The organism is Paenibacillus sp. Paensp38 (genome assembly GCF_059491915.1).
The window spans coordinates 3,365,183-3,422,853 of record NZ_CP168516.1; the positions used below are offsets into that span (position 1 = coordinate 3,365,183).

Sequence of the window (57,671 nt, forward strand, 5' to 3'; positions counted from 1 at the left end):
TGTGGTATAGGAAAAAAACGAAAGACGTTTGAATATTTAGGGTGGGGTATGTTAAGGTTAAATTAATATGAATTTTTCACAAGAGGGAGGAGATAAGATGTCAACGATGCTGAACATGCTGCGTACATTCATGATCGTCATATTGAGCCTCGTTCAGATTTTGTCCCTTCCTGTGACGTTTCATGCGGAAGACACTACTCAATCCCTTCAGTTTACTGCGGGATCTTCTCTCCTGTCTCATGCTGATGTTTCCTCGTTAGAAACCGATTCTCACGGTCTGGAGCACCATCCCAAACCAGCTATACGCAAATCCTCCCCTTTACTTCATCTGGTGATCGCTGCGGCCAAATCACTTCCCTTTGTCATTTTGATAGCGTTTGTGCTGCTATTGAGCATCCCTAAACTACGTCTGCCTTTTATTCCTGTCATTTGCAAACTAAAGAAGCAATTGTACTTGTTCCCCATCAAATTTACCTCTAGTTATGTGGCTTAACCTCCCTTAAGCATGCACATCACTACATTTGCATGTCTATTTGTTAACCGTTCCCAATAAGTGTAATACGTTAAGTATATTTATCAGGTTTTCTATGTTAATTTATAAAATTTAATACAAAAAGAAAGTTTTCATGTCACTCCCAAAGCATGTGATTTATTTCCCATACCATTCATTTAAATAACGTATCGTACAGGAGGCTTTACAAATGGATATTCGAGAGTCTATTTTGCCAGGAATCGGGATTAAGTATCGAATAGATGCAGAGAGTGGCGACCGAATTGTCATTATTATTCATGATGATGGCAGGCGTGAGTTGTATCACTTTGATTACGAGGATTTGGAACAAAGTATTTCTATGACAACCCTGAATGATCAGGAAGCACGATTGGTAGCCTCCATCATCGGGGGTATGACATATAAGCCGAAACAGCTTGAAAGTGTAGAAATGACGTTTGACGATTTTATTATCGAATGGTATAGAGTGGAATCTCACTATGCAAGTGTTGGCAAATCCATCGGTGAGCTGGATATTAGACAAAATTCGGGAGCCACTGTTATTGCCATTGTGGAGAAAAAGGGAATGAAATATGTAAATCCTGGTCCTGAAGTGATTATTAACGATGATGCCATTGTAGTTGTTGTTGGGGAACGCGATCAGCAAAAACGCTTTAAACAAATCCTTATGAACGGAAGCGGGTGATTGGATGGATCATCTGGTATTTGAGGTTGGATTGGCTATTGCTCTCATCGCTGCAGCCGGACTTATTTCCTCCAAACTGCGCTTCTCGGTCATCCCTTTTTATATCCTGATCGGAATGGCAGTTGGACCGCATGCGATGGAGCTATGGCATTTTGATTTTCGCTTTATCGAAAGCGCCCCTTTTATTGATTTTATGGGAAGAATCGGAGTGCTGTTTCTTCTCTTCTACTTGGGTCTGGAGTTTTCAGTAGGTCGGTTAATTAAATCAGGCCGCTCCATTGCCGTGGGTGGCACCATTTATATTGGCATCAATTTCACACTGGGGCTGGCTCTTGGCTTCCTGAGCGGCTTTCCTGTAGCAGAAACACTGGTTATCGCCGGAATTACAACCATATCATCCAGTGCTATTGCTGCGAAGGTGCTGGTAGATCTCAAGCGGACTGCCAATGCTGAAACTGAAATGATTTTGGGCATTATTATGTTCGAGGATGTTTTCCTCGCCGTATACATCTCCATCCTCTCCGGATTGGTTCTTAGCGATTCATCCTCGCTCGGGGGTGTACTGCTATCAGCTCTAATCGCGCTTGGCTTTATGCTTGCAGTCATTATTATCGGTCGTAAGGCCGTCCCTCTGTTAAATCGGATTCTCCGTATTCGCTCCAATGAGGTATTCGGACTTGTTGTTTTCGGCTCCCTGTTTCTGGTGGCTGGTTTTTCGGAAACGATTCATGTGGCGGAAGCTATCGGCGCCCTGTTAGTCGGTCTCGTACTGGCCGAAACGGAACATGCCAAACGGATCGAGCATTTAATTGTTCCTTTCCGCGATTTCTTTGGCGCTCTGTTCTTTTTCAGCTTTGGGCTATCCATTGATCCACTGTCCCTAGGAGGAAACGCGATATGGCTTGCGCTGGCAGCAGTCGTTCTCACGTTATTTGGGAACATTTGGGCAGGAATGTTGGCTGGGCGTACGGCCTCCTTATCTCCCAAAGCGTCAGCAAATATCGGCCTGACCATTGTGGCACGGGGTGAATTTTCGATTATCATGGCCAACTTGGGTAAAGAAGGTGGTTTACTTGATATTGTTCAACCTTTTGCAGCCATCTATGTACTCATACTGGCCATTCTTGGACCACTTCTCACAAAGCAGTCAAAACCTATTTTTAATATGTTAAACAAAATATTCAAGTTCAAGGACCCCCGCCTACGAAAAGAAGAAAGTAACTCGGCGTAACTGTAAAGCTGGATACGACAATCCATAGGAGGGAAGGCTATGCCGCACGCTATTAAACATGCCGAAACTCTATGAGGCGGCTTGTGAAGCCCGCTTCAGAAGATGCGAGCAGGTTCCCTGTCTTTTATACGGTGATTGGCGGAATTACGGCATCCGTCGGTCTGGAATTGTTTTTGCATCCGCATGATATGATCGCTGGAGGCGTCACGGGGATCTCCAGACTCATGTCGCTTTATACACAAGAGCATTTTGGGTTATTGCTATTCGTTTTGAACTTGCCACTCATGCTGCTGTATTCTTTATCCACTCACAAACCCATGCTGCTCCGTGCACTACCCGGCTTGTTCGCCTTTTCAGGCTCAGCCATCATTCTTTCGCCTTTTCCGGCAGTGAGCGGCCATCCGGTCGTATGTGCTTTGGGCGGCGGAATCTGTATCGGTCTTGGCGCAGGACTGGCAGCTCGTCACGGTGGTCTGCTTGATTCACTAGGACTTAACGAACCAGGCGATGGCCGTCCATCCACATTGTTGCTAACACACCGCAAGATTCCGTTAATACAGATTGTTATGCTATGTAACGGTCTGCTGCTCATTACAGCTGGCTTTGTGCTAGGCTGGGAGCCAGCTCTATATTCAGCCTTATCCTGCCTCGCCGCCTACGAAACGACCCGGCTGATGTTTACCGGTCTGACGCGTATGGTTTGTGTTGTCAGCAAGAAGCAGCCAACCGTCGAGGATGCTATATATCGCAGGTTGCGTATACACAGCACGCCTGTTGAAGGCTCTGCCCAGATAGAGGGCAAGATCAAAAGCGAATCTGAGGATAAAAAAGAACAAATGGTCATCGTTTACAGCGTTCATCTGTTGGATTTGCAGCGCTTTAAGGCAGTCATCCAAATGGCAGACCCGCAAGCTGAGATCATGTATATGAAACGATGGAAAGCATAGCAAAGTAACACATCAAAAAAACGCTTATCTGCACTAATCTATGTATAACGATTAGTACAGATAGGCGTTTTGTAATGAACACTATATTAACGGATATTAATTCTGCATGATAAAATCATGTTCAATACTGCTGGCACTGTCAAAAGTACGAATAATATCATAACGGGTATTACGCTGTGCCGGAATGTGACCCGTCTCGCGGATCAACTGTAAAATGGATTCAATGTTAACCTTATACGTTGCGCCTGCAGCGGAAACTACGTTTTCCTCAATCATGGTGCTACCAAAATCATCGCAACCGTAGTACAACGATTTTTTACCGATTTCAGGTCCCATAGTTACCCATGAGGATTGAATATGCTTGATGTTATCCAATACAAGACGACTGATCGCAACGGTCTTCAGATATTCCTCCGGCGTCTGACGTTCCTTCTTCAGGTTGGTATTGTCTGGCTGGAAGGTCCAAGGAATAAAGGCCAAAAATCCTTCAGAATTATATTTGTTTTCAATGCATTCGTCCTGAGCATCACGAACACGCAACAAATGCAGCGCACGCTCCTCCATCAACTCGCCAAAGCCAATAACCATCGTAGCAGTCGTGTTCATCCCAACCTTATGAGCCGTTTGCATGACATCCATCCAATCACGCCAAGAGCCTTTGAGACGGCTAATTTTGCGGCGTGTGCGGTCATCCAAAATTTCTCCACCTCCGCCCGGAAGCGAATCCAATCCAGCTTCATGAATGGCGCGGATTGTTTCTTCCATAGAAAGACCAGATTTCTCCTTCATTTTGTGAATTTCAGCTGGCGAGAAGGAGTGCATCGTAATATCGGGAAAACGCTCCTTGATACCTTTCAGCAAATCGGTATAATAACTGAACGGCAGATTCGGGTTCACACCGCCTTGCATTAGAATTTCGGTGCCACCTACTTCCTGCGTTTCCTTGATCTTCTGAAAGATCACCTCATCCGGCAAAACATAACCTTCATCAGAACCTGGTCTACGATAAAAAGCGCAGAAGCGACAGTATACGTCACACACGTTTGTATAGTTAATATTTCGTCCGATAACGAAGGTTTTAACGGGATCGGGATGCATGCGATTCATGACTTTATTCGCCGCATGACCGATTTTTTCTACCTCGTCTGATTCGAACAAAGCAACGGTATCCTCTAAATTCAGGCGTTCGCCGCGTAGGGCTTTATCTAAAATATGGTCGATTACACTCATGGTGTATCCTCCTTCGCTGTCACAGGGCGACGAAATGAACGACAGGACTTATGAACGAGAATGCTTTCACAAACCTGCGTTCGAACCCTGCCGTAATGTATGTTCATGACTAGCCTTGTATGTTGTCTGTGCTATTTAGCATAGTAAAACCTAATGATAATACTAACATATCTTTAGGTAAGGAACCATACTTATTCCCGCTTCTTTCTGCTTTTCACCTAGGAAAACAGGCAACTGCCAAGCTTATCTCAACGTTGCATATAGCCAAAAAATAAGAAAACAGAACTGAAAAGTGTCTTTTTTCACACTGTCGTTCATGTTATTTTATAGAAAACAGCAAGCCTCCTGAAATACTGGAAACTTGCTGTTTAGTACTGTACATATTTGCTCTCAGCGTGAAAACGACAAAGATGCTGCGGATGTGCTAACGCTCTAGCGCAGCGCCTCATCCAGATCACTGATCAGGTCGTCAATATCCTCCAAACCTACGGAGAAACGGAGTAGTCCGTTCGTAATCCCGCGCTCCAATCGTACACTATGGGGCATAGCCGCATGTGACATCATCGCCGGATACGACAAGATGCTTTCCACAGCTCCCAGACTCACCGCTACAATTGGAATACGTACGCGACTGAGGACTTCTTTTGCACGCTCACCAGAACCCACATCAAAAGATATCACTGCACCATAACCGCTGGATTGGCGCTCATGAACTTCACGCCCTGGATGATTCTCCAGACCCGGGTAGTATACCGCCTCAATGTCGTTGCGCTCGTTCAGCCAGTTAGCGAGCTTCGCTGCGCTCTTTTCGCTGTGAGCCATACGAGCCTCCAGTGTCTTCATACCGCGCATGAGCAACCATGACTCCTGCGGAGCCAACACGGTACCCAGTCCATTTTGGAGCTGCTTGATTTGTCTTCCCAACGATTCGGTACGTGCTACCGCAAGTCCTGCCAGCACATCGCTGTGTCCGCCCAGAAACTTGGTCGCACTGTGCAATACAATATCAACTCCCTGCTCAATCGGACGTTGATAATAAGGTGTCATAAAAGTATTATCCAATAACGTTAAAAGCCCGTTGTCCTGTGCCCAAGAAGTTATTCCTGCCACATCGGTAATTTTGAGTGTCGGATTGGACGGAGTTTCCATATATACAGCCCTTGTATTCTCCTGCAACGCCTCTTTCACAAGGTTGAGGTCCGTCATGTCGACGAAGGTCGTTTCGATATTCATTCGTTTCAAAATGGAGGTCAGCAGTCGATATGTTCCTCCATATACGTCCTCGGAAACAATGACATGATCTCCAGCAGACAAGAGCATAAATGTAGTAGAGATGGCCGCCATACCTGATGCAAAGGCAAAACCGCACGCCCCGCCTTCTAATAAAGCGATATAATCCTCCAAAGCTTGTCGTGTCGGATTACCTGAACGGCTATAGTCATGCTGTGGAGGATTAAAAATATCGTGATGGTGGAAGGTAGAAGCTTGATAGATCGGGACGCTCGATGCCCCCGTAACGCTGTCAATTTCAGAGCCAAAATGCAGCAGCTTGGTAGCGAACTTCCGCTCTTTGTTCAGATCCTGCCCGATCCTCCTCGCATCCTCTATCATTGCAGCTCTCCTCCTTCTACTTCTTGACGTGCCGCTTCCAACGCCGAACGTAAATCTTCAATTAGGTCGTCTGTATGCTCAATGCCTACGGAGAAACGCAACAGCCTGTCATCTACCCCGACTGCATCCCGAATTTCTGCTGGTATGTCCGCATGTGTCTGCACAGCGGGATAGGTCATTAACGATTCCACACCGCCGAGACTTTCCGCAAACGCAATGAGCTTAATGTGACGAAGCAAAGGTTCCACATAACGAGCATCCTTTACTTTAAAGGAAAAGATACCCGTATTTCCGCTGGATTGTTTATTTTGAATCTCACGACCTGGATGGCCTTCTAGAGCTGGATAAAATACTTCCGCCACAGCCGGATGCGTCAGTAAATAGTTAGACAGCACTGTTGCATTATGCTCGTGCCGGTCCATACGCAGCGCTAACGTCTTCATGCCCTTCATTAACTGGTAGCAATCGCTTGGGGAAAGCACTGCCCCTATGGAATTGTGCAGGAATGCAATTTCAGCTGATAGCTCTTTGCCTTTGGTTACGATCAACCCTGCCAGCACATCGTTGTGTCCGCCCAAATATTTGGTTGCGCTATGTACCACAATATCCGCGCCCAGTTCCAATGGCCGCTGGAAATATGGCGTTAGCAGCGTATTATCTACAATGGTAAGCAACTGATGTTGTGATGCCCATTTAGCCACCGCTCGAATATCAGTAATCATCATTAACGGATTTGTAGGCGTTTCTATGAATACAGCTTTGGTATTCGGTCGACATGACTGTTCGAGCGCTTCAAGATCGTTCGTATCCACATAACTGGCTGTCACACCAAATTTAGACAAAATACGCTCCAGCAAACGATACGTCCCGCCATACAGATCCAGCGATACTATGAGATGATCTCCCTGTCCAAACAATGCAAATACCGTTTGCAGCGCCGCCATACCTGAGCTGCATGCAAAGCCTGCATCACCCGATTCAAGTGCAGCAGAAGCCTCTTCCAGTACCTTTCGCGTGGGATTGATCGTCCGAATGTAATCAAATCCTGTGCTTTGACCCAGACGGGGATGGCGGAACGCCGTAGATTGGTAAATCGGGTAATTAACAGCCCCGGTTACTGGCTCTTCTACTGAACCGATTTGTGCCAATCTACTTTCGATTTTCCACTTTTTCTCACTCATATGAATCCTCCTGTTAACTTCCATAGTGGGTGCTATAACCAATCCTGCAAAAATGGATGTCAAAGACTATACTGCTGCGCTACTGCAAGGTGATACTCTACAAAGGTAAACTACATGCTCCTTTTTTAAATCTGGGGCCCGATATCATAAGGTGTTTCTTGGTATACATAATAGTTCAGCCAATTCGAGAATAATAAATTGGCGTGCGCCCGCCAAATTGAGGGGGGGGTGCGCTCAGGATCATCATTAGGAAAATAATTTTTGGGGACTTCAATATCCATTCCTTTGGCTACATCGCGGTCGTATTCCCATTTCAGTGAAAGCGGGTCATATTCAGAATGCCCAGTTACAAAAATTTGTTTACCGTCAAGCGTGGCTACGAGGTACACTCCAGCTTCTTCGGATTCGGATAAAACTTCTAATTCGGCGATATGATCAATATCTTCCCGACGAACCTCCGTATGCCTGGAATGAGGAGCATAAAACAGTTCATCAAAGCCGCGTAACAATTTTACTTTAGGTTTAATCACGGTGTGTGGAAATACACCGAAGCATTTGTAGTCGAGCCCATATTTAGGGACATCGAAATGATGGTATAAGCCTGCCTGTGAGGCCCAACAGATATGCATGGTCGAAGTTACATTCGTTTTCGTCCATTCAAAGATTTGCCGGATTTCCTCCCAGTAGTTCACATCCTCAAACTCAAGCTGTTCAACCGGGGCTCCTGTAATGACCATGCCGTCAAAACGACTGTTCTTGATCTCGTCAAACGTTTTATAGAACATGTTCAAATATTCTTGCGATGTATTTTTGGATACATGAGACTTCATATGCACCAGCGTGACATCCACTTGCAACGGCGTATTGCCGACCAGGCGCAACAGTTGGGTTTCCGTCGTTTCCTTTGTAGGCATTAAATTCAAAATGGCGATACGCAACGGACGAATATCCTGATGATAAGCCAAGCTTTCATCCATTACGAAAATATTTTCGCCCTCCAGCACTTCCTTAGCAGGTAATGTGTCTGGGATTTTAATCGGCATGTAAACTCACTCCTTGTTCGGTAAGTTTTGCGAAAATCGTCTTGTTGAGATGCCGGGCATATAATAAAAAGACCTTTCTCTGGTTAGAGAAAGGTCATATTTGTATCCATATGCGCCTCTCTCATCTGTCAGGGCAACGCGCTTTGTACAAAGCGCGCGTCCTGCAAGAATTAGCACCGTGCGATTAAAATCGCCGGTTGCCGGGTATCATCGGGCTAGTCCCTCCACCTGCTCTTGATAAGATTTCGCTATATTCATTTTGGGTTCACAAAGTTCTTGTTGTTCACTTTAATGCATCGGCTGGGCTTCGTCAAGATGGGACTTGCAAATTTGTAACCTGCATTCACATTTTGTCTACCTTTTCCATAGGTTAAATCATATCCCTCCTATCGCTGAAGCTCTTGCCACTACTGTTGATTTTGCCCATGATTTTGCGCTTGAAAGGCCGTAGGCCGAGCGTTATACTATACAAGTGCTATTAGGCAAAAATATGGAGCAGTAGTGCAGACTTGAGTGTTTCCTGCGATACTGTGGCAATCTAAAAAAAGAACATTTGAGAGGTGAATCCGGAATGGAAGGCGACCCGAGTCCGAATAGGCGGCGATCCCTGAACAACAGCATAGGAATGACTTCAGCTTGCCGAAAGACGGGACGCCAGGCTCTGCATGCTCCAAAAGCCTCCGGCTTTTGATGAGAGTGCACGCTTACCCGCACCGGCTAACTGGCTAACTGAGTCCATTCCTTATGCTTAAGGTAAACGTATTTCCGTTACGGCGGAGCATAAGGAGTGACGTATATGAAAATCCGTTTGGTCAACAACGGGGTTTTTACCCCTGTCGAAGAAATTGAAATGGCGCTTACTGCACCGGCAGAAGGTTTTTATTGGATTGATGCCGATGTCGATGATTTGGCAGTGCTCCAGCCTTTATTTTCCATGCATGATCTTGCAGTAGAAGACTGTTTGAGTGAAGAAGAACAGCGTCCGAAGATTGAAATTTATGAAAGCCATTATTTTATCGTTGTAAATAGCATTCGTTTTGATGATGAAGAAATATTTTTGCGAGCTTTGAACATTTTTCTCGGCCGCCATTTTATCATTACGGTGACCAAGCAGAAAATCAATGAGCTTCGTACCCTCAAGCCTATGCTGTGGGAGCAAGAAGTCAGCCAGCCTGACCGTTTTATGTATCTGTTGGTCGACTTAATTGTTGACAACTATTTTCTGGTTGGTGACCGGATTGAGGTCCGCATTGAAAAGCTGGAAGAAGATATTCTAATGCATACGAAAAAGTCGCATTTGAACGAAATCATCGGCTTACGCAGTGAGATTCTGTGGCTGAAAAAAGTGTTGGGCCCGCAAAAAGAAGTCATCAATACCCTGAACAAGCGGGATTTGCGGCTCATCGACGATCAATTGCAAAAATATTTTAGCGACATTTATGAAAATGCTGTGAAAATTTCGGAGACTTTCGAAACTTACCGCGACTTGATGGGTAACCTTCGAGAAGCTTATCAATCCAGTATCGCCAACCGTGCCAATGAAATTATGCGTGTGTTTACAGCAATTACGACCGTATTTATGCCATTGACGGTCATTACCGGAATATATGGGATGAACTTCGATAATATGCCTGAGCTTCATACACGTTATGGCTATTTTGTCGTCATTGGTATTATGGTGGCATTAGGCGTCAGTATGTTCTGTATTTTCCGTAAGAAAGACTGGGTTTAAAAATAAAAGGGGAAAAAGTATCAAATTGGATACTTTTTTCTATTTTCAAGCTTGGTCATAAAAAGCAGCAGCCGTGTCCTGTGAGGAACTGGCTGCTGCTTTTTAGTATGTTGGACCCTGAATATACTTTAATACCCAGCTTTATCCAACTAGTTCTATATTATCCAACATGTCGGCCGGGTACCTGCTGATGACGAAACCGTATACGGATCAGACGCAGACGCTCATAAATCTGATCCAGTCCTGTTTCGGTTGCCTTTTCTTCCCCATACACTTTCAGCATGACGGGCTTGAGCAACGTATCCCCCAACTCTTCATAAGCAGACCAGATAGCTGCCTGCTCCGCCTCAGATACATTCACCAATTCCTTGTGGATCAGCTTGTCCATATCAATACCGTCTCTATCCAAATGCTCCACAGCTTCAATCATCTCTCTACGATGCAAACCTGTCTTCATTCCGATATGCTCCAGTGAAAGACCGTCCGAAATGCCTTCAATAATCGTTCTAGTTAAGCTGAATTTGTTCAGCTCCTGCCTGTACTGGTTCTCTTTTTGCTTGTATAACCATGACAAAAAAACTTCTTCTTCCAGCGTCTCTGTTACCCAGTTCAACGGAAATGGCGTGGTCCGGTCATTTTGTGTCGTAATAGCCAATAGCTCCGTCCCATATTGCGACACCTTACCCTGACCCATACCAGGCAGCTCCAACAGTTCTTCTTCGGTATGGGGAAGATAAACGCTAATGAGTCGAAGCAATCGATTCGTAGTGATAAAATAAGGTGCTTTTCGTTCCGTTGCTGCTTTTTGCCGTCTCCACATCGTCAATTGCTCATACACTTCATCACGTGGAAACAAATCACTGTAGCAATACAGCTTTTGCAGCGTTTGTCCTCGTCCTGATGATCCTTCTTGCTCATGAAATACACCATGGATTAGGGGCCTGTAGCCCTCAGCCATTTTGAGCGCCAGCTCATGACGGTATACATGTAGTAATTCCTGCCACAAGCTGCCCTCATACCAAAGGTCGTCTATACTTTCATCCGGGACATGGTGTGTGCTCCAGCCTGCACTCCATTCCCCTTCATGCTGCCCAATCCATACCTGAGCAAAGTCCTCATAGCCCTGTTCATTCCGTTTGGACAAGCGATTTAAAAATACTATCTCCATGATTTCTTCCTCCCTCATATCGTTGAAAGACAGTCCCGCACAACACAAAAACGCAAAAAAAAGCACCTATCCTGCGTATTCGCAAGAAAGGTGCTTCCCTTTTTGAGCCGTACTATACTGTTGCCTATATAATAACCGTACCTTGGAGTGCCGTCAACCCTAAATTCTAATGATTCAGTTTTTCCTTTGCCAATGCCAGAGCACCGCACAATCCAGCATTATCACCCAATCCTGGAGATACGATATATTGCTCAATACCTGTTGTCAGACTCGAATGCTGCACGTATCCGTTCAAAAGTTTTTGTAGTTTGGTACGAATGAGCGGGAACAATTGGTCTTGCTTCATTACTCCCCCGCCCATAATAATTTTTTGCGGGGACAGGATTAATACATAGCTCATTAAAGCCTGTGCCAGATAGTACGCTTCCATTTCCCAGGCCGGGTGATCGACAGAAAGCTCATGTCCTTTAACCTTCCATCTTTTTTCGAGCGCAGGACCTGCTGCCAGACCCTCCAAACAATCTCCGTGATAAGGACATGTCCCCTCGTAAGTATCTTCTGGGTGACGACGTACCAGAATATGCCCCATTTCCGGGTGAGATAATCCATGTATCAGCTTTCCACCAACCAAAGCACCTGCCCCGATGCCTGTGCCTATCGTGATATACAGACAGTTGTCCAATCCTTTGGCGGCACCCCAAATAGACTCACCAAGTGCTGCTCCATTCACATCCGTATCAAACCCCATAGGCACATCAAAATGCTCTTTCAGTTTACCAATCAGATTGTAATTTCCCCAATGTGGCTTTGGCGTTGTTGTAATATAACCATATGTATCACTACCTTCGATAGGATCAATCGGCCCGAACGATCCTACGCCCAATGCTTCAATGCCCTTGCCTTCAAAAAATGCGATGACATTCTCCATTGTTTCTGCTGGTGTGGTTGTTGGAAAGCTCGCTCGTTCCAGTACCTCTCCACGTTCGTTGCCAATTCCACATACAAATTTGGTACCGCCTGCCTCAATTGCTCCCAATACTGTCATAGTTGCTGTTGTCCCCTTTCGATAATCCGGTTCTCTCTCCACTATATTCACCTGAAATGTACCTGAGGTCAATCCCCTAATCGCAATTGTATATAATCCTTCACAAGACGATATAACTCCGTTAACATAACGGTATACAAATAAGGACACTGACGCATCCAGCCTCAGCATCCCTATATAACTTACTTTACTTAAATTGTCGTACCAAGCCTAATAGCTTCATTATGATCCGGTTGCGACACCCATCAATGTACACAAGCTTTTCATTTCAAGCTGCTCAAACTTGTCTACAATTTGCACGTGATCCAACGTCAGCAGACAACTATCCAAAGCACATGCTACAGGTACACCACAGTGAATTTCAGCGAGTTTGCGTGAAAGATGCAGCATATCCAAATCACTCTCAATTTTTTTGCGGACCGATGGTGTTAATTGATCCAGATTCTCCAGAATGCCCTCAATAGAGTCGTATTCCTGCACCAGCTTGAGTGCCGTTTTCTCACCAATACCTCGTACTCCTGGATAATTATCGCTTGCATCCCCCATCAGGCCTTTAAGGTCCACCACTTGGCGTGGCTTAAGTCCTTTTTCAGTCAGCAGGGTCTCCGGGGTGTATACCATATAATTGCCGTGGCCTTTTTTCATAATAATGACCCGTGTCCGATCATCCACTAATTGAAGTAAATCATGATCTCCCGAGAGAATCATTACATCCATGTCCTCATTTTGCGAATAATGGCGTGCAAGCGTACCGATACAATCATCGGCTTCAAAGCCTTCCGCTCCAATGTTGGGAATGCCGAGGCTGTCCGTCACTTCACGAATCAATGTAAATTGGGGAATCAAATCATCGGGTGCGTCGGCTCGGTTTCCTTTATACGCAGCAAAATGTTCCCCACGGAATGTCGTTCCGCCCATATCCCAGCAACAAATAACATGTGTAGGATTAAACGTTTGGACTGCATCCCAAAAATATCGAATAAAACCATATATGGCGTTCGTTGGCACCCCAGCTTTTGTACGACGGATATAACCGTTTGCGGCGGTTGCATAATAAGCGCGAAATAGCAGGGCCATGCCGTCAACCAGCATTACGGATTGTTCATTGCGTTGTGTCACAGATTGTATTGCTCCCATTCATCATAATATTTAACCCCCACAGTATAACATATCGTGGGGGTAAATTGGGCGTTATTGAGCTCCCCATGTGCCCTCAAATGTTTCCTCTTTGAACCCTACCGTTACTTTGTTACCGTCGGTTACAATCGGGCGTTTGATTAATCTTCCATTTGAGGATAAAAGCGAAATTTGCTCTTCACGGCTCATGTCTCCCAGCTTATCTTTCAGCTTTAACTCTTTGTACACCTCACCGCTAGTATTGAAAAACTTTTTCAGCTCCAGCCCGCTTTTGCGAATCAATTCTTCCAATTCCTCCGGGCCGGGCGGCTGTTCAAAAATAGGAATCAGTTCCGTCTCATGCCCCTTGTTTTGCAGCCATTTCACTGCATTACGGCAGGTACTGCATTTAGAATACTGATATACTTTCAGTTGGCTCATCGCTAGTTTAACCTCCATTTGGTTTTCTCTTAAAAGCTCCTGCATTTCAGCCATATCGTCAGGTAGAGGAGCATAGAACGTCAGCCGCTCCCCGGTTACAGGATGCTCCAAGGACAGCTCTGAAGCATGTAAGGCTTGTCGAGGCATCTTGACATCAAGCTGATCATATCGCTCACGTTGCGCAGCATCATCAGGTGTAATCCGGTACATTTTATCTCCGATCAACGGGCAGCCGATATAAGTCATATGCACTCGAATTTGGTGCGTACGCCCGGATTCCAACTTTAGTCCGATACGGCTTCCCCCGTTCCACACTTCCTCCAGCTTATACAGCGTAAGGGCAGGATAACCATCCGGAGTCACCATACGCAAATGCGGATCATCCGGGTTGCGGTCAATCGGTCCGTCTACCTTACCTTCCTGCAGCTCAGGGCGCCCATGCACCAGAGCCGTATAGCGCTTATCCACCGTTCCCGCAATCATCTGTTCAGAAATATGCTGGTGTACATATGGATTTTTGGCTACGACCAGCACCCCCGTCGTCTCCTGATCAAGACGATGAACAGGACGAAACCGGAACAGCTCCCCCTTGGTCTGCCAATAATGCACAACCCCGTTAGCCAGTGTTCCTGTGTAATGACCATGAGTCGGATGGACAATCATGCCCGCCGCCTTATTCACCACTAACAGATGTTCATCCTCAAACAATATCTCAAAAGGAATGGGTTCAGGTAAAATATCATCAGAACGCTCGCGCTCCATGCGAATTTCTACTCGATCCCCGGATTTCACCTTTACGCTGATGTACACACGCGTCCCGTTCAGCATAATACCTTGCTCGGTCAGCTTGAGTTTGGATATTAACTTTCGAGAAATGTTCATACGTTTTTGTAAAATAGTCTTCAACAGCATGCCCTCCTCCTCCGGAGGGATCGTATATACGATAGGTTCATAGTACAAGCTCATCACAAATTCCCGGTTGCCTCCTTATTTGCGGAACACTTTTTTGCTGCGCACATATTCGACATCGGGTACGCCCTGACGGACATTCGCTGTGCGAGCGACGGCAAAGAAATAATCGGAAAGGCGGTTTAAATACCGACGTACCGCCGGATTGATGTCCGTATGTTTACCTAGTGTAACCGCACGGCGTTCTGCGCGTCGGCAAACCGTACGGCATACATGAAGCGTTGAGGATAATGTGCTACCACCTGGTATAATAAAACGCTCCACCTTCGGATTTTCCTCCTGACATGCATCAATCCAACCTTCCAGACGCTCTGCCAGCTCGTCCTTCACCTTATATTTGCTTTCACTGATTTTAACAAATGCCAAATCCGAACCACAATCAAACAGCTCCTGCTGTATTTCTTCCAATTGAGTCCGAATATCCGCAAACTCTTCCCCTTCGGCAAAGCTGATGGCTTGTCCTACAAAGCTGTTCAGCTCGTCAATTGTTCCGTACGCTTCAACACGATCATCATCTTTGGACACTCGACCGCCGATCACAGAAGTTTGTCCTTCATCACCTGTTCTAGTATAGATTCCCATTCCATTTCATCCCCTTTATCATTCCGTAAGTGCTTTCAGCACCTTGATGGCTTCTTCCTTATTGCTTGTACGAGGCGGAACGGTAGCAAATAATGTTTTGGAGTTATATTTTAGCTCCTTAAACATCTTCATCTGCTCCACCGGAATTCCGAACAAATGAGTTTCCTTGCTCACATCTGTTCCTTCTTCCTCCTGCCCCTTCTTCTTAAATACGCCGCCCTCGAACACGCCCCGGGCATACGTCTTCTTGTCAAAAGCATCATCTAACGGCAGATTCGAACCATTCTGTCCATACAGCTTCATGTCCTCTTCCGGCAAAAGAAACAGATCATGCTCCCCGGCCGCATATTCTACAACCAGCTTCTGCTGGTTATACAGCGGACTGACTGAAATCTCAATAGTCGGAGCCTGTTCGCCCAGCTTATCCTTAAGCTTTTGTGCCAGCTCCTCACGGATGACTGAAGCATCCCCTTTATCCATAATAAAAATGGAGAAGCTGTCCTTGTCCCGTCCCCCACATCCAGCCAATAATACAAGTGTCAGCATTCCGATGATCCACGGCGATAGCCTTTTTAGCCCCGCTCTCATATGTACGCCCCCTCTTCCATGCCATTAATATATCATAAGTTGTGAACGCAAAAAAAGAAGGCTCGACGGCCTTCTTCTTACATTTGGCTGACTTCACACAGTTAAACCTTGCATTCCGTACCATACAGCTTCATATATTCATTGATTTTCAAATCGAGCTTGCAACTGATCTCGATGACAAGATCAGAGGTGAAGGACTGCTCTTTCTGAAACGTCCGCATCATCTCATTGCGCAGGAACAAAATTTCATCTTCCAGAGAAATGTCGTATCCTATTGAACTAGACGAATTAAATCCAACATATGACATGAGCATTCCTCCTACAATTGAAAAATTGAACTTCCTGCTATCGATTTCAAATTATAGCATAGAAATTAGAAATAAAAGACTATTTTTTATGAATTACCCATAAAAAAATAATTTTAACCTTCTTTTCTTACTTTTTCTACAAAATGACCAATCCGATCCAGTGCCTCCGTCAGCTGAGCAACAGAAGTCGCGTATGAGCAACGAAGATAGCCTTCGCCTCCCAAACCGAACACATTACCTGGTACAGCCGCAACTTTAGCCTCTGCCAAAAGACGCTGTGCAAATTCATCTGAGCTGAGTCCCGTGCTTTGAATACTAGGGAAAACGTAAAAAGCCCCTCTTGGCTCATGGCACTCCAGGCCGATTTCCCGAAACCCTTCAACCATCAGACGGCGACGCTGATTATAGGCTTCTACCATACGATCTTTCTCACCCAAACCATTCCGCAACCCTTCCAGTGCCGCAACTTGCCCCATAGAAGGCGCACACATTACGGTGTACTGATGGATTTTGAGCATAGCGGCAATCAGATCGGGATGTCCGCATGTATATCCAATACGCCAACCTGTCATGGCGAAGGCTTTGGAAAAACCACTGACGAGAATTGTACGATCCATCATACCAGGCATAGCCGCAAAACTGACGTGCTTCTCTCCATAATTCAATTCAGCATAAATTTCATCAGAAATGACGATCAAATCATGCTTTTCCACGACTTCGGCAATCGGAAGCCAATCTTCATAAGTCATCGTAGCCCCAGTTGGATTGCTCGGATAGCATAAAATCAGCACCTTGGATTTAGGTGTAATTTTTGCCTCCAGCGCCTCAGCCGTCAGCTTGAATTCATCCTTAGCAAAGGTTTCAATACCTACCGGAATCCCGCCTCCAATTGCAGTGATTGGAGAATATGAAATGTAGCACGGTTCGGGCACGAGAATTTCGTCGCCAGGTACAATTAACGCACGCAAAGCAAGATCAATCGCCTCGCTTCCCCCAACGGTCACGATAATCTCATTTTTAGGATCATAACGGACTTCAAATTGCTCATTCAGATAATCACTGATCGCTTCACGCAGTTCTGGCGTTCCCGCATTAGACGTATAGCTGGTAAAACCTCGCTCTAATGAATAGACACAGGCTTCCCGCATATGCCAAGGGGTTGTAAAATCCGGTTCGCCTACACCAAGGGTAATAATATCCTTGTTGCCACCCACCAAGTCAAAAAACTTACGAATACCCGAAGATGGGATCTCGCGCACCAACGGGGACAAATAGGAACTCATAGCTTTGTTACTGTCGGTAAATGCTTCTGTTTTGAGATTCATCATGATCTTCCTTTACGGCGAAATCATCAGACGATTATCTTCCTGATGGTCCTCAAAGATAATTCCGTCCTGCTTGTATTTTTTAAGCGTAAAATTAGTCTTGGTAGACAAGACCGAATCAATAGGCGACAGTTTCTCCGACACAAAGTTAGCGACCTCACGAAGATTGCGGCCTTCAACCTCTACCAGCAAATCGTATGCTCCGGACATGAGATAGACCGATTTAACTTGCGGATACAAATAAATCCGTTCTGCAATCCCTTCAAAGCCTCTTCCACGCTCGGGTGTAATTTGCACTTCGATCAAAGCGGTAACCTTTTCGTCGTCGACTTTGTCCCAATTAACTACAGCGGCATATTTGACAATCACGTGTTGGTCTTCGAGCTCTTTCATTGAGATGCGTACATCCTGCTCGTCAACCCCCAGCATAGTAGCCAATAAAGTCGGTGTTCTTCTTGCATCTTCTTTTAACAATTCCAGCACTTTTAATTTCAATTCATTCAGCTCTGTCATTCTACATAAGGCCTCCATCGAAAGAGATTACTATACATCATACAATACGCACTTTAAACCTGCAAAGAAAAACCGTCCACTCCGGTAAACCCGGCAGGTGGACGGCTGTTATGGGAATCTGCTTCAAAAACAGAAAATCCCGTTTACATATAATAAGGGTTGTTTTGGTGTGTAGACTGGCCTTGCTGGTGCATAGATTGACCATATACTCCCGCGGATGTCGACTTTTGCTGAATGAACTGTTGGCATTCTTGTTGGGTCTTGCGAGCTTCTTGAATCTGTTTGTCCAAATCGATGCGCAGTGCTTTAGTTGGAGTGGCGTACATATTATTTTGGCTCATCAGATGATACAAATCACCTTGCAGACGCAATGTATCATTCGTAAGGTCGGTGAACATCTGACGCACAGACGGACAATTGGATTCTGTCGTCGCCGTTGTGTATTCGCGCACTGTACGTTTCATATCAGCAAGAATGGTATAGAGCAAATCTTCTTCGGGCATAAATGACATATTGTTTTGTGAATACATTCTGTCAAACCTCCTTTATTGGTAAATCCAAATTACTGCTGTGGTTGCATTGGAGCAAGCTGCTGATGCTGTTGAAGAGCATTAGAAAGCAGATTCAAGTGGTGCTCATGAGTTCTTGCCAGTTGTAAACAGGCTTGTTGGATGGCTGGGTGCTGAATAGACGCCGCTGTGGCCGCACATTGTTTGAGTAGTAGTTCTTCATTGGAGATGGAGTCCACGATGTACTCCAGCTCTTTGCCTGACAGGGGTTGCATGTTCGTAGATTGCATAATCTCTGTGCCTCCTTAAAAGTTTTGTTGCACGCTGGTTATCTTGTCCGTTTGGCGAAATACTATGTACACATAAGAAATACTACATATTGCCTATGAGGAGTGCTATTTTATATGGAGTTGATAAGCGGGAATACATATTGGCCGAATACATTGGAGCAGGCGCTGGATTTTCCGCCTTTGGCAGAGGATTTAAATTGTGATGTATTGATCATCGGGGGAGGGATGGGGGGGGCCATCTGCTCCCGGTTATTGGGAGAACGACAGGTAGACACCGTGGTTATTGACAAACGCAAACTGGTAACTGGAAGCTCTTCGGCCAATACTGGCCTGCTGCAATACAGCAATGACAAGACCTTAACCTCTTTCATCAATACGTTTGGTGAAACGAACGGTGTACTGTTTTACCGCATGTGCAAGGATGCACTAGATCAGTTAGATAAGCTGGCTGCCACACTGGATACAGACCCTTCCTTTATTCGGCGAAGCAGCCTTTACTATGCAAGTACACTAGAAGATGTACAGGTGCTTCAGGAAGAGTACAAACAGCTAACCCGGTTTGGATTTCCAGTGGAGTACTGGGATGAGCAACAGGTTGCTGCCCGATTTCCTTTTCGAAAACCGGCAGCCTTGTACACACACGAAGATGCTGAGGTTAATCCATTTTTGTTTGCCCAGGGCCTGCTGCAATCTGCCAACCGTCTCGGTGTTCGCTTATATGAGCATACGGAAGCCAAGCATTTTGAATTCCATGATAATGAGGTCGTTTGTCATACTAACGGTGGAATGATCCGAGCAAAAAAGGTTGTTTTTGCAACAGGTTATGAAACACAAGAGATTAAAACCGATCAGGGAGCCGTTCTGCAAAGCTCTTATGCTATCGCCACCAATCCAATCGGAGATGCTCCCTTGTGGCATGAGCAGTGTCTGATCTGGGAAACGGCCCGTCCTTATCTATATATGCGCTCCACACCGGAAGGACGTATCATTATTGGTGGTTTGGATGAACCTGTATTGGACGCCAACCAACGTGAAATCAGGCTACTACACCAACAACAAAAGCTGCTGCAAGCACTACAGGAGCATTTTCCCAGTGTGCCATTTCAGATCGACTACGCTTGGGCGGCTGTATTCGGCTCCTCTCACGACGGCTTGCCGTATATTGGTCCACATCCGCGTTTTCCAAACTGCTATTTCTTGGAGGGTTACGGGGGAAATGGGACGGTTACGAATATGATGGCCGCACAGCTATTGGCTGATGAACTGACGGGCACACACCGACCTGAAATGGAGCTGTATTCTCTGACCCGTACGACCAAACCCTCGCCAGAAGCAACAAAACCAATGGTTTAACATATGAATACAAAAAGAACCTCCTTTCGCCTATATAAGTGAATTCTGAGGTTCTTTTTGTGTTGAATTTTCCTGTTACTCCGTTTGCTTGCGCCAGCGTTGTGCATGGGAATGAGAATTGCTTCGCTTTGTCTTCTGTTCCATCTTCAGCACATTTCGCATAAAAAACCAGCCGATCACTGGCATTAATGCAAGTCCAATCAACAACCAAATCATCGCTGTAGGAGCCTTGCTGATACTTAGGACGCCCAAGAAAATGAGTGTACCGGTCAACCGTCCTACCATTAAGCACAGTTCACGCAGTACAACCAGTTCCACTCTCTGATTCGCATCTCCTTCACTCGTACCCATTAAATCAAAACTCGCTGAGATCATAGGAATTAAATACAAGGGCAGGAATATAGCGGTGCCGATCCCCATAATCAGTAGCGTGATATACTCCATACGCCACAATAAGGGTAACAGCGCAATCACCAACAATACAGCACCCAACAGCATACCAGCCGAGCGATAGTGTGGCTTGAGCCATTTTCCGACAGCCCAAAAGCTGAAAAATGAAACCGCCGAGGTGATAAGTGAAAACTGTGCCAGCTTCCATTCCTGTTGAGTAGCTACATACACGAGCAGCGTAATCAGGAAGGCAAAAACCCCTTCACGGATGCCCTGGGTAACAAGCGATAACGACAAGGGACGCCACATGCTCCCTTTTTGTGACAATCGTTGCTTAGGCTCCTTCCAATTGTAGTTTCCTGTCGGCTTACGCTTGCGAAGAAAGAAACTAAGTACCACTCCTACGACATAAAAAGCTAAGGAAATACTGAATATTACTCGATAACCCGCATCATCCTCCATACGAGCAATAATCCAACCAGACAGCCAAGGACCCACGATACCGGAAAACGAACCCAGCAGACCGACCCATCCGTTAAAATGATCGCGACTTGCCTGATCTGTGACTTCGAAAAAAATGACATTAAACGCCAGCCAGAATAAACCTAATGCTGCACCCAATAACATTCCGAGCGGCCATATGTAGTTTACAGCCTGCGGTCCCGTATATAACACGATTAAATAAAACAGACCGGACAGTGCTGTCCCCACGCGCAGGGCATTCATTTTGTTATGTTCCTTGACCCATTTTCCAGCCACCCAGACCATAATTCCCAGCGCAATTTGTTGGCTGACATTAAACCAGCCAATCATCGCGTAATCCTGCCTGCTCTTCCATAAATATACGTTGAGAAATGTGCCTGACAATGCTGCTGCAAACACAAACAATCCATTCAAGCTTAATAGCAGAATGGATTGTCCGTTTAGGTTTGATTTCAATGCAGTTCCCCCTAACCGAAAAATCACCAATCAGCTTGTTTAAAGCCAGCTTGTTCAAAGATTTCTTCGATTAAGATGCCCGTATTGAGCTTGGGCCTATCCGGGGGATTGCTAATTAATTGTTGGAAATACCGCTGAGCTTCTCCAGCATCCGCAGTCGGTCATTCTCTGACAATGTGTGCTGGACATGAAAACAGCTAGGACACACATAAACATTCAAGACGAATGGCAAGTCCAGAACAGGTTTGCCGAGTGCTGGCGACATCGACGGTTCAAAGCCTTCTCTGGTTACGGTTTGCGAACCCGCATGCAGCATGTACTCTCCACATTGGGAACATTCAAGAACTTCATCTTGTCTGTCGAGTATTTGTTCAGCGCCTTGTTCATAAGCCATCAGATCCGCACCGCTTTCTTCAAATTTTTGCAAAGTATGCAGCACCGGCAGCTTATGAAGCTCATTATCCTGCAACAACGGTGCATCAACTGGTTTATCAACTACGATTTCATCCTCTGCCTCATATAAAATATCCTGCTCTTCATCATCACCGAGCTGAATACTCAATGTACGATAACCCTTCAGGTCTTCTTTTCCATGAGCGTGAGGCGCCGGGGTTACAGAAGTCACATGATCATGTTTCGTCTCTTCATGTCCATGCTCACCGGCATGTCTATGAACAGGTGGAGAAACAGACTCATCTTCATCATCATCAGTGATGTCAGAGTACCCTTTCAGATCATTATGGCAATAGGGACACTCTTCCTCAGGTCCCAATTCTTCATCCCAAATAATTTCCATGTTACACCATGGACAAATAGTCATTTCCAAGCTTTCTCATCCTTCCGTTCCAAGCGTATACCAAGCTCTAGTATACAGGATGTGTCAAGTTACACTGGCACCGATCACATAAGATAACGATATTGAAATAATCATGGAGAACAAGCCGACAGCACGGTTATCCTCTTTAATCTGTTGATCGATAGAAAATACCGGTGTCAGAAACTCAAAAAGAAAGTACGCCGCAAGTAGCAGTAAAAAGCCAACGAACGACCAAATCATCGTATCGTACACGCTGGATTTGGCTTCCATTGCAAAGCGGAGCACGTTGCAAATACCGAACATTTTCCCTCCCGTAGCCATGGCTACTGAAACATTGCCGCGCTTGATCTCTTCCCAGCATTTATAGCGGGTTACCAGCTCAAAACACGACAAAAATACAATTAGCTCTAGCACCGCCACCGAGAAATAACCCAGCATCATCCCCAACGGATGTGACAGCAATTCATCAATCGCCATCTTCACTTCGTCCCTCCCGTTCTACCAAGCGTTCCCGAGCAAAGCCGGCACCCCATAGCTATTCCAATTCAGCAACGGTTACGCCTGTGCCGCCTTCATTGTAATTACCGATACGGTAGCTTTTCACATGTTTATGCTTGCGGAGGTACTCCTGAATACCGGTTCTCAGAACACCCGTACCTTTGCCATGAATAATGTGTACCTGACCCAGATTGGCCAGAAACGCTTCATCCATGAAGCGATCCACTTCCATCAAGGCTTCCTCCACGTTCGCCCCCCGAAGATCAAGTTCACTTCGTACGTTATCATCCCGTGTCCGTTTAACGCCAGTGACTGGTTTTTGAACTCTTGGAGTCGTTGTTTGGGCAGGTTGCAGTAGTTCCAGATCATCCAGACTGACCTTCATCTTCATGATCCCCAATTGAACCACAGCTTCCTTGGTACCGGACAGTTCAACCACGTGGCCTTTTTTATTCAGACTGTGAACGGATACTTCATCGCCAGCCATGATAGAACGAGTACGCGTAGCGGCCGGGCGTTTGACAGTACTTTTCTTGCGTTGCTTCGGTTCAGCCTCATCCAGTTCTCTGCGAGCTGCAATCAGCTTGTGCTCCTTAACCGAAGCCCCTTCTTCCTGAGCCAATTTACGCAAATCAGTAATGATTTTCTCAGCTTCGCTACGAGCCTTATCCACGAGAACTCTTGCTTCATCCTCAGCTCTTTCCAGCATACGGTCCCGTTGGGACTCCAGCTTATCCAGCTCCATCTGATGACGGCTACGCAATGCTTCCATTTCTTTACGCAACTGCTCTGCTTTTTCCCGTTCTTGCTCAGCTGTCAAACGGTTCTGCTCCAGTGACGCAATCATGTGCTCAACGCGCTGGTCTTCTTCTGTTACCTCACCACGGGCATAGTCTAATATGCGCCCTGGCAATCCCAATCGCTCGGCAATGGCAAATGCGTTACTTCGTCCGGGGACACCGACCAGAAGGCGGTAAGTCGGGCTTAATGTAGCGACATCAAACTCCATGCTTGCATTAATAATTCCTTTACGCTCGTAGGCATACGCCTTCAATTCACTATAGTGAGTCGTCGCAACCATACGGCAACCCATGGCATGTATATGCTCCAAAATGGACACAGCCAAAGCCGAACCTTCCGCGGGGTCCGTTCCTGCCCCCACTTCGTCAAGCAATACAAGACTTTTGGGCGTCATATTTTTCAGGATGCTAATGATATTGGTCATGTGGCTGGAAAATGTACTTAAGTTTTGCTCAATGCTCTGCTCGTCACCAATATCAGCATAGATTGCATCAAATACACACAGCTGGCTTTCATCCTCGACAGGTACAAACAGTCCAGACATCGCCATCAAACTAAGCAGGCCAATGGTTTTCAGGGTAACGGTTTTCCCCCCTGTGTTCGGTCCGGTAACGATAATGGAGGTGTATGAATTGCCCAGCTCCACATCTATGGGAACGACCTGCTCCAACGGAATTAGAGGATGTCTGCCTTTTTTCAGCTTCAAGTACCCTCGGTCATTCATTAAAGGCAAGGTTGCTTTCATTTCACGGGCGAGACGCGCTTTTGCAAAAATAAAATCAAGATTGCCCAAAACGTCCACATCATACAGCAACATATCCGCTTGTTCTGCGACAAGTGCGGTCAGCTTTTGTAAAATGACTTCAATTTCACGCTCTTCTCTCAGCCTTGTTTCCCTCAGCTTATTGTTCATGGCTACGATAGATTCAGGCTCGATAAACAATGTTGCACCTGACCCGGATTGATCATGAACAATTCCGCCAAAATAAGAACGGTATTCGGCCTTAACCGGGATCACAAACCGATCTCCACGAATCGTAATCAACTGATCTTGAAGCATTTTGGATACAGTTGAGGAACGAATCATGGAATCCAGCTTCTCACGAATACGCACTTCTCCCGAGCGTAGCTCCCGACGGATTTGTGAAAGCTCTGTGCTGGCAGAATCCAACACTTCTGCATTTTCGTCAATACAGCCTTTGATGGAGTTTTCTAAACCTCTCTGCTCCGAAAGCTGCTCACTCCAATACAGCAATGTTTCGACAGGATTTTCTTCATGCAAACTTGTCACGTATACTTGTATACGGCGTGCGGCCTGAACCGTTGTCCGAATGCCAAGCAACTCATGCGGGCTTAATGTTCCACCAATACGGGCACGCTTCACCGCCGGAGTGATATCCACTACTCCGTTAAATGAAGGCACTCCTTTGAGGCGATCAGCAGCATAGGCCTCATCCGTACCTTTCAGCATTTTCTTGATATGCTCCAAATCATCGCTGGGCTGTAGCCGAAGGGCTGTCTGTTGTCCCGTTGCCGTTTGGGCATAGTGACTTAGTTTATTTAGAATTTTTTGATATTCAAGGGTTTTGAAAATTTTAGAGTCCAACTTCACTACTCCTTTCACTTATATCTATATTATACCGAAAGCAGCAAACTTACGCTATTTGCCAACTCTGTTTTACACATAAGAAAGCTCTTCATGCCACACACTAACCTTTGTCTAACCCTGATTCAAAAAACAAAGGAGGTTATTCCGTGAGCATTCTCGGGCACATTGTACGTTTCATCGTTGCCGCTCTGGTGCTGATGGTCGTAAGCTGGATCGTTCCCGGATTTAGTGTAGGCGGCTTTTGGAGCGCGCTGATCCTAGCCATTGTCATTGCCTTGATTGGCTATATCGTCGAGGCGGTGTTTGGTCGACGCGTCTCCCCATTTGGACGCGGTATCGTAGGTTTTCTTGTGAGCGCTCTGGTGATCTGGGTCGCTCAATATGTCGTCGCTCATGTCAGTGTTTCCGTTCTGGGCGCATTGCTCGCTGCATTGGTTATCGGGATTATCGACCTGTTCATTCCGGTATCGACACCGTTTGAAGCCGGTCGGAAAAACGGGAATTAATTTCAGTAATCGCTTCTGGCAAAGCTGTCCCGAAGCAGAATTCATCTGCCAAAGGACAGCTTTTTGTCATTTACACCTCTGAGTGGATACAATAAACAAACAATCCCCGGCAATGAGCAGCCGGGGATTGCCTTACATGTATAATCCGTATCTACTGATCCTGTTCGATAAGTTCAATCCATTCATTATACTCAGTTTGAAGCTTGGTGTATTCTTCCTGTAATTGACGTAATTCCGTAGAAATCTTCTCCGAATTTTCCCGATCTACGTCCTGTTGTACTTGCAACAGACGAAGCTGATGCGCTGCCATTTCATATTTTTGACCCACTTCGTCCAATTCAGACTGCAAGGCCATCCGTTCCTGCTCTATGGACTGCTGTTCAGCCTTCGCCGTTTTGGCAGTTTCAACAGCCAAACGAATTTCCTCCTGAAGCTGTTCCTTTTGTTGAACCGTTACCGCTATTTCCCGCTCCCAAGAAGCAAATTCTTCCTTACGGGCAGCATCTTCAGCTTCCAAACGTTCCGCTTCAGCCTTCAACTGATCGTATTTAAGCTGCCATTCCAGGGATTCTTCCTCAGCACGTTCCAGTTCACTCCGCCGTTCTCGATTTTCCTGCTGGAGCTGCTTGATATTTTGCTCCAGCTGTCCAGCTCGGCTCTTCATGCTTCCATATTGCTCCTGAAGCGATTGATACGCCTTAGTTCCCTCTTGCTCTCGGACTTTGGCTTTCTCAAGCTCATCCTGAACGCGAATCAGCTCAGGTGAAAGCTCCTTGATTCTCGCTTCGAGTTGAACTAGCCGTTGCTGTTGTGAAGCAAATTTATCATTAATAGCTTCGAGCTCAGCCGCTGCGTGCTGTAATTGCTCTTGTATTTCTTCCTTCTGTTCACGTGCTTCCAGCAAGGAGAGCTCCAGCTCATCAACTGCCACCTGGCGTTCTTCTGCAAGCTTCTTCCATGACTTCTCGCTTTCAGCTAGCGTAGCCAGCTCACTTTGCAGCTTGCGAGAAGATACGTGAGCTTGCTCCAACAGCTTCTGCATCCGTCGCTGTTCTTCCTCCAGCTTAGCCGTCTGCTGCTGCTTAGCCTTGGCTTCAGCTTCTAATTGATCATATCGACTTTGCAATTCTTCACGTGCAAGCGTATCTGCCTGCTCTCGCTCTATCGCAGCCTGTCGCTGTGTTTCCAGCACAGACTCCAGCTCGGACTGTTGTTCCTTCAGTACTCTTGCTTGCTCTTGAGCCTCTCCCAGACGAGAAGAAAGCTCTGTACTGCCTGCCTGTACTTGTTCTAATTGTTCCTGAAGCTCCTCGACCCGAATCTCCTGCTCCAGTGCAGCTTCATCAGCTCGTTTCTGCGCTTCCTGATGCTGGAGCTTTTCCTCATTCAACGCCAATTCAGCCTGTTTACGTTCCTGCTCCAGCTGCTCATTCAGTCCGGAACACTTGGTTTGCCATTCGCTTACCTTCTTGCTATGCTCTTGCTGCAAAGCAGATCGCAGCTTGTCCAGTTCTGTGCGCTTTTGCTCCTGATGAGTCTTCTCTGCAGCTGACAGCTTGGCTTCTGCCTGTTTAGCCGCTTCAGATACTTCCTTCTTCATCTGCTCTTCTATCTGCCGGATACGCGCATTGGCCGCCTCCTGCTGCTCTTTCAGCTTGCGAGAAGCTTCTTGACGGGACTCCTCCAATTCACGTTTAGCTTGTTTTTGTCCATTTTCAAGTTCAGCCGCTTTTTTCTCCTGCTGTTCCAGCTTTGCCCTCAATTGGGCAATCTCCTTCGCTGATACAGATTCGGTTTCCATCAGCTTCTTCTGCGTTGCTTCCTTTTCTTCCTTCAGTTGAATAAGAGATTGATGCATATCTGTATTTTTCTGCTGTTGTTCCCCTAGAGCTGTCTGGAGTTGCGCCAGATCTCCCCGGAGCTCTGCTCGTTCCGCTGCTAAGCGGTTCATATGACTCTGAATTTCCTGGATTTGTACAGCTTCTTCTGCCATATGAACCGCAGCCAGCACGGCAATTCGGGGCATATCCAGACGCGAATGAGCTTGAGAAATGCTGTGCATACGCTCATCCACGTAATTGGCAACCTGCTTCATATAATCGGTATTGCTGCCGACGAGTTTATAAGAAGTACCGTAGATCTCTACAGTGACGCGAGTACGATCTGGTGTAGTCACAATTATGCCCTCCTTCAATACTACTGTATGTTGATTCTAAGGTGTGTCCGGTACTATGGTAACCCGCCTTCCGTGAAGCGTTCAACCTTATTAGTCCGGCTTCCCCGCAGCGGGTAATTATCAGAGTAAGAGAGCTCCTATGATGATAGGCCAAAAAGCCGTATCGAACCTCTGTCACTAAGATTCGATACGGCTTCCCGCATTTCCTGCTACTTTCTCAATTCCGCTCCAAAAGTTTGTTCCAGAGACGTAACGACAGGAGTATGCGCCGCATTGATCTCTTCATCCGTCAACGTATGTTCCCAGTGACGATAGGTCAGAGAGATAGCTACGCTCTTCTTATCTTCACCAAGCTTACTGCCTGTAAATACATCAAACACTCGTGCATCCTGCAACAGCTCTCCGCCTGCAGCGTGAATAACACGAAGCAGTTCGCCTGCCTCAACGTCTTTATTGACCACGAGGGCAATGTCACGTTCCACGGATGGGAAGCGAGCCAGCTCTCTGAACTGAATATGAGAGTTTGCGTGTTCAATGACCTGTTGCAACGCAATTTCTGCAACATACGTATCGTTCAGCCCATAAGATTGTTGGAGCTCCGGATGAATCTGCCCAAGGGTACCGATCCGTTGAGAGCTTCCATTCACATCCAGCCATACCGAAGCGGAACGGCCCGGGTGGTAGCTTTGCGGTTGGTCAGCGACATAACGAATGCTGGCACTCAATCCGAAATAGTCAAACACCGTTTCAAGCGCGCCTTTAATATCAAAGAAATCAACCTTTTCAGCACCAATATTCCATTGTTTTTCACGGCGTACCCCAGTCAACAACAGACTCAGCACTTGAATTTCCTGCGGCTGGCGGGTTAATGTTTGTTCCTCTGTATAAAATACTGTTCCCATCTCGAAAATCGCCAGATTGTCTTGCTTCCGGTTCATGTTATACACCGCTGTATCCAGCATCTGCGGAATGATACTCGTACGCAAAACACTACGGTCTTCGCTCATAGGCATAGCCAAACGTACCGGATGGCTGCCTTCTGTCAGGGCATTAAATAACCCCGTACTTTGCGGATGTACAAAAGAGTAGCTGATCGTCTCCTGCCAGCCACCATGAGCCAGCAATCTGCGCAGGGAGCGGCGCAATGATTGTGATGCTGTCAAAGCTCCCGGAGTTGTAGGACCTTCAATCGGCGTGGTCGGGATATTGTCGTAACCATACAGACGAGCAACCTCTTCGATTAAGTCCACGTCAATGGTGATATCTCCACGGCGTGTAGGAACTTGAACTTCCAGTACCCCTTGCTCTGCGTCGCCACATCCGAAATGAAGTCTACCGAAAATCGTTTTCACCTCAAGCAGCGACAGTTCGGTTCCCAAATATCGGTTTATCTTATCTAGCGACAGCTTGATAATGCGGTTTTCAGCTTTTGCAGACGCAGATTCTACGATGCCCTGGTGTACAGTGCCTCCTGCATAACGCTGAATCAGCGCAGCTGCACGATTCACAGCAGGCACAACAGCGCCTGGATCAACCTCTTTTTCAAAACGCAGACTTGCTTCTGAACGCAGTCCAAGTTGACGAGACGTTTTGCGAACTGTACCGCCGTCAAACTTCGCAGATTCCAGCGCAATGCTGACCGTCGCATCCGTAACCTCGGAGTTGGCTCCACCCATCACGCCTGCCAATGCTATTGGTTTCACACCGTCTGTAATCAGCAGCATATGCGGCTCCAGCTTACGCTCCTGATCATCAAGTGTAATCAATGTTTCGCCTGCACGAGCGAGTCGAACTTCAATATTTCCATTTTCCAGCTTATCCGCATCAAAAGCATGCAACGGCTGACCGTATTCCAGCATGACGTAGTTCGTAATATCTACGATGTTGTTGATCGGACGAACACCTGCCGCCATCAGACGGTTTTGAATCCATAATGGGGAAGCCCCCACTTTTACACCTGTAATATAACGGGCCGCGTAGTGCGTACACAGTTCAGGAGTATCTACCTTCACAGACAGATGATCTGCCGCTGCATCGCTAATTTCCACCAGATCCTTAGCCGGATCAGCCAGAGAAATATCACGTCCCAGAATCGCACTCACTTCATATGCTGCTCCGTGCATGCTCAGGCAATCCGAACGATTGGGTGTCAGATCAAAATCCAGCACCTGATCATCCAGCGCCAGCAGCTTCGTAATTGGCATACCAATTTCAGCATCCTCAGGCAGCACCAAAATACCTTCTTGCAATTCCTTTGGAAGCAGCTTGTCATTCATGCCCAGTTCTTTGGCCGAGCAGATCATACCCATGGATACTACACCACGCAGCTTGGCCTTTTTAATGTGGAAATCTCCCGGCAACTTTGCACCTACAACTGCAACAGGAACCTTTTGACCTGCATCCACGTTTTTGGCACCGCACACGATTTGCAGATCTTCCTCCTGACCTGCATCGACAATACATACATTCAGCTTATCAGCATCAGGATGCTTTTCCTTGCTTTTAACATAGCCGACAACGACGCCAGTAATCCCTTGATTGCGCTGCTCGACCTCATCAATTTCTATGCCCGAACGGGTGATTTTCTCTGCCAGATCCTCCGCGCTTACCTGATCCAGCGATACATACTCGGACAGCCACTCGAATGATACTTTCATATGGGTTCACTTCCCTTGATATAGTTGTTTATTGACGCGCAAACTGTTTCAGGAACGACAGGTCACTGTTATAAAAATGACGAATATCATCGATACCGTATTTCAATATAGCAATCCGCTCTACACCCATACCGAATGCAAAGCCGCTGTACACCTCGGGATCAAAACCGCCCATCTCTAGCACTTTCGGATGGACCATGCCACAGCCCAAAATTTCAATCCACACGCGTTCGCCATTTTTCTTCACAAAAGTTACGTCTACTTCAGCACTCGGCTCTGTGAACGGAAAGAAGCTTGGGCGCAAACGGATTTCGGTCGATTCTCCGAACATTTCGCGTGCAAATTGAAGTAAGGTTCCTTTCAAATCACTCATGCGAATGTCTTTTCCAATAACAAGCCCTTCAATCTGGTGGAATTGAAAAGAATGCGTTGCATCGTCATCATCACGCCGGAATACTGTACCCGGACAGATAACCTTAATAGGTGTTTCGTCCTTCATCGCCTCCATCGCGCGAATCTGAACTGGTGACGTATGAGTACGCATCAACAGATCCTCGGTCAGATAAAATGAATCCTGCATATCGCGTGCCGGGTGATTTTTAGGCAGATTCAATGCTTCGAAGTTATAATAATCCGTCTCTGCCTGTGGACCCTCAGCCACTCGATAGCCCATACCTGTAAAGATATCCTCGATTTGCTCAATCACTTTGTTGAGCGGGTGCAGTCCACCTTGCGGCAACGCGCGTCCAGGCAGCGTAACGTCGATCTTTTCCGCTTGCAAACGCTCATTCGTTTCCGCTTTCGTGAACTCGTCCTGCTTACGGTTAACGACTTCTTCAATCGCCTCGCGCACCTCATTGGCGACCTGTCCAACAACCGGACGCTCTTCCGCGCTCAGCTTGCCCATACCGCGCAAAATTTCAGTCAGTGCGCCCTTTTTCCCCGAGTATTTGACCCGTAGATCAGCCAGCTCCTTGGGTGTTGCCACCTTCTCCAATACTTCCAGTGCTTCTTCCTTCAAGGCCAGCAAATGTTCCTTCATTTGGATGGTTTCGCTCATCGCCTGTTCAGTCCCCTTTCTTCATATCCAGCTTTTCAGACAACAAAAAAAGGTCTTTTCTCCCGGTAAGGGACGAAAAGACCGTGGTACCACCCTCGTTAGACAATAAGCTCAGCTCACCCGGCGTTCTGCCTTACGGCACTAGTTACAGGTGATTGTTTATGCTGTGCATCATCGTCTCGCTCTGCACGTTGTAACGGTCGTGAACCGGTATCCCCTACTTGCACATTCGCCATTCACATGGCGCCTGAGGTTCAAGGAACTGCTCCGGAGCGAACTTCAACAGCCCAGTATTTGCAGAAACGCTCTCAATCCTACGACGCTTCCTCCCTGTTCAATCGGACACTGTCTACTCTTCTCCATCAAGACATTTTCAAAAATTCGAACTATTGTTCATTATTATATGCAAACTACCGCGCTTTGGCAAGCAGGGCATACGTTTCATTCCTTTAGATATCGAGATCATCCAACCGCTCCAGATTTGCACGAATGCGCCTAATTTCGCTCAACAACTTCTCATTTTCGTCATTCGTGCCCGTCATTCCCATCAACTCTGTAAGACGCAATTGTAATCGAAGCCGTTCCTCACGCCGTTCCTGATCTTCTGGCTCCCGTTGACGGCTCTGCTCATCTTCCTGCTTTTCGTCGGCTGTCCCCTCATAAATTTCATATCCGCCTCCCGGCTTCATATCCAGTAACCGAGTTGCCGTGCACCTCACCAGCTCCCGATCATGTGAGACGAGCACCAGTGCTCCATCATAGTTGCGTAAAGAATCCTCTACAATTTCACGGGTTTCAATGTCAAAATAATTCGTCGGTTCATCCAGCACCAGCAGATTGGCTCCACTAAAGTACAGACGCAGAAAAGCTACCCTGCATTTTTCTCCCATACTAAGTGTCCCGATCCTTTTAAACACGTCCTCTTTCGCAAAAAGAAAGCAGCCCAACACTGTTCTCGCTTCTGTTTGAGTCATCGCCGGGAGTGCAAGCAGACTGTTCAGCAACGTTTGATCCTCTGGAAGCTGCTCCAGCTCCTGTGAAAAATATCCGATGTTTAACTGTGGGTTGGCTGTGATCTTTCCTGACTGCGGTTCCAGTTGACCCGTTAATAACCGAAGCAGCGTTGTCTTGCCAATTCCATTCGGTCCCCGAACAGCGAGACGGTCTCCACGTACAATGTTCAAGTTGAGACCCTCTACAATGACACGGTCGTCGTAATTAAAACCAACCTTCTCAGCACGCAGCAAATATTTTGCCTGAAACCCGTTGTCACTTAATTTCATGTGCAAAGACGCAGCCTCACACGGTTGCTCTACCCTGTTAGCCTCCAGTCGCTCCAGTTCTTTTTCTTTCGCATGATAACGGGAGATATTTTTTTTAGCCTTGGCCTTATAGAAGCTCTGTGTAATAGCCACTTCGACTTTGGATGCGCTACGATGTGCCTGGTGAAACCATTCCCTGTAATTTCGAATCGTTTCCTCCAGCGCCTGTTTCGCCAGCTCCTGCTTTCGATAGCTGGCTTCCTGCTCTCGCAGTTCCCGCTCCTTTTGCGCTTTATATTCCTTATAGCCGCCTTTATAGCGCCCAATACCCGTTGATGCAAGCTCAACTATACTCGTAGCCACTCGATCCAAAAAGGCTCTGTCATGCGATACAAACAGCAGCGTTCCCGGATACGTGGACAGCCACTGCTCCAGCCAAAGCAAGCTTTCGGCATCCAAATGGTTGGTCGGCTCATCCAGCACCAGCAGCCTCGGCTGCCTGACCATCAGTCCGGCTAACCGCACTCTCGTCTTCTGTCCGCCACTCAGGTCACCATAAGCAATGGACCACGTCTGGGCAGGCATTCCCATTCGAGTGAGCGCCTTTTCCACCTCAGACTCCCAGGCAAAGCCTTGCAGGTGTTCGTATTCATCCATCAGCTCGCCGTAACGCTCCAGATGATGCTCCATATCCTTCCCAGCATCGGCTAGGTCAGCTTCCAGCTGTCCCAACGCTTGCTTGAGGAGCCAATGCCGAGGGCTGGCCTGCTGTGCGGCCTCCAGTGCGGTTCGAGACCCATCCACCGTATCCTGCTGCTTCAGCCAGCCCCGCTCTTCCAGTGGCAAATCATGCTCTACTTGACCAGAGGTTGGCACTTCATCTCCCAGCAATATTCGCAATAACGTCGTTTTACCTGCTCCATTTCTTCCAAACAGTGCGAGCCGTTTCTCCTTCCATCACATCCAACGACACATTCTCAAATAAAGATGTCCCGTTCCAATCCTTTACTACATTGCGAATACGCAAAATCGTTCTCATACCGATCATCCTTTCCCAGCCCGGTTTTTTGACCCCGGAAGCAATAAAAAAAGCCGCAGAAGGCTGCGGCTTGCATACAAGGAATATAGAATGACTGTTATGAATCGTTTCAGAACATACGCTTATGAAAAATAACACCGTAAACGAATAAGCCAAATCCCGTTCCGGAATAAACGCATACGTCCCTACATTCATTTTCAGACACACTTCTCCCGTTGCAGCTTACAGCCGCCTGCCAGTAACTGTGCAGTTAAGTGGGAAAATCAGTGTGCTTACTTCATCGGACGTATGGTTACCTTCCTTTTCATGGGATAATTACTTGCGGTTAGTATAGCAGATCACAACACATTTGCAAATAACCCTCGTTATTTTCCAAATACCAAAGTTGTATTCGACGAGCCTGCATATTTCGTTACAAACTCTTTAGTATATTCAGGAGTCTGAACTTGATAGCTATAGTTCTTGCTTGGATTCCAGTTGGTTACACGCGATTTTTGATTGTTGATGGTGGGAAAACTCCCTACATCTTTAAACTCGCCATTGCCTTTATCATCAAGAATACCGCCCTTTTCACTACCTTTTCCAAAGTAGTTGTACTCAGAATAGATTCTTGCATTCGTAGCAATGGTATAAGCAAGCTGAAAATTATTAATATAATTATTTTTAACATGGAAATATCCATATCTCATGAGTCCTGGACCACGTACAAGTAAGTTTTCAAAATAATTATTAGCGATCGTGATATGGGGCATGCCATCATAATTTTTATTGCCATCATCAGGATATCCCAAAATGAGACCATATTTATGATTAGCAAATTTGGAGTTACTAATGGTTACATAATCAGCCGATTGGCCTATGTACAAAAGTTTGTCCAGATCCGAGCCATTTGCATTATAACTGTGACCTGCAAACGTAACATGATCAATCCAATAATTTGTGCCCGCAGTAAGATAAAGTTGGATGTCATCGTTACCGTTAATGTTGGCACTGTGCTCAAAAGTTAAATTTTGAAAGATCACATTTCCCGAATTATTTGTTGTTTTCAAATGAATGTTAACCAGTTTGTTTTGCGCATAAGAACCAATGAGCGATTTGTTAGTACCAATGTTGACCACGGTTTTAGAGGAGGCAGAGATATTTTTTTCGATGACCAGAATTTTAGGAGTTGAATCCCCTAACTGGTTTTTCAAATCGTTTAGATTATTGATATAGATAATCTGACCGCCTTTTCCCCCTGTTGTGGCAGGCTTAGTAGCTCCATTTTCACTTTTAGCCTGTCCGGCAAAACCAGTCATTCCATTCGTCGACGTATTCGGAAAATCAGCAGCGGCGAACGTAGAACTTGCAGGGAAAGTAAGCAGCACCAAAGTTAATGCTAAAAACAGAAAAGAAATTTTCCTCATTGCAGCTACACCATCCTTTTTTAAGTTAAATCCCAACAATGCGACTATACTTATTTTTTAGTAAATGGTAAATAGTTCTTTTTATCTGTTTATTTATAGCATATAAGCTAAATGTTTTATATTTTATTTTGTGTGGCAATGTAAAAATAGTTCGTAAGAACGCAAAAAGCCGTGATACCCCATTGGCACCCCGGCTATAATGTATTTATCTACTCCAAACAAAACAAAAACCCTTGCGTCACAAGGGTTTCGAACTTCTTAAAATAGTAAGCGGGTGATGGGAATCGAACCCACGCTATCAGCTTGGAAGGCTGAAGTTCTACCATTGAACTACACCCGCATTTTATAATATCTCGATTCTTATGTATGGCACGCTTAACCTATCGTCAACCAGCTGAATCAGGATGTTATTTAGTATAACTTACCTTTCAGCAAAATGCAAGCATACTACATACTATCCTGAGCCAGCCAATTCATAGGTTCACGTAAAAACAATTTTTCAAAGATTTCTGCCGGAATGGGGCGACTAAAATAATACCCCTGACCCTCATGACAATCTTGTGCCTGCAAAAAATGAAGCTGCTCCTCATTTTCTACCCCTTCAGCCGTAACCTTCAGCTTCAAATGGTGAGCCATGGAGGCAATAGTAGATACAATTGCTGCATTTTTGCTGTCGACCAGTACCTCATTTACAAAGGAACGATCAATTTTTAGACGATCAATCGGGAGATTCTTCAAATAATGCAATGAGCTATAGCCAGTTCCAAAATCATCAATACTGATTGCGACACCAATAGCCTTTATTTTTTTTAACTGTTCAAAGGCTCGATCCTTATCAAAGGTCATACTCTCGGTAATCTCCAGCTCTAGATAGCGTGCTTCAAGTTCCGTATAGGTCAAAATGCCCCGAATTACATCCACCAGCTTTTTTTGCTGAAATTGGCGCATGGATAAATTGACCGAAATCGGGATTGGTGGGTACCCAAGCTCCTGCCAATGCTTATTTTGCAGACAGGCCTCCCGTAACACCCATTCCCCCAAGGGCACAATTAAACCACTTTCTTCAGCCACCGGAATAAAATCGCCTGGCATCACCATCCCACGATGAGGATGATTCCAACGCACCAGCGCCTCCAAACTCGTTAGCTCGCCACTTTGCAGGTGGACACGAGGTTGATACACCAATGAAAATTCCTCATTTTCAAGCGCTCGCCGCAGATCATTTTCCAGCTGGAGTCTTTCATGCGCTCGCATCTGCATCGAACTAGCATACCGCTGAAAATTCACTCCCTGCTCTTTAGCACTATGTACAGCCGTATCCGCCTGCTGAATAAGCTGTTCACTCTGATTCGCATCCAACGGGTACAAAGCTATACCAACGCTCACCGTCACATGATAAGACTCACCATCAATATCGAAAGGCAGATCGAACAGCTTCACCATATCATCAATACGACTTCTCATAGCATCTGTATCTTCGTATCCCGTTAGAAGAAAGGCAAATTCATCTCCGCCCATGCTAAAGACAGCTTCCCCTTCATGGCTAAAATGCCCCAAGCGTTCGCCTACTGCATACAGCAAATAATTTCCTGCCATATGTCCAAGCGAATCATTAATCGCCTTGAAACGATCAATATTTAGAACTAAAAGTGCTACTGTCTCATCCGATTTCAATGATTTGCGCAATATTTTATCTAAACGTTGGGAAAGGCGGCGACGATTGGGGAGTCCTGTTATATCATCATTATAAGCAATGTGATTAAACTCAGATTCTGCTGCCTGCTTTTCACGATAAGGAACCAGAACCATCAACCGGACCAGCCCGCTCAACATGTTATAGAATGCTATCGCGTTGGTCAAAAGTCCCAATAGGTGATTAATATCGCTCATTTGCTCAGAAAATAAATAGAACAACTGACTCACAACACACAGTCCAATTCCACGAACCATAAGCAACATGCCCAACTCCGCCGGGCGAACTTTCCGATATTTTCGCACCCCGAAAATAAAAGTGAACACAAGTAGTAACATGACAGCCAGATTTAACGTCCAGCCCAGGTTACCTATTTCGTATCGTATACGTAGATCCGGTAAGCCTGCACCAAATATCTTAATAACTCCTAGAATCAGCAAAGTGCAGCCTATCCCTGCCCACAAAGCCACCGCTTTGTATTCAGATTTCGTCTTGTTAAACGGGAGGAAACAAACGCATAAGAGCAAGACAGAGGTAAAGGCACGATTTACAAACAGCAGCCATAACGAAACGCCCGGAGACAAAGCAAAGTCCGTCAGGCTCACGAAACTAAACGAAACAATATGAACAAGGTAAAGCAGACCAGCCACCAAAAACGTCGGGGCAATAAGAAGTCTCTGCAAGGATAACTGTTCCAGTAAAACGGACCAGGATTGATAAAAAATAGAAAAACAAATCGCAGCACAGGCAAACCCTATGATCGGATATAACAAGAAAAAAACATTATGGGAGTATATCTTATTCAAAGTTACGTGAAATAACTGAACCAAGACAAACAAAACTATCGCAGCAATGCCGATACCTATCGTTTTTTTTACTTCCAGCCGTATACTCATTCAGCCTCTTCAGCCCCCTGCATATCGGAGATTCCGATCATCTAAGACGTTTGACAGCTTTGGAAGCCGTTATTTAAGTCTATAGTATCAAAAATAATGTTGTATTCTGGTATATAATAGCATTTAATCTGTGAAAGGTGAATCATTTTTTTGTCTTAAATTCATGAATTCATTTTCGCATTTACGCAAATAACCGAGCTTACAGCACCAAAAAAGCGCATCATCTTGTCAGATTATGCGCTTCAGATAACCTTTTCCAAAAAGGTGATACCTATACCCCAACGCTGCACAACATAAAAGAAATAGTATGTACAGGACCCCTCTGCGAAAACCTCCCCATATTAAACTACAGGAAGCGTGATTTTGAATTGTGTGCCACTTCCATGTTTACTGTCTACATGTATGAAACCTCCGTGATTTTTGATAATTCGATAGCTCACAGCCAATCCCAACCCGGTTCCACTTTCTTTTGTTGTAAAAAAAGGATCAAATAAACGCGTCAATGTATTGTGATCCATACCTAATCCGTTATCTTCAATACAAATGTGGACATAATTGCCCTCAAGCACTGTATGAATATCGATGCAGCCCTCTCGTTCCCCACCCATGCTTTCAATGGCATCCATTGCATTTTTAATCATATTGAGAATAACCTGCTTAATCTGCTTCACATCAATGGAAACCTTCATGAGCTCATCATTTTCGTCCAATGCAATCTGGCAACCCTTCATCAATGCTTCGCTTTCTGTCAGCATCACTACTTCTTTCAGCAGCCCCATCACAGATACAGCCGTTTTTTGCGGAGCCGAAGGCTTGGACGAATTTAAGAACTCATAAATAATGTCGTTCGCACGATCAATTTCTGTTAATATAATGCGGGCATACTCATCCCTGCCCAACTCCACCAAATGGGGTCGAAGCAATTGAATAAAGCCCCGGATTGCGGTAAGCGGGTTACGAATTTCATGAGCAATAGAGGCCGAGATGCGTCCCAGCATCGCCAGCTTATCGTTTTGATATGCTGTCTGCTCAATCTGCTTATAATCCGACACATCCTTGACGCTAAACAAAAAATCGCCATCCATCTGATCACCATAGGTTACTGTTATCAACCAATGCCGACCATACTCATCAATCAACTCATGATAGCGCTTTCTATGAAAGATAGTTTCTTTATAAATCCGCATGATTTTCTTCTTCTTAAACCGGCTTAACTCAGGATGATGCAAAATTTGCATCAAATTGCGACCTGCTAGCGAACTCCGTGGTAGCTCCAGCAATTTCGCCATTTGCACGTTAATAAAGGTCAGTACCCCGTCACTGTCAAACAGCATGATACCACTATCCAGGTTCTCCAGCACATTTTCATACTTGTTATTGGCGATCTGTGTGGAAGGACAAGCTCCCACGGTATCAAGCAAGGCTTCTTGGAATTCACTGATCATGCCAGGCTTCCCCCTTGTTTCGGAATGACAAACTGGCCATATCGGACGCGTAATAATCTTGAAGAAAAGAAAGGCATCTATCGACTACCCTTCAATGGTGTAGAAAACAGTTACACAGAAATCCGACCATCTCTTTCCAATTCCAGTCTTATTTTATGATAGACAAGATTAAGGATCGCAGTCAATCGGAAAAAGTGTCGAATCCAAATTTTTATCCTGTTTTCTTTCGTCATAATATCTGCGCAACATTACCAAAATGAAAAATGAAGTTAGGAACAAGCGCCCTACACACCAAAGAAGCTCTCCAGAATTGAGAGCTTCTTTGGTGTGTAGGATGTCAACTGCCGCTCTTATTATGTTGAAGCCGGGATCGTCTTTGGCTCATAACGGCCAGTCTTCTCTTAAGCTCTCCCTGCCATTTTTCATCATTCATCTGTTTGGCTACCATCAATAAATCCAGGGATATGTCAATTTGACGCTTCACAATTTCAAACGCATCTTCACTTTCACGATTCACACAATTTTCAAATATCGTATCATCGTCTTCCATGACATAATCCTGAAAATCAATCTCGGTTGCCCCATCTCCATGTGCATATTCAGCCAAAATTTCATACTCATTTTCGACTTTATAATGAACTTCAATGCGACGACATACCGGGCAAAACAGCAAAGGAACATTATGAACTTGGGTGCGGTAATGCTTCAGCGTTCCCTTGGTTCCTACCATGCTTGCTCCACAGCAATAACTCATCCGTGCTCAGCCTCCTCTGAACAAAACCTGTTCTGCCTTGTTTATCTTCTACAATACCTTATTCGCTTTCGTCAGGCAAAATTCCTCCAGAACACAACAACATTTCCATAATTATTTGTTACCTCACTCTGCGTTGCCTCATTAAACAGGCTGTCCTCACATTTTCCGCTGCACAGAGCAGGCAAGCAAGCCCCCAATAACGGTAGAGTAACCGCTAGTTGGGGGCTTGTTTGTTTAATTAATTTCAACTTGTGAAGCTTATATTACAGATTTTGATCGCCTGGTTTCCAGTTCATTGGGCACAAGCCACCGGATTGCAAAGCTTGCAGTACACGCAATGTTTCTTCTACACTGCGACCTACATCGTTGTGGTTAACCACTTGATATTTCAATTCGCCTTCTGGATCAATGATGAACAAGCCGCGCAATGCAACGCCTTCTTCTTCGATCAGAACGCCATAATCGCTTGCTGTTTTTTTCGTGATGTCAGAAGCCAATGGGAAGTTCAGTTTGCCTAGACCGTTGTTTTCTTTAGCTGTGTTGATCCATGCTTTGTGACTGTGCACGGAGTCTACACTGATACCCAGAATTTCAGTATCCAGCTCTTTGAATTGGTCAGCAGCATCGCTCAATGCTGTAATTTCCGTAGGGCACACAAAAGTGAAATCCAGTGGATAGAAGAAAAATACGAGCCACTTGCCACGGTAATCGGAAAGCTTCACCGAACCAAATTCTTGACCGTCTCCAGTCACTGTTTCCAATGCAAAATCAGGGGCGGGTCTTCCTACCAATCTTTCTGCCATAATATGAAATCCTCCTTTAAAATATGTAAGAAAAACACCAAATGTGCTTTCCTCAATCATCTGTATTGTAATAAACAACAACTTACTTGATAAATGTTATCATTCGCTGAAATCAAAGTCAATATTGTAACCATTACTTTTTTATAATTATTTTAAACTAGCTTAAAAATTCACATTTTATTCACATTTTGAACCTTTGAATATACAAATAGCTCCTGATTGCTCAGGAGCTACTGTGCTAAACATTTGCCAAAAAGCTAGACTATATAATAGGAAGCTTTTTTTCAGAACGGGTGCATTTACGGAGCTTTTAGCGAATAGCTGCAGCGATCAGATCACCCATTTGAGTTGTCGAGATTGCTTGAGATTTATCCACCGCAATATCCGCCGTACGGTGCCCTGCATCCAGTACCTCAGCTACGGCTTTCTCAATGGCATCTGCTGCTTTCTCGTACCCGAAGGTAAGACGGAACATCAAAGCAACGGACAAAATCGTTGCAATGGGATTCGCCAGGCCTTGACCTGCAATGTCAGGCGCCGAGCCATGTACCGGCTCGTATAGGCCGAAGCTGCCTTCTCCCAGTGATGCGGAGGAGAGCATGCCGATGGATCCAGTCAGCATAGCCGCTTCGTCACTGAGAATGTCACCAAACATATTTTCCGTCACGATGACGTCAAAGCTAGATGGACGACGCAGCAATTGCATGGCGCAGTTATCAACCAATACATGCTCCAGCTCGACATCCGGGTAGTCTACAGCAACCCGGTTCACTACTTCACGCCATAAACGGGAAGTTTCCAGTACATTAGCCTTATCCACCGATGCAAGTTTTTTGCGACGTTTTTGTGCAATTTCGAAAGATTGGCGCACGATACGCTCTACTTCTGTTACATTATATGCGCAAGTATCAACTGCTTCCTCACCCTGAGGACTTTCTCGTCTGAACTTCTCGCCGAAATAAATGCCGCCCGTCAGTTCGCGCACCACGATCAGGTCCGTTCCTTCCAACACTTCCGGTTTCAATGTAGACGCGTCCTTGAGACAGTCAAAGACGACGGCAGGACGAAGATTCGAAAACAGACCAAGCTCTTTGCGAATGCCCAGCAGCCCGGTTTCAGGACGAAGTTCCTTTGGATTGTTATCCCATTGTGGCCCTCCTACCGCACCCAGCAGAACAGCATCTGCAGACTGACATACTGCCAGTGTTTCTTCCGGTAATGGTGTGCCCTTCTTATCAATGGCAATCCCGCCGAACAGCGCATGCTCCGTTTCAAATGAAAAGCCGAATACTTCTTCTGTACGTTTCAAAATTTTCTCTGCCTCTGCGACCACTTCAGGTCCAATTCCATCTCCCGCTATTACCGCAATCTTTTTAACGTCTGCCATCACGTACACTCCTCTTGTTATACAGCCATACAACCGTATTTTTCATACCTTCTTTGTAACATATATAGCAGGGCTTTGACCAAGATATAGAATCTATCAATTCAATAGGCACAGCCTATAAGCTGGTTTTTTCATCAGAAAAAAAGAAAACAGGACCGGAAAAACCCGACCCTGTAAACCCAACTCTTAAGTCTGCATAAAAACTAAGATTTATAATCTACGCGATTACTGTAGTTTTTACGCTTGTCGATTAAACCATTCAGCGCATCCACGTAAGCCCGAGCACTTGCTTCCAGAATATCGGTGCTTACCCCGCGTCCCTGTACAGACAGTTCGTTTTGCGTCAGCACTACATGGACTTCACCCAGAGCGTCCTTACCATGGGTAACAGACTTGATGGAGTAATCTGAAAGTACAACGCTCTCACCGCTGGCTTGATCAATCGCATTATAGATCGCATCGACTGAACCATTTCCTTCAGCTTCTGTCTCAATAACCTGATCTTCATCGTTAACCAGACGCACTTGTGCGGAAGGCGTAGCCTTATTCCCGTAGGTAACAAAAATCGTTTCCAGCTTGAAGACTTCAGGTGCATCAGCCAATTTTTCTTCCAGCAATGCCAAAATATCATCGTCCGAAACTTCCTTTTTCTTATCAGCCAAATCCTTGAACTGCCCAAAAGCGCGATTCAGATCTTCTTCGTTCAATTCGTAGCCCAACTCGATCAAACGCTCACGGAAAGCATGACGACCTGAGTGCTTACCAAGTACCAGCTTGCTTTCTTTTAGACCGATACTTTCTGGTGTCATGATTTCATAAGTCGTTTTCTCTTTCAGCATGCCGTCTTGATGAATACCTGATTCGTGCGCAAAAGCGTTGGCTCCAACAATTGCCTTGTTGCCCGGCACTACCATCCCCGTCAAACGGCTAACCAAACGGCTCGTGCGCGCAATTTCAGACAATTGAAGAGACGTTTTGGCCTGGAAAAATTCCTGTCTCGTCTTCAGTGCCATGGCGATTTCCTCAATGGCCGTGTTTCCAGCACGTTCACCGATACCGTTAATGGTTCCCTCGATCTGATCCGCGCCGTTCAGGATGGCAGCAAGTGTATTAGCAGTAGCCATTCCCAGGTCATTGTGGCAATGTGCACTCAATTGAATCTTCTCCACATCGATTACATTTTCCTTAATATGTTTGAATATATTTCCATACTCATAGGGTGTCAAGTAACCTACCGTATCTGGAATATTGACGACAGAAGCTCCTTCTTGTACAGCCATGGTGACCATTTCAACCACAAAATCAAGCTCTGTACGGCCTGCATCTTCCAAGGAAAACTCCACTTTAGGCAAATATTTCAACCCATAGCGTATGGCAGCACGAGCAGTTTCCAAAACCTGTGCCTTCTCCATCCGCAGCTTATGTTGACGGTGAATAGGAGAGGTTGCCAAAAAAATATGGATACACGGGTCCTGAGCTTCCTTGAGTGCCTCGCGAACTGCATCAATATCCTGTTCCCTTGCACGCGAAAGACCAATCACCGTCGAATTTTTTACAGCTTTTGCTACTGCATTAACAGCTGCCAGATCACCCGGAGAAGCAGCCGGGAACCCAGCCTCCATACGATCAATTCCCAGCTTCTCCAACTGATGAGCGATCTCCACTTTTTCACGAGTATTCAAGTTCACGCCAGGTGACTGTTCTCCGTCTCTCAACGTTGTGTCAAATATATATATTTTGCGCAACCTAACGCACCTCCTCAGGATTAGGACCCTTAAATTACAATGCGGCTCACGCAATAAGCAGGGCCGCATTGTAATTAATATTTATAAATAATGCATGTAGTCGAATTCATAGTACAAAAGATTATTACTTTTTGATCCAATGCATCATTTCACGCAATTGTCCGCCCACCACTTCAATCGGATGGTTAGCTTCATTACGACGAGTAGCCGTCAGGAATGCACGTCCAGATTGATTTTCAAGGATGAAGTCACGAGCAAATTTACCTTGTTGAATGTCAGTCAACACATCCTTCATGGCTTTCTTCGTATCTTCCGTTACCACACGTGGTCCAGTTACATAATCGCCATATTCCGCTGTATTACTGATGGAATCACGCATCGTTGCCAATCCACCTTCATACATCAAGTCAACGATCAGCTTAAGCTCATGCAAACATTCAAAGTATGCCATCTCAGGAGCATAACCTGCTTCAGTCAATGTTTCAAAGCCCGCTTTTACAAGTGCGCTCACGCCGCCACACAATACCGCCTGCTCACCGAACAGATCCGTCTCCGTTTCTTCACGGAAGGAGGTTTCAATTACGCCCGCACGTGTACAGCCAATGCCTTTTGCGTAAGCAAGTCCGATTTCTTTGGCCTGACCCGTTGCGTCCTGCTCAATTGCGATCAGCCCCGGTACTCCAAACCCTTCTACATAAGTACGACGTACCATATGCCCTGGGGATTTTGGAGCAACCAGCAATACATCGCTATCTTTAGGAGCTACGATTTGTCCAAAATGAACGTTAAAACCATGGGAGAACAAAAGAGCTGCGCCTTTTTTCAGGTTAGGTTCAATTTCATTTTTGTACACAGAAGCTTGAGTTTCATCAGGTAACAAAATTTGAACCACATCTGCACGGCTTGTTGCATCAGCTACGTTCAGAACTTCAAAACCGTCGTTTCTTGCGACATCAGCCGATTTGCCTTCACGCAAACCAATAACAACATTCACACCACTGTCACGCAAGTTTTGTGCTTGAGCATGCCCTTGGCTACCGTAACCAATAACGGCCACTGTCTTTCCTTTCAATACGCTGAGTTCTGCATCTTTTTCGTAGTACGTTGTAACTGCCATGGTTAATTTCCTCCTTTTAATTGGACCCTTCATAATGAGCGGGTACTCCAAGAGACTTTCCCTCGTGATTAGCATCTAAAAATCTCTTCGAGTCCCCGCTCTTATGCGGGCGGTTCTTTATTGATGTAATGCGCTATAAGCGGTAATTCGTTAAAGCTCCATATTAAGCATTGCCACGTATCATAGCTGTAACCCCGGTTCGAGTCAACTCCCGAATACCGTAAGGCTTCAACAACTCGATCATGGCATCAATTTTTTCTGTATCGCCAATGACCTGTACAATCAAACTCGTCGTTCCAACATCAATTACAGCTGCTCTGAATGTTTCTACCACGCCCATAATCTCTGGCCGTTGAGGCGGTTCTGCCTTTACCTTTATCATCGCCAATTCCCGGGCTACCATTGGTTTGGAACTGAGATCGATGACCTTGATCACATCAACCAGCTTGTAAAGCTGCTTTTCAATCTGCTCTAGGTTGTTCTCATCCCCTACAGTCACAATGACCATACGGGATAATCCAACTTCTTCCGATTGTCCCACAGTTATGCTCTCAATGTTAAAGCCGCGGCGACCGAACAGGCCGGACACACGTTGCAAAACGCCGGGTTGATCATTTACCAGTACAGCAATGGTATTTTTTGTTGTCATTTTACTCGTCCCCCATCAGCATTTGATCAATTGTCGAACCTTGCGTCACCATTGGATATACGTTCTCTTCCTTGCTGACTACAAACTCGACAACGACCGGTCCGGGTGTATCAAGCGCCTCCTGCCAAGCCCGACGTGCCTCTTCCTTATTCGTAGCACGCAGCCCTTTGACACCGTATGCTTCGGCAAGTTTCACAAAATCCGGACTTCCCGCCAGGTCAATGTGACTATACCGATTGTTATAGATCAATTCCTGCCATTGGCGAACCATTCCAAGCACCTGGTTGTTGATAATTACGATTTTAACCGGAATGTTATTGATTGCACAGATGGCTAATTCCTGCGAACACATCTGCATACCGCCGTCCCCGTTAATCGATATTACCAATCTGTCGGGATTGGCCATTTGAGCACCGATTGCAGAAGGGAAACCAAATCCCATCGTACCGAGTCCACCAGAGGTGACCCATGAGCGTGGCTGATTGAATTTGTAATACTGCGCTGCCCACATTTGATGCTGTCCCACGTCTGTCGTTACGATTGCACCACCCTTGGTCGTTTCATCCAACAACTCAACAACCCATTGTGGTTTAAGCACCGTTTCAGAATCCTTATAAGAATAAGGTTTCTCATTCTTCCAATGCTGAATTTGCGCTCTCCATGCATCTGCCAGGTCCGCACGTTTCACATCCTGATTCAGCAATTCCAGCACTGCCTTCACGTCACCCACGATAGGAATATCCGCTGCAACATTTTTTCCAATTTCAGCAGGATCGATATCAATGTGGACGATTTTAGCTTGAGGAGCAAACCCATCCAACTTGCCTGTTACCCGATCATCGAAGCGGGCTCCGATACAGATCAACAGATCTGACTGTTGAATCGCCTGATTGGAGGTGTATGTTCCATGCATCCCCGGCATCCCCGTCCACAGTTCATGTCCACTTGGGAAACCACCCAATCCGAGCAATGTTGTCGTGATAGGAATTTCCGTTTTACGAACAAACTCGTAAAGTGCTTCATGTCCACCGGAGTATACAACTCCTCCACCTGCCAGAATGAATGGACGTTCTGCTTCGGAAATAGCTTGAGTTAGCTTGTCTAGTTGAATTTTGTTGGGCAACACTTTCGGGTTATAACCCCGCATGGTCACAGGTTCCGTTTGTGGGACAAACAACGTCTGGGCTGCAGAAATATCCTTCGGAATATCAATCAGTACCGGTCCCTTGCGCCCTGTGTTGGCAATATGAAATGCCTCATGGATGATTCGCGGTAGATCCTCTACATCTCTTACCAGATAGCTATGTTTCGTAATCGGCATTGTAATTCCCGTAATATCGGCTTCCTGGAAAGCATCCGTACCGATCAGGGAAGATACAACGTTACCCGTGATGACCACCAACGGCACCGAATCCATAAAAGCCGTCGCAATACCAGTTACCAGGTTTGTCGCTCCAGGTCCGGAAGTCGCAATACAGACGCCCACTTTACCGCTCGCCCGTGCATAACCATCTGCCGCATGAATAGCTCCTTGTTCGTGACGAGTGAGGACATGCTTGAAATCCTTAAAGCCATACATGGCATCATAGATATATAACACTGCACCACCAGGATATCCGAAGACACAATCTACTCCCTCCAGCAACAGGCTACGGAGTAAAATTTCCGAACCTGTAATCACTTCAGGCTTCATCCACTTTTCACGTAATTCATTGGTTGACCTAACTTCAGGAATTTGTGCACTCATTGGTCATCCTCCTTTACAAAATTTACATACATCTGACATTTGTAAAAACAAAAAAACCTTTCATCCCTAGAACAGACTTGCTGTTACTGAGGGACGAAAGGCTGTAGCTTCCGTGGTACCACCCGTGTTTGCCCGATATTTCGCAATATCGAACCTTGGCAGGTACAGAAATCACAAAGGATCTCCATATCTGGCGTCTGTAACGTAGACCGTACGATTTTCCCTAATAGGTGATTCAGCGCACCGTTAATGTCATCGGGCCCAAATACTTTTCAGGAAAACAGCTCCAAGGTGAGCTCGTTAAAAAGGGATTTTGGTGAAGCTTGCAGCTAATGCCTCACTCTCTGAACAAAAGAGCCCTAATCACTTCGTCCTCTTCATTGCCGTTGAGTTCATGTCATTCTTTCAAATGTTTAGACACATTATATGTCTCCCATCTGGGATAGTCAATACCCATATTTCATAAAAATTTATGTTTCTTTTCTGAAGCACCTCCGAATCGCACGCTTGTAAGAGGTACCCGCATATTATAAAAAAGACCACACGGTGAGACAGTACACTCCTCCAAAGCCACGTCTTATCTTGTTAAAAGGGTAGAAAAGGAGGCCCGTTTATGATTCGAAAACGCAGCTCTCAAGATGACAACATCATCTTTCGTCTAATCGAGCAAGAGCTTGTCCCCCTATCACATTTAAGCGCCCAAGAAATGGAGCAAATACGCAAAGAATTACCCCGGCGCTTAAACCGGGGCATCACTTTTGTAGCTTGCAGACCGGATAATGCACAGGTTGTTGGCTTCATTCATGTTATGCTGCATGGCGAACTATTATACATTGATTTGATCGCAATCTCTTCGGCTCATCAAGGTATGCGATACGGAAAAAAACTGCTTGAGCATGCCGAACACTACGGACGACTGCGTCGCTGCAAGCGGGCTAAAGTGATGGTGGATGAAGACAATATCAGGGGGATCCACTTTTATCTGCGTCATCAATATCAAATGCTGCGATACGTAGCTCTGAGCCGATGCCACGAACTCGAAAAGTTACTGTAAAAAGTATCTTTTTCGGGCTCAGGATTTTGTATGACTAAAATAAATTAGGGTAATACGGATATCCTACCCCGGGGTATCCCCCGTCTGTATACGGGCCTGGCTGCGGACCATATCCTGGTCCTCCATAGCCCGGACCGTAGCCACCATATCCCCCACCATAGGCACCAATGTATGGAGCTGTGCCGATGGCAAGCAAGTCAAACAGCACCAGAGGAATAATTGCCTTCGTGTTTACTTTTTTCTTGCGGTTTGGTTGAAGAACCAGTCGGTTACCCGAAATGCGAATCAGCTTGCCGCTGACCTGGGAACCATCCTTGCGAGTAGCAAAGATGACTTTGCCGACAAGCTTCTCCACCTGCTTTCTGGTTACTGCCTGTTTCATCGTATTTCCTCCTTCTTCTCAACGGATGGACAGATTGAACGGCTCCTTGATAGCTCATCACCACCACAAAATAGACCGGAGCTGACAGGGGCCGAGCGTCCCGTCCAATCTGCATAGCACAGTCTATTCCATTCATGCCAGTAGCGTATGTTTAAATGCCTGCACAATATAAAAAAATCTGATACCTGCATATGCAGATACCAGTTTTTTTATACACCCATGTACATTTTGCAAAACATACAGCATCAGTTGTTTATAAGTTTAACGCTTGCTTGGATCATAAAGTTGACCCAAAGCGGCCGGAGCGCGTGAACGTCCGACAGCCGCTACCAGTACAATAATCGTCAGGAGATACGGCAACATAAAAATAATTTCCTGGGGAATACTTTGTGACCATGCGAACAGCTGCACATAGTTGCGAATGGCTTGTGAAAAACCAAAAAACACTGCTGCGCCAAAAGCACCGAGCGGATTCCATTTACCGAAAATCATAGCGGCAATAGCAATATATCCCTGCCCCGAAACTGTATTGTGTGAGAACATGTTGGTTGTAGTCAGAGTGATTGTAGCTCCACCAATCCCAGCCAACGCCCCACTAATCATCACACCAATATAACGAAGACGATTTACTTTAATTCCCACGGTATCGGCCGCTCCTGGATGCTCCCCAACGGAACGCAAACGCAAGCCAAACGGTGTTTTATACAAGGTGAAATATCCAATAATAACCAATAGAATAGCTAGATATGTCGTTGGGTAAGCTTGGAAAAAGGCTTTTCCTGCAATCGGGATATCCACAAGGTAAGGGATGGATATTTCGTTGAAACCCTGAATCCGACCGGTGTCACCATCACCCTCAAATAAAAGCTTGACCATATACAGTGTACTACCTGCTGCCAGAAAATTAATAACTATACCACTTATTACCTGATCAGCTTTAAAGGTAATAGAGGCTACAGCATGAATTAGCGAAACCAGAATACCGAACACCGCAGCTGACAGCACACCTACCCAAGCCGCAGAGGTGCCTCCTAGTCCAGCTTGCTCGGCATAAAATCCGCCAACACCCGCTGCAAACGCTCCAAATACCATAAGTCCTTCCAATCCGAGGTTCGTCACACCGGATTTTTCTGAAAAAACCCCGCCGAGAGACGCAAAAATAATCGCCGTCGCAAAAACGAGCGTTGTATGGATTAATTCACCAAGTGTTAACCAACTCATTTTACAACACCTTCTCTTTCTTCCGCTTGGAGTAGAGCGGCTTCACAACCCAACGTACAATACCTTGGGCCGCAATGAAGAAAATAATCGAGCCAATGACAACCCGGATAATTTCGGGCGGTACATCTGCGCTAAAGCTCATCCCCGCAGAACCATACGTAAGCGTTCCGAACAAAACAGAACCGAGCAGCACACCAAATGGGTTATTCATCCCAATCAGAGCTACGGCGATACCGTCAAAACCGGTTCCCGGTGATCCTGCCATGACAGATTGGTAATGGAATACTCCCAGCACTTCAAAGGCCCCTGCCAATCCGGCAAAAACTCCACTAATGAACATCGCTTTTATAATATTACGATTTACATTCATACCTGCATAACGGGATGCATCCTGATTAAATCCGACAGCCCGCAGCTCATAGCCCTGCTTTGTTTTCCACATAAAAATGTAGAAAAAGACTGCTGCCAGCACAGCAATAACCGTACCCCAATGTACCCGAGCATTCCCCATCATCTGGGACAGCCATTCGATGGAAATTGAAGCAGAAGGCTGAATATCCACAGAACGATTCTCACCTTCCATAAGTGCGAACTGATTGATCACCAAATTAGCCAAATACAGGCCGATCCAGTTCATCATAATACATGTAATAACTTCATTCACGCCTCGTTTGGCCTTCAAATAGCCAGCAATCGCAGCCCACAGGCCTCCGAAAACTGCGCCTGCAATCACAGCTAGCGGTGCATGAATGATAGCTGGCAGTCCGTGGAGTTTAATGCCCACAATCGAAGCAGCTGTCATACCTACCAGAAACTGACCTTCGCCACCAATATTAAACAATCCGGCGCGGGCCGCAAAAGCAAATGCCAACCCCGTCAAAATCAGCGGAGTCATCTCGCGGATAGCCTCTCCAAAGTTATAAGAATCTCCGTATACACGGCTAAACAAAGCAGAATAGGCCACAATAGGGTCATACCCGCCAATCAGCATCACGATAGCACCCAGAAGGAGACCCAAAATAATAGAGACCAGCGCCAGTACAAAGGAGTCTTTTGTGAATATTTTCAATAGATTAGCCATTCTCTACTCCTTTCTTCACTGCACTTCCTGCCATCATCAGTCCCAGTTCCTGGTCATTCGTTTCTTCTGGCAGCACTTCCCCGACAATCTTGCCCTCATAGATGACAGCAATTCGGTCGGATACATTCATAATCTCGTCCAGTTCAAAAGATATGAGCAACACAGCTTTACCTTGGTCCCTCTGCGCAATCAGTTGTTTCTGGACAAATTCAATAGCTCCAACATCCAGACCGCGTGTAGGCTGTGCTGCAATGAGAAGGTCCGGATTTTTATCAATTTCACGTGCAATGATAGCCTTCTGCTGGTTCCCACCAGATAATGCTCTTGCCTTCGTGTGAATATCCGGTGTTCTAACATCAAACTTTTCGATGAGACTTTTAGCCTGTTTCTCTATAGCATCTTTGTTCAAGAAGCCATTTTTACTGTAAGGCGCCTGGTAATACGTCTCCAGCACCATATTTTCACTCATAGAAAAATCCAGCACCAACCCATGCTTATGACGGTCCTCTGGTATATGTGAAACGCCTGCCTCTGAAATTTTGCGTGGTGACTGATTGGCCACCTCTTGTCCGAGCAAACGAATGCTCCCGCCATCCACCTTGCGTAAGCCTGTCAAAGCTTCGATCAGCTCACTCTGTCCATTACCATCTACTCCGGCAATCCCCAAAATCTCGCCCGCCTTGACCTGCAGGTTCAACTCATTTAGAACATGAATACCATCCTTGTTTTTAGAAATTACATTGTTCATTTCCAATACCGTTTGTCCTGGTTGCGCAAGCTGCTTGTCCACTTTAAAGGACACACGACGGCCCACCATTTTCTCAGCCAGCTCATTTGGTGTTGTTTCAGACGTCTTGACCGTATCAATAACCTGACCTCGGCGAATGATCGTAACGGTATCCGCAATTTGCATGATTTCTTTAAGTTTATGAGTAATAAGAATAATTGATTTGCCTTCAGCCACCAAACGTTTCATAATATCCAGCAACTCAGTGATCTCCTGTGGTGTCAGTACAGCTGTAGGCTCATCGAAAATCAGAATATCTGCACCGCGATAAAGCGTTTTAATAATTTCTACACGTTGCTGCATACCCACAGATATATCCTCAATTTTGGCATTCGGATTCACCTGAAGGCCGTACTGCTCAGACAACCGCTGTACTTCTGCGGCAGCCTTTTTATAATTGATTTTCAGACCCTTACGTGGCTCCGAGCCCAGGACAATATTTTCGGTAACGGTAAACGGCTGTACGAGTTTAAAATGCTGATGCACCATGCCAATCCCCAGATCAATCGCCTTATTTGGACTATCAATCTGTACAGGTTTACCTCCGATTTCAATGGTCCCTTCATCCGGCTGATACAGTCCGAAAAGAATATTCATAAGCGTAGATTTACCCGCGCCATTCTCACCCAAAAGGGCATGAATTTCTCCCTTATGCAGCTTGATGCTGATGGAGTCGTTGGCAACGATGCCGGGGAATCGTTTTGTAATTTGCTTTAACTCAACGACGGGGGTCGCTGCATCCATGAGATCACCCTTATACACTTTATAGTATGTGCTCCAATGAGCTGATTTTGCCCGTTATAATCCATATAACTCCAGACGTAAGAACAAGGCTAGTCTTATGAACCAGCCTTGTCGCCACCTCTATATTCTTCAAGCCAAAACTTATTTCGAAGGAACTGTAATTTCGCCCTTAATAATTTTTTGCTTGTATTGTTCTACAATATCAAGCACGTCTTTAGGTACGTTTTTCGTTGATGTGTCTGCCAAACCAATGCCATTATCCTTCAGAGCCAGTGTTTCGACACCGCCCTTAAATTTACCGTCAATTACTTCTTTAGATACGCGTTTTACAGCTTCATCTACACGTTTTACCATCGAAGTCAATGTTACGTCGTCACCAAATTCAAGCGATTGGTCTTTATCCACACCAATAACCCATACTTGCTGACCTTGTTGCTTACGTGCGAGTGCTTCGTTAAATACACCTGTACCAGATCCGCCAGCTGCATGGAAAATAATATCTGCACCGCTGTTATAGATCGTCGCAGCCGCTGCTTTACCCAGATCCGGCTTATCAAATGCACCTGTGTAGTTAACTTCCAATTTTGCATTTGGATTTACAGCTTTAATTCCTGCTTCGAATCCTTTTTCAAAACGTTTGATCAACGGGCTATCTTGTCCACCCACAAAACCAATTTTGTTTGTTTTAGTAAGCTTACCAGCTACAACCCCCACCAAGAAGGAACCTTCATTTTCAGCAAAAACAACCGATTTTACGTTAGGCGCATCCACGACACTGTCAATGATCGCCAAATTCTTGCTCGGGTTGTCTTTCGCTACTTGTCCAATCGCATTCGCCAGATTAAAACCGATTCCCCAAGTCAGGTTAAAATCACCCTTAACAAATTGGTTCAGGTTAGGAATATAATCTTGATCGGATTTACTTTGCAGGTATTTAACTTTAACGCCTGATTCTTTCTCAGTGGCTTGTAGTGCCTCCCAAGCAGATTGGTTAAACGATTTGTCGTTTACTCCACCCACATCTGTAACCATGCCGATTTGGACATTCGATGTTTTGGCAGAACCACCTGTGTCTCCACCATTTGCGTTGGACGAACCTTGATTTTTGTTACCGCAGCCTGCGAGAATGACCGAGATCGCCAGCAGCATAACCAAAGACATACTGAACATTTTCTTCATGCTGATACTGTTCCCCCTTAGTGTTAGATCCCTGGACTGTCTCTTTTCTTTGAACATGTACATGCTCATGCATGTCATTTACTGACGAGACAGATCGTACAGAAGACTTACTTTAGAGATTATACAATTATGATCGGCTAAAATCTAGACAATTAATAACCTTGGGTCAATTTTTTTTAAAACTTCAACAATGTAAGCGCTACAATCTTAAAAAAAACATACATTCTTCCATCCTACGTCATATTTATTCGTATTTTGGAGAAAACAAAGTCTTTTCCGTACCATTGAGTATGTACAAAAAAAGGCATCCCTACACAGCGTACTGCTTGGGATACCTCTTTACCACTTTCGTGGTTTCCACGCCTTCATTATGAATAATTAAGCGTTGATTTTGCCTTTAGCAACAGTTGCCAAAGAGTTGAATGCATTAATATCATTGACTGCAAGATCAGCCAAGATTTTGCGGTTAATGTCCACACCAGCCAATTTCAGGCCGTGCATCAATTTGCTGTAAGACAAACCGTTCAAACGAGCTGCTGCGTTGATACGCACGATCCACAGTCTGCGGAAGTTACGTTTCGTCTGACGACGGTCACGGTATGCGTAAACAAGCGATTTCATTACCTGCTCGTTAGCTGTTTTAAAAATGCGGTGTTTGGAACCAAAATAACCTTTAGCAAGCTTCAATACTTTTTTATGACGACGACGAACGACGAATCCGCCCTTTACTCTTGCCATATCAAATGACCTCCCAAATAATGTTTATACTTCATTCATTGCCGTGCTGTGCTATTTCAGGTTAGCAAGACCTTGTTTCAGACGCTTAACGTCCCCAGGTGCCATCTCAGGGTTAGTACCCAGAACGCGTTTTGCACGTTTGGATTTGTGGGAAAGCAAGTGGTTTTTGTAAGCTTTGTAACGCATTACTTTACCAGTACCGGTAATTTTGAAGCGGCCTTTAAGGCTGCTATGTGTTTTCATTTTAGGCATTGAACTTCCTCCTTAATTTGTCATTGACTCTTTGGAGCCAATATCATAATCATGCTGCGTCCTTCGAGCTTGGGTTGGCGCTCCACGGTACAAAGATCAGCAACTTCCAATTTCACACGTTCGAGAATTTTTTGACCCACGTTAGCATGAGTAATTTCACGACCGCGGAAACGAACGGAGCATTTCACCTTGTCCCCTTCATTCAGGAACTTCACCACATTGCGAAACTTGGTTTGGTAGTCATGTTCCTCGATGTTGGAACGGAACCATACCTCTTTGATGTCAACGATCTTCTGGTTTTTACGGGCTTCCTTTTCTTTCTTCTGTTGCTCATAGCGGAATTTTCCGTAATCCATAATCCGACACACGGGCGGCTTCGCTTGAGGCGCCACGTTCACGAGATCCAAGTTTGCGTCAATCGCCATTTGCAAAGCTTCACGCGTCGGTTTAATCCCGATTTGTTCACCGTTCGCACCAACTAGACGTACTTCTCTCACTCGAATCTCATCATTGATCATATGTTCCTTACTAATAACCCTCCACCTCCAGAACCTGTTATTGTTGTATTGTGTTTAAGCACAAAAAAGGGATGACGACTACACAGCCGACATCCCTGTCTGATACTCAATTCATCATGAAAGTTCAATTCACAAATCATTGGATCATGACCAGCCGGCAATACCGGACAGGTGAGAAGTCGGACCTTCTACTTGTTAATCCATACTTTTCAATTAACATACTCAAATATCTTATCACGGTGCAATCGAGGTGTCAACACTTTAATAAAAATTGATGACACCGATCTCTAGTTCTACTCTACCGTCTAATTACCCTTGCTTGCTCTGCACCTCTTCTAGGCGAACGACACGCGTATGCTGGGTATGGCTCCATTGCTTGTTGTTCTGCGTGAAGAACGCATAGACCGTAATCGGATACCACGATATCGCATAGACCGGGAACAGCAATAAGTACAGATATACTTTTTTGAATGTGACCTTTTCCAAAATCATTGCGAGCACAAAAGTAGCAACATTCAAACCAATAGCTATAACACCGGTCCAAGCTGGTAACTGTACATAGATGTTCTCGATATTAGGTCCACCAAAGAAGGCGATATCTATCCACATAGCTACTGTCATCAAGAAGGTGAGCAGTACGATATACACGTTCAGACCATAAAGAGCCATATCGAATTTAATCAGGCTTCTATGCTTGATACTTTGCCACAGCAACGGGAAGAAATAACGACGAGCGACCGTGAAATGACCTTGCATCCAGCGCAGACGCTGTCTGGACGAGGCTTTGAACGTCAACGGCTTTTCATCATATACCTTGGCATCGTAATTAAATCTTGGATATACGTTGCACTGCGTGCAGCGCATGGTGAATTCCAAATCCTCTACGAGACTTGTCGCACCCCAGCCCATTTCCTTAAGCAGATTTGTTTCAAAGCACATGCCTGTACCACCGAGGAAATTAGCCATGTTCAGATTGTGACGTGACAGCTGCCACAAACGGTTGATGTACCAATAAGATACCCCGTATGCCGCTGTAATCCAAGAATCCTCAGGATTCTTAGTATCAATGTACCCCTGGATAACACGGGCACCTGTACACAGATCATTGTTCATTTCACTCAAAAAATTGGTATGCGCCAAATTGTCAGCATCAAACATGACAATGGCATCATATTGGCGTGGCATAGCCCATAATTCCTTGAGCATCCACTCAATAGCGTAGCCTTTACCACGCAGATTCGGATTCGTACGTTCACAAGCATTCATGCCGTGAGCGCGAACGATGTCCGCAGTCTTATCTGTACAGTTATCACAGATTACGAACACATCGTAAAGTTCCTTCGGATAATCAAGTTGCTTCAAATTTTCCATCAACGCTCCGACAACCTGTTCTTCATTGTGGGCAGCGACTAAAATGGCAAATGACTTTTCTGGAGCCGCGTGCTCTTTCCTTTTCTTCCGAACCAATCCGAACAAGGAGAATGCAAACTGATAGACTGCGATCACCGCCAGTATGACCTGGAGCGTCACAAAAATAGCGTCTAACATGATCTCTTGTTACCCCCTTTTTATACCCCTTAAAATCTTGCGTTTGTTTGTTTTCTATCTGTGTAGCGCAAGTTGCGGCGCTTTTCGCGCCTTTTCTGTAGTTTTTGACCCGACCCTTGCTTTCTTCATTGGCTGTGCGCAGCCCCCTTTTGGCTGACACAGGAACGCCATTACGATTTTCGTTGGTTTTCAATCTTTTGTCAAAGCCCTTAAACCGGTCTCAGCAGCAAAAAAACACAACAAACTCCCGTTTAAACCGGGAATGCAGCGCTGGACTTCTCATTCATGACGTTTAGGTCTTATTTTCATCCATTTGCTAACTTTTTATTTCTTTGGTCCCTCCTTTTTGTGGGCCAATTAGCAACCACTTCTAAACACTCTATCTTATTAGAC

Annotated in this window: 49 protein-coding genes, 1 tRNA gene, 2 pseudogenes and 1 riboswitch; of the genes and pseudogenes, 8 read left to right on the top strand and 44 right to left on the bottom strand. The window is 45.6% G+C overall.

Annotated elements, in window-relative coordinates; all coding sequences use genetic code 11:
- The first annotated feature begins 97 nt into the window (after nt 1-97).
- The 4 genes from ACEN8J_RS14735 (at nt 98) to ACEN8J_RS14750 (ending at nt 3,374) form a co-directional block, all read left to right on the top strand.
- The gene (locus tag ACEN8J_RS14735; RefSeq protein ID WP_069012825.1) at nt 98-493 is read left to right on the top strand and encodes a hypothetical protein; all 396 of its coding nucleotides are present in this window, start codon (nt 98-100) and stop codon (nt 491-493) included.
- Between the two features lie 208 nt (nt 494-701).
- Entirely contained in the window at nt 702-1,196 is a 495-nt protein-coding gene (locus tag ACEN8J_RS14740; protein WP_029516504.1) for a cation:proton antiporter regulatory subunit, read from the top strand.
- Nucleotides 1,197-1,200: 4 nt separating this feature from the next.
- The gene (locus ACEN8J_RS14745; RefSeq protein ID WP_023987794.1) at nt 1,201-2,427 is read left to right on the top strand and encodes a cation:proton antiporter; all 1,227 of its coding nucleotides are present in this window, start codon (nt 1,201-1,203) and stop codon (nt 2,425-2,427) included.
- An 83-nt stretch (nt 2,428-2,510) separates the two neighbouring features.
- On the top strand, nt 2,511-3,374 hold the full coding sequence (locus tag ACEN8J_RS14750; protein WP_029516503.1) for a YitT family protein: 864 nt from the start codon (nt 2,511-2,513) through the stop codon (nt 3,372-3,374).
- Nucleotides 3,375-3,470: 96 nt separating this feature from the next.
- Here ACEN8J_RS14750 and mqnC read toward each other — a convergent pair whose 3' ends face one another.
- The 4 genes from mqnC to metA all read right to left on the bottom strand — a co-directional run bounded on the left by mqnC (nt 3,471) and on the right by metA (nt 8,439).
- Complete coding sequence (gene mqnC / locus ACEN8J_RS14755) at nt 3,471-4,604, bottom strand: cyclic dehypoxanthinyl futalosine synthase (RefSeq protein WP_029516502.1); 1,134 nt, start codon at nt 4,602-4,604, stop codon at nt 3,471-3,473.
- Nucleotides 4,605-5,036: 432 nt separating this feature from the next.
- A complete protein-coding gene (locus ACEN8J_RS14760; RefSeq protein ID WP_029516501.1) occupies nt 5,037-6,215 on the bottom strand; it encodes an aminotransferase class I/II-fold pyridoxal phosphate-dependent enzyme in 1,179 nt (392 codons plus the stop codon).
- Complete coding sequence (locus ACEN8J_RS14765; RefSeq protein WP_341071832.1) at nt 6,212-7,396, bottom strand: PLP-dependent transferase; 1,185 nt, start codon at nt 7,394-7,396, stop codon at nt 6,212-6,214. Before ACEN8J_RS14765 ends, ACEN8J_RS14760 begins: the two co-directional genes overlap by 4 nt.
- Before the next feature lie 125 nt (nt 7,397-7,521).
- Nucleotides 7,522-8,439, bottom strand: coding sequence for a homoserine O-acetyltransferase MetA (gene metA / locus ACEN8J_RS14770; protein WP_039269776.1), 918 nt, complete (start codon nt 8,437-8,439; stop codon nt 7,522-7,524).
- A gap of 118 nt (nt 8,440-8,557) precedes the next feature.
- Nucleotides 8,558-8,683, bottom strand: a riboswitch (SAM riboswitch).
- A 552-nt stretch (nt 8,684-9,235) separates the two neighbouring features.
- On the opposite strand from metA, the gene corA reads away from it, so the two are divergent.
- Nucleotides 9,236-10,171: a magnesium/cobalt transporter CorA gene (corA, locus tag ACEN8J_RS14775; RefSeq protein ID WP_023987788.1), complete on the top strand. Its 936-nt coding sequence runs from the start codon at nt 9,236-9,238 to the stop codon at nt 10,169-10,171.
- 160 nt (nt 10,172-10,331) lie between these two features.
- Here the strand turns inward: corA and ACEN8J_RS14780 are convergent, their stop codons facing one another.
- The 12 genes and pseudogenes from ACEN8J_RS14780 to ACEN8J_RS14835 form a co-directional block, all read right to left on the bottom strand.
- Entirely contained in the window at nt 10,332-11,339 is a 1,008-nt protein-coding gene (locus tag ACEN8J_RS14780; RefSeq protein WP_495593633.1) for an HRDC domain-containing protein, read from the bottom strand.
- Nucleotides 11,340-11,505: 166 nt separating this feature from the next.
- Entirely contained in the window at nt 11,506-12,384 is an 879-nt protein-coding gene (locus ACEN8J_RS14785; RefSeq protein ID WP_069012832.1) for an ROK family protein, read from the bottom strand.
- 222 nt (nt 12,385-12,606) lie between these two features.
- A complete protein-coding gene (locus ACEN8J_RS14790; protein WP_080710677.1) occupies nt 12,607-13,503 on the bottom strand; it encodes a 5'-3' exonuclease in 897 nt (298 codons plus the stop codon).
- Between the two features lie 72 nt (nt 13,504-13,575).
- Nucleotides 13,576-13,959, bottom strand: coding sequence for an arsenate reductase family protein (locus ACEN8J_RS14795; RefSeq protein ID WP_412178761.1), 384 nt, complete (start codon nt 13,957-13,959; stop codon nt 13,576-13,578).
- Nucleotides 13,954-14,907: pseudogene (locus ACEN8J_RS14800) on the bottom strand (RluA family pseudouridine synthase); the annotation flags it as partial. The gene ACEN8J_RS14795 and the pseudogene ACEN8J_RS14800, both read right to left, overlap by 6 nt.
- Before the next feature lie 21 nt (nt 14,908-14,928).
- A complete protein-coding gene (locus tag ACEN8J_RS14805) occupies nt 14,929-15,492 on the bottom strand; it encodes a cob(I)yrinic acid a,c-diamide adenosyltransferase (RefSeq protein ID WP_029516494.1) in 564 nt (187 codons plus the stop codon).
- Nucleotides 15,493-15,510: 18 nt separating this feature from the next.
- Nucleotides 15,511-16,080: a type 2 periplasmic-binding domain-containing protein gene (locus ACEN8J_RS14810; protein WP_069012834.1), complete on the bottom strand. Its 570-nt coding sequence runs from the start codon at nt 16,078-16,080 to the stop codon at nt 15,511-15,513.
- A 101-nt stretch (nt 16,081-16,181) separates the two neighbouring features.
- On the bottom strand, nt 16,182-16,388 hold the full coding sequence (locus tag ACEN8J_RS14815; RefSeq protein ID WP_069012835.1) for an aspartyl-phosphate phosphatase Spo0E family protein: 207 nt from the start codon (nt 16,386-16,388) through the stop codon (nt 16,182-16,184).
- A 113-nt stretch (nt 16,389-16,501) separates the two neighbouring features.
- The gene (locus ACEN8J_RS14820; protein ID WP_029516491.1) at nt 16,502-17,713 is read right to left on the bottom strand and encodes an aminotransferase class I/II-fold pyridoxal phosphate-dependent enzyme; all 1,212 of its coding nucleotides are present in this window, start codon (nt 17,711-17,713) and stop codon (nt 16,502-16,504) included.
- Nucleotides 17,714-17,725: 12 nt separating this feature from the next.
- Nucleotides 17,726-18,226, bottom strand: a complete 501-nt coding sequence (locus tag ACEN8J_RS14825; protein WP_069012836.1) for an Lrp/AsnC family transcriptional regulator — start codon at nt 18,224-18,226, stop codon at nt 17,726-17,728.
- A 143-nt stretch (nt 18,227-18,369) separates the two neighbouring features.
- Nucleotides 18,370-18,756 carry a spore coat protein gene (locus tag ACEN8J_RS14830; protein ID WP_069012837.1) on the bottom strand — a complete coding sequence of 129 codons (387 nt, stop codon included), beginning with the start codon at nt 18,754-18,756 and terminating at the stop codon, nt 18,370-18,372.
- Nucleotides 18,757-18,788: 32 nt separating this feature from the next.
- Nucleotides 18,789-19,025: a hypothetical protein gene (locus tag ACEN8J_RS14835; protein ID WP_013370103.1), complete on the bottom strand. Its 237-nt coding sequence runs from the start codon at nt 19,023-19,025 to the stop codon at nt 18,789-18,791.
- A 114-nt stretch (nt 19,026-19,139) separates the two neighbouring features.
- On the opposite strand from ACEN8J_RS14835, the gene ACEN8J_RS14840 reads away from it, so the two are divergent.
- Entirely contained in the window at nt 19,140-20,378 is a 1,239-nt protein-coding gene (locus tag ACEN8J_RS14840; RefSeq protein WP_165145053.1) for an NAD(P)/FAD-dependent oxidoreductase, read from the top strand.
- 75 nt (nt 20,379-20,453) lie between these two features.
- Here ACEN8J_RS14840 and ACEN8J_RS14845 read toward each other — a convergent pair whose 3' ends face one another.
- From ACEN8J_RS14845 to ACEN8J_RS14860, 4 genes are all read right to left on the bottom strand, one after another.
- Nucleotides 20,454-21,707 carry an MFS transporter gene (locus ACEN8J_RS14845; RefSeq protein ID WP_069012839.1) on the bottom strand — a complete coding sequence of 418 codons (1,254 nt, stop codon included), beginning with the start codon at nt 21,705-21,707 and terminating at the stop codon, nt 20,454-20,456.
- A 115-nt stretch (nt 21,708-21,822) separates the two neighbouring features.
- Entirely contained in the window at nt 21,823-22,533 is a 711-nt protein-coding gene (locus ACEN8J_RS14850; RefSeq protein ID WP_495593634.1) for a hypothetical protein, read from the bottom strand.
- A gap of 54 nt (nt 22,534-22,587) precedes the next feature.
- Nucleotides 22,588-23,001 (bottom strand): DUF350 domain-containing protein, encoded by a 414-nt coding sequence (locus ACEN8J_RS14855; protein WP_013309402.1) that lies wholly within the window; start codon nt 22,999-23,001, stop codon nt 22,588-22,590.
- 58 nt (nt 23,002-23,059) lie between these two features.
- The gene (locus ACEN8J_RS14860) at nt 23,060-25,429 is read right to left on the bottom strand and encodes an endonuclease MutS2 (protein WP_495593635.1); all 2,370 of its coding nucleotides are present in this window, start codon (nt 25,427-25,429) and stop codon (nt 23,060-23,062) included.
- A 149-nt stretch (nt 25,430-25,578) separates the two neighbouring features.
- On the opposite strand from ACEN8J_RS14860, the gene ACEN8J_RS14865 reads away from it, so the two are divergent.
- Nucleotides 25,579-25,938, top strand: coding sequence for a phage holin family protein (locus ACEN8J_RS14865; protein WP_029516484.1), 360 nt, complete (start codon nt 25,579-25,581; stop codon nt 25,936-25,938).
- A 151-nt stretch (nt 25,939-26,089) separates the two neighbouring features.
- Here the strand turns inward: ACEN8J_RS14865 and zapA are convergent, their stop codons facing one another.
- The 15 genes and pseudogenes from zapA to ilvB form a co-directional block, all read right to left on the bottom strand.
- Nucleotides 26,090-28,114 (bottom strand): cell division protein ZapA, encoded by a 2,025-nt coding sequence (zapA, locus tag ACEN8J_RS14870; protein WP_430023883.1) that lies wholly within the window; start codon nt 28,112-28,114, stop codon nt 26,090-26,092.
- 209 nt (nt 28,115-28,323) lie between these two features.
- Nucleotides 28,324-30,771, bottom strand: coding sequence for a phenylalanine--tRNA ligase subunit beta (gene pheT / locus ACEN8J_RS14875; protein WP_029516482.1), 2,448 nt, complete (start codon nt 30,769-30,771; stop codon nt 28,324-28,326).
- Nucleotides 30,772-30,799: 28 nt separating this feature from the next.
- Nucleotides 30,800-31,831: a phenylalanine--tRNA ligase subunit alpha gene (gene pheS, locus ACEN8J_RS14880; protein ID WP_449291655.1), complete on the bottom strand. Its 1,032-nt coding sequence runs from the start codon at nt 31,829-31,831 to the stop codon at nt 30,800-30,802.
- 449 nt (nt 31,832-32,280) lie between these two features.
- Nucleotides 32,281-34,132 (bottom strand): annotated as a pseudogene (abc-f, locus tag ACEN8J_RS14885) (ribosomal protection-like ABC-F family protein).
- Nucleotides 34,133-34,497: 365 nt separating this feature from the next.
- Nucleotides 34,498-35,538, bottom strand: coding sequence for a polysaccharide lyase family 1 protein (locus tag ACEN8J_RS14890; protein WP_318626829.1), 1,041 nt, complete (start codon nt 35,536-35,538; stop codon nt 34,498-34,500).
- A 269-nt stretch (nt 35,539-35,807) separates the two neighbouring features.
- Nucleotides 35,808-35,878, bottom strand: a tRNA-Gly gene (locus ACEN8J_RS14895).
- Between the two features lie 107 nt (nt 35,879-35,985).
- Entirely contained in the window at nt 35,986-38,127 is a 2,142-nt protein-coding gene (locus ACEN8J_RS14900; RefSeq protein ID WP_322251378.1) for a bifunctional diguanylate cyclase/phosphodiesterase, read from the bottom strand.
- A gap of 341 nt (nt 38,128-38,468) precedes the next feature.
- The gene (locus ACEN8J_RS14905) at nt 38,469-39,572 is read right to left on the bottom strand and encodes an ATP-binding protein (RefSeq protein WP_039269745.1); all 1,104 of its coding nucleotides are present in this window, start codon (nt 39,570-39,572) and stop codon (nt 38,469-38,471) included.
- Nucleotides 39,573-39,909: 337 nt separating this feature from the next.
- Nucleotides 39,910-40,326, bottom strand: coding sequence for a hypothetical protein (locus tag ACEN8J_RS14910; protein WP_013309391.1), 417 nt, complete (start codon nt 40,324-40,326; stop codon nt 39,910-39,912).
- Nucleotides 40,327-40,589: 263 nt separating this feature from the next.
- The gene (locus tag ACEN8J_RS14915; protein ID WP_023987763.1) at nt 40,590-41,129 is read right to left on the bottom strand and encodes a peroxiredoxin; all 540 of its coding nucleotides are present in this window, start codon (nt 41,127-41,129) and stop codon (nt 40,590-40,592) included.
- Nucleotides 41,130-41,439: 310 nt separating this feature from the next.
- The gene (leuB, locus tag ACEN8J_RS14920; RefSeq protein ID WP_029516477.1) at nt 41,440-42,516 is read right to left on the bottom strand and encodes a 3-isopropylmalate dehydrogenase; all 1,077 of its coding nucleotides are present in this window, start codon (nt 42,514-42,516) and stop codon (nt 41,440-41,442) included.
- Nucleotides 42,517-42,719: 203 nt separating this feature from the next.
- On the bottom strand, nt 42,720-44,261 hold the full coding sequence (locus tag ACEN8J_RS14925) for a 2-isopropylmalate synthase (RefSeq protein WP_495593639.1): 1,542 nt from the start codon (nt 44,259-44,261) through the stop codon (nt 42,720-42,722).
- Between the two features lie 124 nt (nt 44,262-44,385).
- Nucleotides 44,386-45,378, bottom strand: a complete 993-nt coding sequence (ilvC, locus tag ACEN8J_RS14930) for a ketol-acid reductoisomerase (protein ID WP_013309387.1) — start codon at nt 45,376-45,378, stop codon at nt 44,386-44,388.
- A 163-nt stretch (nt 45,379-45,541) separates the two neighbouring features.
- Nucleotides 45,542-46,027, bottom strand: a complete 486-nt coding sequence (ilvN, locus tag ACEN8J_RS14935) for an acetolactate synthase small subunit (protein ID WP_023987760.1) — start codon at nt 46,025-46,027, stop codon at nt 45,542-45,544.
- 1 nt (nt 46,028) lies between these two features.
- Nucleotides 46,029-47,774, bottom strand: a complete 1,746-nt coding sequence (gene ilvB, locus ACEN8J_RS14940) for a biosynthetic-type acetolactate synthase large subunit (protein WP_029516475.1) — start codon at nt 47,772-47,774, stop codon at nt 46,029-46,031.
- A 613-nt stretch (nt 47,775-48,387) separates the two neighbouring features.
- On the opposite strand from ilvB, the gene ACEN8J_RS14945 reads away from it, so the two are divergent.
- Nucleotides 48,388-48,828 (top strand): GNAT family N-acetyltransferase, encoded by a 441-nt coding sequence (locus ACEN8J_RS14945; protein ID WP_029516474.1) that lies wholly within the window; start codon nt 48,388-48,390, stop codon nt 48,826-48,828.
- Nucleotides 48,829-48,862: 34 nt separating this feature from the next.
- Here the strand turns inward: ACEN8J_RS14945 and ACEN8J_RS14950 are convergent, their stop codons facing one another.
- From ACEN8J_RS14950 to ACEN8J_RS14990, 9 genes are all read right to left on the bottom strand, one after another.
- Nucleotides 48,863-49,210, bottom strand: coding sequence for a hypothetical protein (locus tag ACEN8J_RS14950; RefSeq protein WP_023987757.1), 348 nt, complete (start codon nt 49,208-49,210; stop codon nt 48,863-48,865).
- A 261-nt stretch (nt 49,211-49,471) separates the two neighbouring features.
- Nucleotides 49,472-50,431 carry an ABC transporter permease gene (locus tag ACEN8J_RS14955; protein WP_010349245.1) on the bottom strand — a complete coding sequence of 320 codons (960 nt, stop codon included), beginning with the start codon at nt 50,429-50,431 and terminating at the stop codon, nt 49,472-49,474.
- 1 nt (nt 50,432) lies between these two features.
- On the bottom strand, nt 50,433-51,512 hold the full coding sequence (locus ACEN8J_RS14960; protein WP_069012850.1) for an ABC transporter permease: 1,080 nt from the start codon (nt 51,510-51,512) through the stop codon (nt 50,433-50,435).
- A complete protein-coding gene (locus ACEN8J_RS14965) occupies nt 51,505-53,043 on the bottom strand; it encodes an ABC transporter ATP-binding protein (protein WP_029516472.1) in 1,539 nt (512 codons plus the stop codon). Before ACEN8J_RS14965 ends, ACEN8J_RS14960 begins: the two co-directional genes overlap by 8 nt.
- A 141-nt stretch (nt 53,044-53,184) precedes the next feature.
- Nucleotides 53,185-54,222, bottom strand: a complete 1,038-nt coding sequence (locus ACEN8J_RS14970; RefSeq protein WP_029516471.1) for a BMP family lipoprotein — start codon at nt 54,220-54,222, stop codon at nt 53,185-53,187.
- 378 nt (nt 54,223-54,600) lie between these two features.
- Nucleotides 54,601-54,960, bottom strand: coding sequence for a 50S ribosomal protein L20 (gene rplT, locus ACEN8J_RS14975; protein ID WP_007429517.1), 360 nt, complete (start codon nt 54,958-54,960; stop codon nt 54,601-54,603).
- Nucleotides 54,961-55,011: 51 nt separating this feature from the next.
- Nucleotides 55,012-55,212, bottom strand: a complete 201-nt coding sequence (gene rpmI, locus ACEN8J_RS14980; RefSeq protein WP_013309379.1) for a 50S ribosomal protein L35 — start codon at nt 55,210-55,212, stop codon at nt 55,012-55,014.
- Between the two features lie 20 nt (nt 55,213-55,232).
- On the bottom strand, nt 55,233-55,730 hold the full coding sequence (infC, locus tag ACEN8J_RS14985; protein ID WP_010349250.1) for a translation initiation factor IF-3: 498 nt from the start codon (nt 55,728-55,730) through the stop codon (nt 55,233-55,235).
- A gap of 309 nt (nt 55,731-56,039) precedes the next feature.
- Entirely contained in the window at nt 56,040-57,278 is a 1,239-nt protein-coding gene (locus tag ACEN8J_RS14990) for a glycosyltransferase family 2 protein (RefSeq protein WP_029516470.1), read from the bottom strand.
- Between the last annotated feature and the right edge of the window lie 393 nt (nt 57,279-57,671).

Bases quoted from the DNA above. Each gene is read 5' to 3' on its own strand.
- ACEN8J_RS14735 (WP_069012825.1), top strand. From the start codon at position 98: ATGTCAACGATGCTGAACATGCTGCGTACATTCATGATCGTCATATTG.
- ACEN8J_RS14740 (WP_029516504.1), top strand. From the start codon at position 702: ATGGATATTCGAGAGTCTATTTTGCCAGGAATCGGGATTAAGTATCGA.
- ACEN8J_RS14745 (WP_023987794.1), top strand. From the start codon at position 1,201: ATGGATCATCTGGTATTTGAGGTTGGATTGGCTATTGCTCTCATCGCT.
- mqnC (WP_029516502.1), bottom strand. From the start codon at position 4,604: ATGAGTGTAATCGACCATATTTTAGATAAAGCCCTACGCGGCGAACGC.
- ACEN8J_RS14760 (WP_029516501.1), bottom strand. From the start codon at position 6,215: ATGATAGAGGATGCGAGGAGGATCGGGCAGGATCTGAACAAAGAGCGG.
- ACEN8J_RS14765 (WP_341071832.1), bottom strand. From the start codon at position 7,396: ATGAGTGAGAAAAAGTGGAAAATCGAAAGTAGATTGGCACAAATCGGT.
- metA (WP_039269776.1), bottom strand. From the start codon at position 8,439: ATGCCGATTAAAATCCCAGACACATTACCTGCTAAGGAAGTGCTGGAG.
- corA (WP_023987788.1), top strand. From the start codon at position 9,236: ATGAAAATCCGTTTGGTCAACAACGGGGTTTTTACCCCTGTCGAAGAA.
- ACEN8J_RS14780 (WP_495593633.1), bottom strand. From the start codon at position 11,339: ATGGAGATAGTATTTTTAAATCGCTTGTCCAAACGGAATGAACAGGGC.
- ACEN8J_RS14785 (WP_069012832.1), bottom strand. From the start codon at position 12,384: ATGACAGTATTGGGAGCAATTGAGGCAGGCGGTACCAAATTTGTATGT.
- ACEN8J_RS14795 (WP_412178761.1), bottom strand. From the start codon at position 13,959: ATGGAGGTTAAACTAGCGATGAGCCAACTGAAAGTATATCAGTATTCT.
- ACEN8J_RS14805 (WP_029516494.1), bottom strand. From the start codon at position 15,492: ATGGGAATCTATACTAGAACAGGTGATGAAGGACAAACTTCTGTGATC.
- ACEN8J_RS14810 (WP_069012834.1), bottom strand. From the start codon at position 16,080: ATGAGAGCGGGGCTAAAAAGGCTATCGCCGTGGATCATCGGAATGCTG.
- ACEN8J_RS14815 (WP_069012835.1), bottom strand. From the start codon at position 16,388: ATGTCATATGTTGGATTTAATTCGTCTAGTTCAATAGGATACGACATT.
- ACEN8J_RS14820 (WP_029516491.1), bottom strand. From the start codon at position 17,713: ATGAATCTCAAAACAGAAGCATTTACCGACAGTAACAAAGCTATGAGT.
- ACEN8J_RS14825 (WP_069012836.1), bottom strand. From the start codon at position 18,226: ATGACAGAGCTGAATGAATTGAAATTAAAAGTGCTGGAATTGTTAAAA.
- ACEN8J_RS14830 (WP_069012837.1), bottom strand. From the start codon at position 18,756: ATGTATTCACAAAACAATATGTCATTTATGCCCGAAGAAGATTTGCTC.
- ACEN8J_RS14835 (WP_013370103.1), bottom strand. From the start codon at position 19,025: ATGCAATCTACGAACATGCAACCCCTGTCAGGCAAAGAGCTGGAGTAC.
- ACEN8J_RS14840 (WP_165145053.1), top strand. From the start codon at position 19,140: ATGGAGTTGATAAGCGGGAATACATATTGGCCGAATACATTGGAGCAG.
- ACEN8J_RS14855 (WP_013309402.1), bottom strand. From the start codon at position 23,001: ATGGCGATTGATGAATTGCTGTCACATCCGTTGGGGATGATGCTGGGT.
- pheT (WP_029516482.1), bottom strand. From the start codon at position 30,771: ATGAAAGTATCATTCGAGTGGCTGTCCGAGTATGTATCGCTGGATCAG.
- pheS (WP_449291655.1), bottom strand. From the start codon at position 31,831: ATGAGCGAAACCATCCAAATGAAGGAACATTTGCTGGCCTTGAAGGAA.
- ACEN8J_RS14890 (WP_318626829.1), bottom strand. From the start codon at position 35,538: ATGAGGAAAATTTCTTTTCTGTTTTTAGCATTAACTTTGGTGCTGCTT.
- ACEN8J_RS14900 (WP_322251378.1), bottom strand. From the start codon at position 38,127: ATGAGTATACGGCTGGAAGTAAAAAAAACGATAGGTATCGGCATTGCT.
- ACEN8J_RS14905 (WP_039269745.1), bottom strand. From the start codon at position 39,572: ATGATCAGTGAATTCCAAGAAGCCTTGCTTGATACCGTGGGAGCTTGT.
- ACEN8J_RS14910 (WP_013309391.1), bottom strand. From the start codon at position 40,326: ATGAGTTATTGCTGTGGAGCAAGCATGGTAGGAACCAAGGGAACGCTG.
- ACEN8J_RS14915 (WP_023987763.1), bottom strand. From the start codon at position 41,129: ATGGCAGAAAGATTGGTAGGAAGACCCGCCCCTGATTTTGCATTGGAA.
- leuB (WP_029516477.1), bottom strand. From the start codon at position 42,516: ATGGCAGACGTTAAAAAGATTGCGGTAATAGCGGGAGATGGAATTGGA.
- ilvC (WP_013309387.1), bottom strand. From the start codon at position 45,378: ATGGCAGTTACAACGTACTACGAAAAAGATGCAGAACTCAGCGTATTG.
- ilvN (WP_023987760.1), bottom strand. From the start codon at position 46,027: ATGACAACAAAAAATACCATTGCTGTACTGGTAAATGATCAACCCGGC.
- ilvB (WP_029516475.1), bottom strand. From the start codon at position 47,774: ATGAGTGCACAAATTCCTGAAGTTAGGTCAACCAATGAATTACGTGAA.
- ACEN8J_RS14945 (WP_029516474.1), top strand. From the start codon at position 48,388: ATGATTCGAAAACGCAGCTCTCAAGATGACAACATCATCTTTCGTCTA.
- ACEN8J_RS14950 (WP_023987757.1), bottom strand. From the start codon at position 49,210: ATGAAACAGGCAGTAACCAGAAAGCAGGTGGAGAAGCTTGTCGGCAAA.
- ACEN8J_RS14955 (WP_010349245.1), bottom strand. From the start codon at position 50,431: ATGAGTTGGTTAACACTTGGTGAATTAATCCATACAACGCTCGTTTTT.
- ACEN8J_RS14960 (WP_069012850.1), bottom strand. From the start codon at position 51,512: ATGGCTAATCTATTGAAAATATTCACAAAAGACTCCTTTGTACTGGCG.
- ACEN8J_RS14965 (WP_029516472.1), bottom strand. From the start codon at position 53,043: ATGGATGCAGCGACCCCCGTCGTTGAGTTAAAGCAAATTACAAAACGA.
- ACEN8J_RS14970 (WP_029516471.1), bottom strand. From the start codon at position 54,222: ATGAAGAAAATGTTCAGTATGTCTTTGGTTATGCTGCTGGCGATCTCG.
- rplT (WP_007429517.1), bottom strand. From the start codon at position 54,960: ATGGCAAGAGTAAAGGGCGGATTCGTCGTTCGTCGTCGTCATAAAAAA.
- rpmI (WP_013309379.1), bottom strand. From the start codon at position 55,212: ATGCCTAAAATGAAAACACATAGCAGCCTTAAAGGCCGCTTCAAAATT.
- infC (WP_010349250.1), bottom strand. From the start codon at position 55,730: ATGATCAATGATGAGATTCGAGTGAGAGAAGTACGTCTAGTTGGTGCG.
- ACEN8J_RS14990 (WP_029516470.1), bottom strand. From the start codon at position 57,278: ATGTTAGACGCTATTTTTGTGACGCTCCAGGTCATACTGGCGGTGATC.